The organism is Hoylesella enoeca JCM 12259, from assembly GCF_000613405.1.
Classification (GTDB): domain Bacteria; phylum Bacteroidota; class Bacteroidia; order Bacteroidales; family Bacteroidaceae; genus Prevotella; species Prevotella enoeca.
This window is the reverse complement of the sequence record NZ_BAIX01000012.1, coordinates 1-57,671: the sequence shown is the minus strand read 5'-3', so window position 1 is coordinate 57,671 and position 57,671 is coordinate 1. Positions and strand designations below refer to the sequence as shown.

33 protein-coding genes, 1 tRNA gene, 1 other RNA gene and 11 pseudogenes are annotated in these 57,671 nt (G+C 44.9%); 13 read left to right on the top strand and 33 right to left on the bottom strand.

Annotated features, from left to right (window positions below; translation table 11 throughout):
- Positions 1 to 91: 91 nt before the first annotated feature.
- The 11 genes and pseudogenes from JCM12259_RS05685 to dnaN all read right to left on the bottom strand — a co-directional run bounded on the left by JCM12259_RS05685 (position 92) and on the right by dnaN (position 10,711).
- Positions 92 to 559 (bottom strand): DUF1896 domain-containing protein, encoded by a 468-nt coding sequence (locus JCM12259_RS05685; RefSeq protein ID WP_025065723.1) that lies wholly within the window; start codon positions 557 to 559, stop codon positions 92 to 94.
- A gap of 5 nt (positions 560 to 564) precedes the next feature.
- Positions 565 to 1,850, bottom strand: a pseudogene (locus JCM12259_RS14055) (site-specific integrase).
- A gap of 343 nt (positions 1,851 to 2,193) precedes the next feature.
- Positions 2,194 to 2,594, bottom strand: a transfer-messenger RNA (tmRNA) gene (gene ssrA / locus JCM12259_RS16120).
- 104 nt (positions 2,595 to 2,698) lie between these two features.
- Positions 2,699 to 2,925, bottom strand: a pseudogene (locus tag JCM12259_RS17855) (IS30 family transposase); the annotation flags it as partial.
- Positions 2,926 to 3,099: 174 nt separating this feature from the next.
- Positions 3,100 to 3,174 (bottom strand) — tRNA-Arg (locus JCM12259_RS05670).
- Between the two features lie 59 nt (positions 3,175 to 3,233).
- Entirely contained in the window at positions 3,234 to 4,901 is a 1,668-nt protein-coding gene (locus JCM12259_RS05665) for a tetratricopeptide repeat-containing S1 family peptidase (RefSeq protein ID WP_025065721.1), read from the bottom strand.
- A 2-nt stretch (positions 4,902 to 4,903) separates the two neighbouring features.
- Complete coding sequence (gene recN / locus JCM12259_RS05660) at positions 4,904 to 6,562, bottom strand: DNA repair protein RecN (RefSeq protein WP_025065720.1); 1,659 nt, start codon at positions 6,560 to 6,562, stop codon at positions 4,904 to 4,906.
- 3 nt (positions 6,563 to 6,565) lie between these two features.
- Entirely contained in the window at positions 6,566 to 7,489 is a 924-nt protein-coding gene (gene porD / locus JCM12259_RS05655) for a type IX secretion system protein PorD (protein WP_081784161.1), read from the bottom strand.
- Positions 7,490 to 7,499: 10 nt separating this feature from the next.
- Positions 7,500 to 8,707: pseudogene (gene coaBC / locus JCM12259_RS14050) on the bottom strand (bifunctional phosphopantothenoylcysteine decarboxylase/phosphopantothenate--cysteine ligase CoaBC).
- A gap of 17 nt (positions 8,708 to 8,724) precedes the next feature.
- Positions 8,725 to 9,578: pseudogene (locus JCM12259_RS14045) on the bottom strand (exonuclease domain-containing protein).
- Positions 9,579 to 9,587: 9 nt separating this feature from the next.
- A pseudogene (gene dnaN, locus JCM12259_RS14040) lies at positions 9,588 to 10,711 on the bottom strand (DNA polymerase III subunit beta).
- Between the two features lie 174 nt (positions 10,712 to 10,885).
- Here dnaN and JCM12259_RS05635 point away from each other — a divergent pair.
- Positions 10,886 to 11,287, top strand: coding sequence for a DUF3127 domain-containing protein (locus JCM12259_RS05635; RefSeq protein ID WP_025065718.1), 402 nt, complete (start codon positions 10,886 to 10,888; stop codon positions 11,285 to 11,287).
- 268 nt (positions 11,288 to 11,555) lie between these two features.
- Here the strand turns inward: JCM12259_RS05635 and JCM12259_RS05630 are convergent, their stop codons facing one another.
- From JCM12259_RS05630 to JCM12259_RS05600, 8 genes and pseudogenes are all read right to left on the bottom strand, one after another.
- A complete protein-coding gene (locus JCM12259_RS05630; RefSeq protein WP_148299585.1) occupies positions 11,556 to 12,386 on the bottom strand; it encodes a hypothetical protein in 831 nt (276 codons plus the stop codon).
- 17 nt (positions 12,387 to 12,403) lie between these two features.
- Positions 12,404 to 12,697, bottom strand: coding sequence for a hypothetical protein (locus tag JCM12259_RS16500; RefSeq protein WP_148299584.1), 294 nt, complete (start codon positions 12,695 to 12,697; stop codon positions 12,404 to 12,406).
- Positions 12,698 to 12,718: 21 nt separating this feature from the next.
- Positions 12,719 to 13,879 (bottom strand): glycosyltransferase, encoded by a 1,161-nt coding sequence (locus JCM12259_RS05625; RefSeq protein ID WP_025065716.1) that lies wholly within the window; start codon positions 13,877 to 13,879, stop codon positions 12,719 to 12,721.
- Positions 13,880 to 13,894: 15 nt separating this feature from the next.
- Entirely contained in the window at positions 13,895 to 14,290 is a 396-nt protein-coding gene (locus JCM12259_RS05620) for a type III PLP-dependent enzyme domain-containing protein (protein ID WP_025065715.1), read from the bottom strand.
- A 16-nt stretch (positions 14,291 to 14,306) separates the two neighbouring features.
- Positions 14,307 to 15,622 (bottom strand): annotated as a pseudogene (locus JCM12259_RS14035) (aspartate kinase).
- A gap of 33 nt (positions 15,623 to 15,655) precedes the next feature.
- Positions 15,656 to 16,374 (bottom strand): annotated as a pseudogene (locus JCM12259_RS14030) (cell division ATP-binding protein FtsE).
- 235 nt (positions 16,375 to 16,609) lie between these two features.
- Complete coding sequence (locus tag JCM12259_RS05605) at positions 16,610 to 17,143, bottom strand: FHA domain-containing protein (protein WP_025065714.1); 534 nt, start codon at positions 17,141 to 17,143, stop codon at positions 16,610 to 16,612.
- A 23-nt stretch (positions 17,144 to 17,166) separates the two neighbouring features.
- On the bottom strand, positions 17,167 to 18,282 hold the full coding sequence (locus JCM12259_RS05600) for an HU domain-containing protein (protein ID WP_025065713.1): 1,116 nt from the start codon (positions 18,280 to 18,282) through the stop codon (positions 17,167 to 17,169).
- Positions 18,283 to 18,438: 156 nt separating this feature from the next.
- On the opposite strand from JCM12259_RS05600, the pseudogene rfbC reads away from it, so the two are divergent.
- The 3 genes and pseudogenes from rfbC to JCM12259_RS05585 all read left to right on the top strand — a co-directional run bounded on the left by rfbC (position 18,439) and on the right by JCM12259_RS05585 (position 21,125).
- Positions 18,439 to 18,986 (top strand): annotated as a pseudogene (gene rfbC, locus JCM12259_RS14025) (dTDP-4-dehydrorhamnose 3,5-epimerase).
- A pseudogene (locus JCM12259_RS14020) lies at positions 18,986 to 20,301 on the top strand (UDP-glucose dehydrogenase family protein). Before rfbC ends, JCM12259_RS14020 begins: the two co-directional pseudogenes overlap by 1 nt.
- A 20-nt stretch (positions 20,302 to 20,321) precedes the next feature.
- The gene (locus JCM12259_RS05585; RefSeq protein ID WP_036888607.1) at positions 20,322 to 21,125 is read left to right on the top strand and encodes a DUF4738 domain-containing protein; all 804 of its coding nucleotides are present in this window, start codon (positions 20,322 to 20,324) and stop codon (positions 21,123 to 21,125) included.
- 301 nt (positions 21,126 to 21,426) lie between these two features.
- Here the strand turns inward: JCM12259_RS05585 and JCM12259_RS05575 are convergent, their stop codons facing one another.
- The gene (locus JCM12259_RS05575) at positions 21,427 to 23,118 is read right to left on the bottom strand and encodes a putative transporter (RefSeq protein WP_025065710.1); all 1,692 of its coding nucleotides are present in this window, start codon (positions 23,116 to 23,118) and stop codon (positions 21,427 to 21,429) included.
- 164 nt (positions 23,119 to 23,282) lie between these two features.
- On the opposite strand from JCM12259_RS05575, the gene JCM12259_RS05570 reads away from it, so the two are divergent.
- From JCM12259_RS05570 to groL, 3 genes are all read left to right on the top strand, one after another.
- Positions 23,283 to 24,692, top strand: coding sequence for a threonine/serine exporter family protein (locus JCM12259_RS05570; protein ID WP_025065709.1), 1,410 nt, complete (start codon positions 23,283 to 23,285; stop codon positions 24,690 to 24,692).
- 126 nt (positions 24,693 to 24,818) lie between these two features.
- A complete protein-coding gene (locus JCM12259_RS05560; protein WP_025065708.1) occupies positions 24,819 to 25,091 on the top strand; it encodes a co-chaperone GroES in 273 nt (90 codons plus the stop codon).
- A 31-nt stretch (positions 25,092 to 25,122) separates the two neighbouring features.
- A complete protein-coding gene (gene groL / locus JCM12259_RS05555) occupies positions 25,123 to 26,751 on the top strand; it encodes a chaperonin GroEL (protein ID WP_025065707.1) in 1,629 nt (542 codons plus the stop codon).
- 337 nt (positions 26,752 to 27,088) lie between these two features.
- On the opposite strand, the gene JCM12259_RS14015 is transcribed toward groL, so the two are convergent.
- The 12 genes and pseudogenes from JCM12259_RS14015 to JCM12259_RS05495 all read right to left on the bottom strand — a co-directional run bounded on the left by JCM12259_RS14015 (position 27,089) and on the right by JCM12259_RS05495 (position 45,610).
- A complete protein-coding gene (locus JCM12259_RS14015) occupies positions 27,089 to 27,610 on the bottom strand; it encodes a 5-formyltetrahydrofolate cyclo-ligase (RefSeq protein WP_148299583.1) in 522 nt (173 codons plus the stop codon).
- Positions 27,611 to 29,334 (bottom strand): annotated as a pseudogene (locus JCM12259_RS14010) (S41 family peptidase).
- The gene (locus JCM12259_RS05540; RefSeq protein WP_025065706.1) at positions 29,331 to 29,765 is read right to left on the bottom strand and encodes a deoxycytidylate deaminase; all 435 of its coding nucleotides are present in this window, start codon (positions 29,763 to 29,765) and stop codon (positions 29,331 to 29,333) included. The pseudogene JCM12259_RS14010 and the gene JCM12259_RS05540 overlap by 4 nt, the downstream one beginning before the upstream one ends.
- Positions 29,766 to 29,787: 22 nt before the next feature.
- The gene (locus tag JCM12259_RS05535; RefSeq protein ID WP_025065705.1) at positions 29,788 to 31,884 is read right to left on the bottom strand and encodes a M3 family metallopeptidase; all 2,097 of its coding nucleotides are present in this window, start codon (positions 31,882 to 31,884) and stop codon (positions 29,788 to 29,790) included.
- A gap of 454 nt (positions 31,885 to 32,338) precedes the next feature.
- Positions 32,339 to 34,107, bottom strand: a pseudogene (abc-f, locus tag JCM12259_RS14005) (ribosomal protection-like ABC-F family protein).
- A complete protein-coding gene (gene yihA / locus JCM12259_RS05525; protein ID WP_025065704.1) occupies positions 34,104 to 34,718 on the bottom strand; it encodes a ribosome biogenesis GTP-binding protein YihA/YsxC in 615 nt (204 codons plus the stop codon). Before yihA ends, abc-f begins: the two are co-directional and overlap by 4 nt.
- Before the next feature lie 68 nt (positions 34,719 to 34,786).
- Positions 34,787 to 35,392 carry a hypothetical protein gene (locus JCM12259_RS05520; protein WP_025065703.1) on the bottom strand — a complete coding sequence of 202 codons (606 nt, stop codon included), beginning with the start codon at positions 35,390 to 35,392 and terminating at the stop codon, positions 34,787 to 34,789.
- A gap of 6 nt (positions 35,393 to 35,398) precedes the next feature.
- Positions 35,399 to 36,124, bottom strand: a complete 726-nt coding sequence (locus JCM12259_RS05515) for a DUF5932 domain-containing protein (protein WP_025065702.1) — start codon at positions 36,122 to 36,124, stop codon at positions 35,399 to 35,401.
- 3 nt (positions 36,125 to 36,127) lie between these two features.
- Entirely contained in the window at positions 36,128 to 39,718 is a 3,591-nt protein-coding gene (locus tag JCM12259_RS05510) for a sensor histidine kinase (protein WP_148299582.1), read from the bottom strand.
- A 184-nt stretch (positions 39,719 to 39,902) separates the two neighbouring features.
- Positions 39,903 to 41,129, bottom strand: coding sequence for a tetratricopeptide repeat protein (locus JCM12259_RS05505; protein WP_036888604.1), 1,227 nt, complete (start codon positions 41,127 to 41,129; stop codon positions 39,903 to 39,905).
- A gap of 20 nt (positions 41,130 to 41,149) precedes the next feature.
- On the bottom strand, positions 41,150 to 43,735 hold the full coding sequence (gene gyrA / locus JCM12259_RS05500) for a DNA gyrase subunit A (protein WP_025065699.1): 2,586 nt from the start codon (positions 43,733 to 43,735) through the stop codon (positions 41,150 to 41,152).
- A 441-nt stretch (positions 43,736 to 44,176) separates the two neighbouring features.
- Positions 44,177 to 45,610, bottom strand: coding sequence for a hypothetical protein (locus tag JCM12259_RS05495; protein ID WP_234396566.1), 1,434 nt, complete (start codon positions 45,608 to 45,610; stop codon positions 44,177 to 44,179).
- A gap of 546 nt (positions 45,611 to 46,156) precedes the next feature.
- On the opposite strand from JCM12259_RS05495, the gene JCM12259_RS05485 reads away from it, so the two are divergent.
- From JCM12259_RS05485 to JCM12259_RS05460, 6 genes are all read left to right on the top strand, one after another.
- Complete coding sequence (locus JCM12259_RS05485) at positions 46,157 to 49,207, top strand: SusC/RagA family TonB-linked outer membrane protein (protein WP_234396565.1); 3,051 nt, start codon at positions 46,157 to 46,159, stop codon at positions 49,205 to 49,207.
- A 22-nt stretch (positions 49,208 to 49,229) separates the two neighbouring features.
- Entirely contained in the window at positions 49,230 to 50,846 is a 1,617-nt protein-coding gene (locus JCM12259_RS05480; protein WP_025065696.1) for a RagB/SusD family nutrient uptake outer membrane protein, read from the top strand.
- 20 nt (positions 50,847 to 50,866) lie between these two features.
- A complete protein-coding gene (locus JCM12259_RS05475; protein ID WP_025065695.1) occupies positions 50,867 to 51,622 on the top strand; it encodes a DUF4843 domain-containing protein in 756 nt (251 codons plus the stop codon).
- A gap of 25 nt (positions 51,623 to 51,647) precedes the next feature.
- The gene (locus JCM12259_RS05470; RefSeq protein ID WP_025065694.1) at positions 51,648 to 53,324 is read left to right on the top strand and encodes a hypothetical protein; all 1,677 of its coding nucleotides are present in this window, start codon (positions 51,648 to 51,650) and stop codon (positions 53,322 to 53,324) included.
- A gap of 76 nt (positions 53,325 to 53,400) precedes the next feature.
- Positions 53,401 to 54,498, top strand: a complete 1,098-nt coding sequence (locus JCM12259_RS05465; protein ID WP_036888601.1) for a hypothetical protein — start codon at positions 53,401 to 53,403, stop codon at positions 54,496 to 54,498.
- 42 nt (positions 54,499 to 54,540) lie between these two features.
- Entirely contained in the window at positions 54,541 to 57,330 is a 2,790-nt protein-coding gene (locus JCM12259_RS05460; RefSeq protein WP_172793017.1) for a M16 family metallopeptidase, read from the top strand.
- 154 nt (positions 57,331 to 57,484) lie between these two features.
- Here the strand turns inward: JCM12259_RS05460 and JCM12259_RS16710 are convergent.
- Positions 57,485 to 57,671, bottom strand: a 187-nt coding sequence (locus JCM12259_RS16710; protein WP_036888599.1) for a hypothetical protein, incomplete at its 5' end; no start/stop codon positions are given.

The window sequence follows — 57,671 nt, the reverse complement described above, 5'->3', positions numbered from 1 at the left end:
CACAAAGACAAGTGTTTGCAAAACTCTTGACGTGTGGAGTGGAGCGTTTATCTTGGCTCTTGACACTACAAAAGCCCCCGATGGTGAAGTATCAAGTCATGTTCTCACCGCCTATCGTTGGCAGACCATTGACCTCGATGAGCAGCACGATGGTACCGGTCAGCTCGGTGTACAGTTTGTCGTATTCTGTACCTGCCGCAAAGTCGTCCGTGAGTTCGTACTTGGCAAATACCGCTTGAATTGCCTTGTTGTTCAGTAAAATTAGTGCTAACCTTTCGGGAAGCGGACTTGGCAGCTCCTTCTCAAACTCCTGCTCCAGCACGGAAACAAGGGTATCATACTTTGAGAAATGCAGGTTGTGGTACAGCACCTCGCTTGCCATCGTCTCTGCTTCGGGGTAGGAGAAACCTTGCGCCACGGCATCGCAGTAAGCCGTCAATGCCTCGTCTGCACGAGTGTTTACAAACGCATTGTCGTTCACTCTCTCAGGAAAATGTTCTCCGAGATACGCTTCCAACTTCAGACGGAAGTAGGAAAGTTCTTTCTTTGTTGTTGTCATAAGTCTTAATGGTTTGTTATTATAATAGGTGTATCAATCTTCTTAGTATAACGTCGCTTGGTAGCCTTTGCTGGTGGAGCACTTGCGAAGTCGAACTTATCCAATTTCTTGGATACAGCAAGCATATCGTTCTCTATCTTCTTGTTCGTTATGCGGGCATAAAGCTGAGTTGTAGTTATACTTGTATGTCCTAACATCTTGGATACAGACTCCACAGGAACTCCCTTTGTGAGCATCATCGTGGCAAAGGTATGTCGAGCCATGTGAAAGGTCAAGTTCTTGTTGATACCGCAAACATCGGCTATCTCTTTCAAATAAGAGTTCATACGCTGGTTGCTGAGAATGGGTATCAATCTACCATTTTTAGCTTTGCCCTCATACTTCTTGATAATAATCTTCGGAATGTCGAGCAAGAGGATATGGCTTAGTGTATCGGTTTTCTGACGTGCTGTTACAATCCACTGCTTGCCGTCCATCGTTATGATATTGTCGGGCGTAAGATTGGCTACATCAACGTAAGCCAGTCCTGTAAAGCAAGAGAACAAGAAGATGTCGCGAACATTTACCAATCGTTGCGTTGCAAATTCCTTGTGCATGATGGTGTCCACTTCTTCGTCTGTCAAAAAGCCACGATCAACTCTTTTGGTCTTGAAGTGGATATTGAGGAATGGGTCGTGATTAAACACTCCAGCCTTTCGACCAAATATGATAACCGTCTTAAAAGTCTTTAAGGTCTTGATGGCCGTGTTAAAGCATTGACCAACTACGGTTTTAAGATAGACGTCGAAATCGTGAATGACGATAGGGGTAAGCTCAATGATATTGAGGTCAGTGCGTGCATACTTTTCTTCAAGGAACTTGGCAAAGTGACGCTTGCAAATATCAAACTTGCGATAATTTGCTTTTGTAACTCCACAGCCAATCTGTGCATACATATCATTATTATACTTGGTAAACAATGAAAGAACGGTCTCCATATCCTCACGTTTACCAAGATATTCCGATTTGATGCGTTCAAGGCTGAGTTCTTCTGAGAACTCCAATCGTTGGAATATCATCTGAAGGTCTGTGCTGATGCTCGTCAGTTGTGCGTTGGTAGCCAAAGCCTCCTTGGTTCGTCCCCGTACTTTACCCAGTGTGCTATCCCACATTTCGGATCAACACTAACGCCTGTTGTGCCGAGTGCCATTCTTTCTCCATTAAGATGGATACGCATCATAACCGATGCTTTTCCTTCTTTGTTCAAATAATTGCTTCGCAGATAGAAGCTTGTTCTGAAAATACTCTTCATACTTACAAGTTTTTAGTGCAGAAGTAAATCGTGCTTTCGACCCGTTTAAGGGTGAGTTACGCGTTATTTTTACAGCTGCAAAGTTCGACATAATTCTTTGAATAACAATGAAGTATGCGGTATCTGTGTGTACTCTGTACGGTATCAGTGGCTACAATTTTACAAAGTCGATTTTTTCTGTAGCCATATTGTAGCCAGTTGGGAGTATTTTGAGCGTTTCGGCGGTATCTGTATGTACTCCCAAGCAGGGAAGTATATAAACGAATAATCGCCGCAACTCATTGAAGTTACGGCGATTTTCTGATTTAATCAATCCCTTGTAAACTCTTGTTCAGAGTACATCGAGTGGAGCTGGTGGGAGTCGAACCCTCGTCCAAACAGGGAAACCATACGCTTTCTACACGCTTATTCCGGACTTCGGTTTTCGTGTCGCGGCAAGACCCGGACCACCAACTGCAACCTTATCCTCTATTATTTCATACGACAAGCGAGGCTTTGCCGCACTATTTCCGATTTGCTTGCACCGCTTGATCAAAGAACTTCGGAACAACAGCCTTTGAGCGATGTCTCGTCCTGTCACCTGGTGACGGGATCAAGCCAGTAACCTACTGTGCTTCGGTTAGGCAGCGAGAGCGTAGTTATTTTCGCCAATTAAATTCTTGATAACTGAGATTATGGAGCCAGCCACCGATGCTCCGCGTGCTTACGTACCATTTCATCCCGCTGTCAAATCCAGTCAACCCCATGATTATTCGGTGCTGTCTGCCAGAGAGAAAGCATGCAAAAATATAACAAATCAATGAAATCGGCAAATAAATCGTGTCTTTTCTCTCATTAAGATGTTAATTAATGTATTTTCTGATGAGTTTGTTTGCGTTTTCGACAGCTTCTTTTTCTGCAACGAAGCGTATGATACCGTAATTCTGTCTTTCCCTTTCATGCTCAATCTCTTCGATATTTTAAGATGTGCTGCGAATTCACAGCTGTTGTCGGTGGTGATGGTCTTCAAGGATTCCCTGTATGGGAAGAGCAGCGTATTGCTGTCGGACGCTCCCGGAGGATGATGGCGCCCCCTGCCGCAGTGTTTTTCATGGAATTAAAGCTACGCCTAAACCAAAAACATTGCGTTTCTAAATGGAATCTTCATGTGAAAAAAGAGTTTGCTGGTTGACAAATATTGGCTGACAAATGGTTGTGTATAAACGAGAAAGAGGATATTGAAGACAATATCCTCTTTTGCTTGCTGTTGTGATTCCGTTGGGGTTCGAACCCAAGACCCACAGCTTAGAAGGCTGTTGCTCTAATCCAACTGAGCTACGGAACCATCCAAATATCGCGTGCAAAAATAGTGTTTTTTATCGTGATATGCAAATTTTTGTTTGCCTATTTGTATTTCTTGATGAGATCATCTGCGCGCGAATCTCCCAAGTCTTTGGCTTTTTGAAGCGCTTGCAGACCGGCAGTCTTATCTTTGTTTTGTACAAGTGCCACGCCGAGGAGAACGTAACCGTCGGCATAATCGGGGGCTAATTCAATGCAACGACGAGCACTTTGAATGGCCTCTTTCAGTTGGTTGACGCGCAAATGTAGTGAAGATTTCTCTGCCCAATATGTAGGCTCATCCGGAGTGAGCAAGATGGCGCGCGCGATATCATTCAATGCCTGTTGGAATTGACGTATTTTGATCTCGCATTGTTCCCTTGTGTAATAGAATTGGCTGCTAATCGGTCGCCCCAGCATCAGTGAATCGTATAGATTATAATCTGCAACAGCTTTACGATAGTCGCCTACCGACTCCCATTCTGCGCCTCGTGCCAGGACGTATGGCGCTGCAACACTATTCAATGGCTGCGGACATGCGACTACGGCACTGTCTAACAAAGCCATAATCTCGCTTTTCGGCGCTTTGAGATGACTCTTGCATTGGGCCGCTTCATAGTATAATTCACCATTGCGAAGAGGTGTTTTCGTTAGCGATAGGAACAGATCATAGGCTTTCTGATAGTCGCCTTTACCGTAAATGATCTGTGCTTGTTGATGTAAATACAGTGGTTGTGGATTGATTTCATAAGCTTTGCGAGCTTCGTCGAGCGCTTTGTCGAGATTCCAAGCAGTGAAAGGTTTGTCGTTTTTATACATTTCCTTTTGATAGATGACCTTGGCATAACTCGAATGAGCTTCATCTTTTTTGTCAACTTGCTTGATAGCTGTTTCCATTTCGGTTGCTGCAGCACTGAATTGATCGCTATTGACAAGGCTCAGTGCGCGTGCCGTGTAACCGTCTGATAGCTTCGGAAACTTGCGGATGAAAGCATCCACGTAACCCATTCGCTGCAAAGAGTCGCGTCGATCATTGGCAAGCATCAGCGTGAGCAGCGCATCTTCTTGCTTATCAGGCATCCCGGTACGGATTCCGCAACGGTTGAGCACGGGGTCATTGATAGACAATCCAGTCAACGTAAAGCTGTTGATAAATCGCGCATCGGTTGCACATACATCCGAATTGGCCGTGGAAAGTTGGAGCAAACCGATCACTTGCCCATTTTGGTTGACGTAAGGCGATCCGGTGGCGTTGTCTGGTGCCAGCGTGGAGAATATATAGTAGGTGTACGTTTGCATAAAGGTCTCTACGCTTTTGATGGTTGCCGACTGAATATCGGGGGCCTTCAACGAATAGCCGACAAGCCAAACCTTGCTCCCAGAGGCCGCAGGTGACGAAGCCAATGGCGCTCCGACCGTGGTGCCGTTGACGCGAAACTTACATACATCGTATAACTCATTGGCGCCGATTAACGCTTCAACATCGAGTTTGTTGCCCTTGGCATCGACGACAACGGCCCTTGCCGCACCCACGAAAGGTGTCCATGCACTGATGGCTGTGCCTTGGTTGTCCACGAAAACGCCTCTGCTCGAAGCAAGAATAGAACCGTCTTGCTTGAAAGTTGTCAGTGTGAAGACAGATTTGGCAGCGTTTTTCACAGTGCTGCTCTGTGCTTTTGCGCCTGCAACAATGATAAGCAGGCCAATCCATAAGGTAATTATCTTTTTCATATTCATATCTTTAATAAAGCCTTGGCATTGGTGATTGCAGCCTCGGTAATGTCGCTCCCGCTCAACATCTGCGCTATTTCGCGCACACGTTGATTATGGTCCAACTCTTGCATGCGACTGATCGTGCCCTTGGCAGTTTCTTCTTTCGATACTTTATAATGTGTAACGCCCTGCGCAGCGATTTGAGGCAGATGCGTAATACTGATCACTTGGCGATGTTGTCCGCCCATTTCGCACATCATCCGAGCCATTTGTTCGGCCACACGACCGCTTACTCCTGTGTCTATTTCATCGAAAATGATGGTCGGGAGTTTAACGGTGCCGCTGATCATAGCCTTCAATGAGAGCATCACGCGTGCTATTTCGCCGCCCGAAGCTACATCGCTCACAGGTTGCATCGGTGTGCTTCGGTTGGCACTGAACAAGAAAGCCACTTGATCTGCACCGTCTTCCGAAAGCGATTTTTCGGTCATTTGCACCTCAAAGCGCACGTTGGGAATACCCAGCGGCACCAATCTCACTTGCATTTCCTGTTCGATTTGTCGGGCCGCAGCAGTTCGTCGAATCGTCAGATCCTTTGCAATCTTTCTGCATCCGGCCTCATATTGAGCTACTTTTGCTTCTTGTTCTTTCAGATCTTCATCGCTATTGTCAATGCCACTGATTTGCTTTTGCAGTCGGTCGGCTATCTGAATGAGTTCCGAAACCGATTCAACATGGAATTTATGTTGCAACGAATAGAGCGTGTCCAATCGTTCGTCGACGGCCGCCAAGCGTTGAGGATCGAATTCGACGGTCTCTGATTGTCTGTCGATTTCGTGCGAAATGTCTTTCAATTCGATATAACAACTGTCCAAACGAGAAGCCAAATCTGCAACATCGGGATAAAGATGCTCGATGTTGTGCAGTTGATCGGCTGCCGTGTTAAGGCTTTCCACGACGCCAGTATCATCTCCCGTCAGTAAGTTTTGAGCAGAATAAAAGGCTCCTTTGATCTCTTCGGCATGATTCAAGAGCGTTGATTCCTGTTCAAGTGATTCCTGTTCATCAGTGTCTAACTGTGCTTCTGTCAGCTCTTTAAGCTGAAAACGAATAAAGTCTTCATTATCCCGACTCTCATCAACGGCTTTTCGCATTGCCATTAACCGTTTTTCGGCTTCCCGATAAGCGTTAAACGCCGTGCGATATGCCGTTAGTTGTGCATTGTCTTGTGCCAGCGTGTCGATCACCTTTAATTGAAAGTCTTCTTTATTGAGCATCAGGTTCTGGTGCTGACTATGTATATCAACCAGTTGTTCGCCTAGATCTTTCAGCGCAGAGAGCGTCACCGGTGTATCGTTGATGAACGAACGACTCTTGCCGTTGGCGTTGATTTCGCGTCTGAGAATGCAATCTTCGGGTTCGTAATCAATGTCGTTGTCGATGAAAAATTGCTTGCGATCATAGCCTGAGAGATCGAAATGTGCTTCGATCACGCATTTGTTTTGACCTAATTTGATAGCTTTGCTATCGGCACGATTGCCTAAAAGCAGGCCGATAGCACCAAGGATGATACTCTTTCCGGCACCTGTTTCGCCCGTAATAACCGAAAAACCGGGATGAAAAGCGATATCCAATTCATCGATCAGCGTAAAATTCCTGATGTATAATTGTTTCAGCATGTCTTAGTTTTTGATTTTTTCCCACGCGTCTTGTTGACTGGCATTGATGGAAAAGAGCAGATCATAGATGCGTTCTTTCTCTTTCGGCGTGCCTTTTCCGCTGTAAATCTGAGCCAACTCATCACGTTTGAAATCGGTCCAAACCTGTGGAAGTGCACTCAAAGGCTTGTCGTCGTGGCATTTCCGCAAGTTTTCTTCAAGTGCGGTGGATATATTGGTGCGCCCTCTTTCCGTATTGTTGACCATCTGGTCCAGACCTTTTCGATAGTAATCGTATTGTAATTGTCGGAACGGTTGCATCGCTCCATCCAAATAGTCATTGATGAAAGCAAAACGATTGCGACTATCTTCAAATGCTTTCCACCCCGAGAAGGGTAGTTGCTGGGCGTTGTTCACAAGATTCATACATCTTTGCAAGACGCTCTCTCCACCCATTGGGGCAAAGCTGTCGAGGTTGATCCCGATGATGAGATAGGCATAATAGGCCACCAAAGCTGTGAGTTGATTGTCTATTTGTTCATCGTTAAAGTTGAGTTGATCAAACTGTGCAAACGTGAAATCGAAGTGGTTATCGGTGTTATTATATAAAGTGGTGGTGTAAGCAGCATTGAAAACAGGTCGGTTAGCTTGTATCTGAGCCTTGCAAGTGAATGTGTTTGCCGTGGCATCATAGGCTGTCACGGTGATGTTTAGGTTGCAAATAATGCGTTCGTTGGGCTGGAATTGTAGATCGGTCCATTGTCGTTCGTTGATGAATTGCTCCAATGTGCGTTGTAAATTATCAAAAATGGCAGCGTCGGTACGCTCGATCTGACCGTGATTGACTGTTACCCGCATCCGTAATTCTTGTGTGTGGGCAGACAAAGTGATGCTTATGGCAAGCAAAATCGTTGCAAGTGATCTGTTGATGAATGATTGGCCACTCATCAATAGATCCCTAAAAGAATTTACATAATTCATCGATGATGTCGCGAGCAACCGCTGTTTTCGGTTTCTTTTCAAATGGTTTGATATCCGTTGGTGATATGATCGTAATCTGATTATCATCGCTTTGGAAAGTGGTTCCTGCATTTCGGGTGCTGTTGAGCACAATAAAATCAAGGTGTTTCGATATGAGTTTATGTCGCGCATGAGCTTCTTCATCATTCGTTTCAAGTGCAAAGCCCACCAACCGTTGGTTTTTCGTCTTTCGTTTGCCTAACTCTGCGGCGATATCGAGTGTCGGTTGCAAGCGGATTGACCATTCGTTTCCCTCCCGTTTGATCTTCGTCGCAGCTGTTTGAACTGGTTTGAAGTCGGCAACGGCGGCACATAAAATAGCGGCATCAGCCTTTTCGAAATGCGAAAGAGTTGCATCATACATCTCTTTGGTGCTTTCCACGTCAATGCGTTGAATTTTTTCGGAGCATGAAAGATGTACCGGACCGGCGATTAACACCACTTCTGCACCCCTCGTTGCACATTCTTCGGCTAATGCAAAGCCCATTTTCCCACTCGAATAGTTACCTATGAAGCGTACTGGATCAATCTTTTCGTAAGTTGGTCCGGCTGTGATTAATATGCGTTTTCCCGCTAATGAAGAGGATGTGGTAGCTTGCTGAGTTTTAGAAAAGAAGTCATTCAGACTCTCAACGATGGTTTCCGGCTCTGCATCCTGCCTTTTCCTTCGAGTCCACTGGCTAAAAAACCGTTTCCGGGAGCAATGATTCGGTTGCCCAAAGAGCGAAGTCGTTCAAGGTTTTGCTGTGTTACAGGATGTGCCAACATATCCAAATCCATCGCAGGAGCAATGAATACGGGGGCTTTCATCGATAAATAAGTGGTGATGAGCATGTTGTCTGCAATGCCGTTGGCCATCTTTCCCAATGTGCTTGCTGTGCAGGGAGCAATCAACATGGCATCAGCCCAAAGCCCAAGAGCTACATGCGAGTGCCACGTTCCGTCTCTTTGGGCAAAGAAGTCGCTGATAACAGGATGCTGACTCAGCGTTGCCAGGGTAACGGGCGTGATAAATTCTTTGCCGGAAGGCGTGATAACTACTTGCACTTCGGCGCCTTTCCGGACGAGCTCGCGTATGATCAAGCATGCTTTATACGCTGCAATCGACCCCGTTATGCCTAAAACGATTTTCTTTCCAGTCAACATATTATCGGCATTTCTGCTCATTTTGCATTGAATTCTCTTAATCGAATGCGAGTAAGAACTTGTTTGGTGTTATTCGTGAAGTCGCCGGCCAGCATCCAACTGTAATATCCCGGGTCTCTATGCAGCACGTCGCAACAGCCCATCCTTTGTATTTCCCGAAGTTGAAAACTTCTTGTTTGCGTATGTTTCCTGCTTGATCAAGCAATGGTTTACCGTCTTTATCGGTCAATTCTTTCCAAACGATACGCCCGGCAAAGTCTACATTGTCATTAATCTTTGAGAATTCGTCCAGAAAATCCATATTATTCGGCAATGCACGATCGGCTTCTTCAGCTTGACTTGGATCATATTTTGAGAGCTCTCCTTGTAAAACGCGATATGTTACTTCTGCATCTTGGTCGGCTCTATGTGCTTCAAAATCTTCTTCCATCTTTCTTCCACAATAGAATTTATAGGCAGCAGCAAGGTTGCGACGTTCCATTTTATGAAAGATTATCTGTGCATCAATAAGCCGGCAACGTGAGAAATCGAAATCAATACCTGCTCGCAAGAACTCTTCTGCAAGCATCGGAATGTCGAAATGATTTGAGTTGAAGCCAGCAAAATCGCATCCTTTAAACTTCTCTGACAGCGAAGCGGCCAGCGATTTGAATGTTGGTGCATCGGCAATGTCGGTATCCGTGATGCCCGTCAGCATAGAAACTTCTTTCGGAATAGTCTTTCCCGGATTCACAAAGATATTTTCACGCTCTTCTTTTCCATCCGGATACACCTTTATATAAGAGATTTGAATGATTCGATCATTCACAAGATCAAGCCCCGTCGTCTCCAAGTCGAAGACGATCAGGGGCTTTGTCAAATTCAGTTTCATATTTTATGGTTATTCGTTCAGCAACATCGGCATGATCAACATAAGCACGTCTTCGTTCTCTGGTTGCATTACCGGAATGATGATTCCGGCCCGACTGGGATCTGCCAACTTAACGATCACTTCGTCACTCTCTAAATTGCTCAGAATCTCCGACAGCGAACTACCCTTGAATCCGATGTTCATCGCCTGACCATTGTAGTCGCAAACGAGACTCTCTTTGGCACTGGTTGCAAAGTCGATATCTTCTGACGACAATTCAAGTTTACCCGATTCCAAATGGAAACGTATCAATTGACTACTCTCACTGGCGAATGGAAGTACACGGCGCAAGGCTCCGAGAAGAGCTTTGCGATCAATAGTGAGCTGATTGGGGTTATCCTGCGGGATGACTGAATTATAGTTGGGATAACGCCCTTCGATCAATCTGCATGAGAGAATACCGTCTGAGAAGCGAATCTCAGCATTGCGATTGTCGAACTTAATGACCACATCACCACTGTCTTTGCTTAATACATTCTTCAAAAGTGTAGCCGGTTTTTTCGGTAAAATGAATGAAGCGGGAATATCGCTCTTGATTGAAAAGTTCTTGTCTCGTACCAACTTGTGCCCGTCACTGGCAACAATGGCCAGACTCTCGGCGGTGAGATCGAAGTAGATTCCATTCATAACGGGGCGCAACTCATCCTGGGCCGTTGCGAAAAGCGTGCGGGTGATATTGTCGTTGAGAACCGACGAACTGATCGTAATAGCCGTCGCACCGTCCGGAATTGGCTGAACACGAGGATATTCGTCGGCATTTTGGGCTGTGAAATTATATCGGCCATTTTGATACATCACATTAATCGTCAGCGCATTGAGGTCGATCTCGAATGAAAGCGGTTGCTCCGGCAGTTCTTTCAATGCATCGAGGATGGTTTTACTGGGTACAGCGAAGTTCCATCGCCATCGCACTGGTCGAGTGTAAGCACGGATTGCATGACGTTTTCGCTATCCGAAGCCGTGATGTGCAACTGATTGTTGCTTACATTAAATAAAAAACTGTCGAGAATAGGCAATGAATTTTTGCTGTTTATCACCCTTGCTAGTGTCTGCAAACGGTTGCTTAGAGCCGTACTGGATAATGTAAATCTCATGAATACTTGTCTTTTAGTTATTACTCGCTATCAAATATGTAGGTACAAAAATACGAAAAAACAGTGTGTTAGACAAAAAAATGGAAGAAAAGTTTTTCAGTTAAGCGCTATTTTATTAATTTCGCGTTTCAAAGAAAGGCTTAAAAGGCCATAAACACATAAATAAATAAGAAGATGGAATTACAAGGAAAGGTAATCGCAGCATTGCCGGAAAGAAGTGGAGTGTCGGCTCGTGGAGAGTGGAAAGCGCAAGACTTTGTCATCGAAACGCATGAGTCTTATCCGCATAAGATGGTGTTCACCGTGTTCGGTGTAGATCGTTTGGCACGGTTCAACATTCAGATCGGACAGGAAGTGATGGTTTCTTTCGATATAGATGCACGTGAATACAACGGCAGATGGTTTAACAGCATCCGCGCTTTTGATGTTCGGATGGTCGATCCGGCCTCTGTTGGGATGCAGGTTTCACCTCAGGCACCTATGCAATCGGATCAGCCGGCAGCCTCACAAGTAGCTCCGCAGGCTCCGTTCCCACCTCAAATGCCCGAGAATAGTGCTGATGATCTGCCTTTTTAAGCAGCTTTTAGAAACTTATTTTTTGTTTGCTCTCTCATCGAGAGCGTTGAAATCCCATTTGGTTTGTATGTAACTTAAAAATCAATTACATATAGATTATATTTCGTTTAACCGTTAATTGCACTGCGATTGACGGTTAATTGTATGGCGAAAAACGGTTGTTTGTAAAGTGATTGATGATTACTTGGAAACGGAATGAATGAAAGGGTGAAAAGGAAAAGAATCATTTCATCTTTTTATTCGTTTCATGTTCCGTGTTTGAAAGCTTTTATTTTAATTTCGTGATTGCCTTTCTCAATCGATCGGTTGCCTTGTCATCAGTAGCTTCCAAGGGCATAAAACCTTCAGTCAGACCGAGAATATCTTTCATAACAAACAGTAACCGCGAGGCAAACTTCTGCATTCTGAGATGGCGGAGCATTCTTGTCAGATTTTCTTCATCGTAATTCTCAAAACGGATCAGCTCGAATAGATCGATGAGATGCAGCATCGAGACGCTGCGATGATCGATTTCATATTTGAGATTGAGTATCATCGTGCAGATCATCCGCTCGATTTCGCCGTCTTCTTCGGTGAAATCATCGAAGCGATTGCGGGTAAGCAAGCTGCCGGTGAGCACATTCTTACTGTCCAAATGCCCCTCGGGAATAGATAAACTTGTGGGAAATCGATCGATATTTGCAAGAGAAATATTGGGAGCTGCGTATTGAAGTCGGGCAAGACCAAGCCTAATCCTGTCGAGTATTCCTTCATCGTTGGCATAGATAAAGACGCGTCGCCAATCCTCGTTGGATAGTTTCGACAGACAGTCCGACGCCTCTCTGCGCAGTTGATTGTTTCTTGCGGCCATTTCATCGACTCCGATTTGCAACAAAAAACAGATCGCATCCTCGGTCTGTTCGCCGATCATAGCATAGCAATTAGAATCGAGCACTTTCTGATAGAGCATCAACATTTGTTGTGCCATGCTCTCTTCCGAAAGCTCATTGGTGAGAAGCGGATTCCTGATGACTTGTGTTTTATTATTCCACCCCAGGTGTCTGAATGTCTCTTTTTCCATCGGATTACAGAGATGGACAGCTGAGACATGTTCTACCATAGTGCGTTGATAAATAGCTATTTGTGCTGATTTAGTTCGTTGTTTACTACGAATGATCCACGGTTGGAGATCTCCCATCGGAGAGAAAATAGTTGGGATGTCTTGATGTTTGGCCTTGGCAGCCAGTCGAGCTGATGTATATACCATGCACCTATGATGTGAATCAGATCGTAATCCACGATAGATCTCGGCAGTTTGACCGTCACTTTCACGTCCGCCATGGGTTGCAGACAGCGGCTGAGAATAGAAACAAACTCGTGATGGAGCTTCATTCGATCTGTTGTCCGAGGTATATAAATCAGAATTTTCATAGCTTCGCGGGGTAGGGGAGCTTAGAGTTTGTGACTGGTGAAATCGTTTTTATCGGCTGATAAATAGCGAAGTCGGTTGGTAGCACTATGCCAAATCAGGCTCAGTTCATAAGGAATGATTTTCCAAAAACCGATATTCTCATTGAATTGTGTCGTTACCTGATGAGCAAATATGGTGCGAGTGACCAGTGTAATGAGTAAAGCCGCACCTGCGGAAGCATTGATCACCCAATCATCATCGATAATTCCATAGGTGAAAGCGACACAAATAGCTACATAATTGCCATACATCAGCCACATATCTATGTTGTAAAGTGCACGATGAAGCCTACTTCGTTTTAGAAATTTGCGTGTTTCCAAATAGAAAAGATGGTCGTTGCGCCACGTTTTAAGAGATGGCGACTCCTCGCGCAACCATGCTTCTTCGGCCGTTTCGACGCCAGTTGTACCCCTTTGAGCATATTTGTTGACCAAGAAATCATATTCTCCGCGAATCAAATGCAGGTTTCCGCTATAACCGTTAGCCGCCATAAAATCACTCTTTCGAAACGAAACGCAATGTCCGCAACTGCGATATGTTGTGCCTTTGATAGCTTCTCGTGCAGTGTAACAGAATGTTCGAAGTCGTTCGAACTTGTAATAATCGGGCGTTTCATCATCAAATCCCGTGTAACCGATCACCAGATGCTTATCGTTTTGGAAGTTGTGAGCCAACGTTTCCAACCATTTCTCAGATGTGGGAACACAAAATGCCTCCATCAATACGATCCATTCGTGTTTCGCAGCTTTAACTCCAAGTGTCACTGCGAGCTTCTTTCGACTCATATATCGCGATGAATCGGGAATGAAAGTGGTATAGAGGTGCTTGTTATCTGCATATCTTTTGAGAACGTCTTCGGTCTCGTTATCGCCTTTTTCCATAACAACAATCACCTGAAAATCAGTTGGATAATCTTGATTAATGATCGATGAGAGATTGCGAACAAGTTCCTGAGCGTTGTCATGGGTAGTGATGACAATGCTGACAGGTGGCAATGACTCATTTGTTGTATCGTTCTCGTTCTCCGGTTTACTTCTTCTTACGATGCGCTTCCATCTGAAAAACGGATTGAAAAACGGTGTAACGAACGCTAAAAGAATAATGGATATGCTGATAATAAGTGTTGTGGGCTGGATGATCATGAGTTTAATTCTTCCTTAATATAACCTTTCGGTGGCCGATTTATCGATAATTGCCAATTCGGGAATACCCTCCACCTTGAAGTAAAGGATGTTTTCGTCAAGTGCCAAATGGATTTCCCAATCACTTTTATCCACTTCTGCGAAGACGATTCGATCCTGTTGGAAACCCGATTCGATGACTTTCTCTTTCTCGTCACCACTAATAGTATTGGCACCTAAGCCTGCTTCGCAAATGATTTGCCATATTTCCGGATTGGCATTTGTCTTGACTGCGTAGTATGCCACATAATTGTTGTGTTGTGCCACTTTATCATTGATCGTGTGTAATGTGGCCCGAAGCAAGTCGGTGTCATAATAATAAAAAGGTGTTTGTAGGGTTTTCAACTTACTAATAGGGAACATTTGTGTCATTGTTTACATCTGCTCCTTATTTAAATAATACCCGACTAAGACACTGCAAAGCCTGTTTCTTATCTGATTCTTTAACGAGGAATGAGATATTATAATTACTTCCACCATACGAAATCATTCGCACAGGGATATCTTTCATCGCTTCCAATGCTCGCGTTTCAAATCCTTTGTTACTCCAATGCAAATCTCCGACAACGCAAATGATGCACATCCCGCTGTCAACAGTCACTGTTCCATACTTCTTTAACTCATCTACAATCTCGGCTAACCGTGAATTGTTGTCTATACTCATTGAAACAGCAACTTCACTGGTGGCTATCATGTCGATGGGAGTTTGATAACTCTCGAAGATTTCAAATACTTTGCGAAGAAATCCGGCCGCAAGCAGCATGTGACTCGACCTGATTTGAATGGCGGTTATATTGTCTTTGGCTGCCACGGCTTTAAATTTGCCGTGCGAAAGATGATTATCAACCAGCGTACCTTCTGCATCCGGATCCATCGTATTCTTTAAACGGACAGGTATTCCGGCGTATTTGGCAGGCTGAACACACGTCGGATGCAGAATCTTTGCACCGAAATAAGCTAGCTCTGCGGCCTCTTCAAAGTTCAATTGATGCACAGCCTCAGTGTGATCGACGATTCGCGGATCATTATTGTGCATCCCATCGATGTCCGTCCAGATCTGAATCTCTTCGACATTCAGGGCTACTCCCACCAGAGAAGCTGTATAATCGGAACCTCCGCGAAGCAAATTATCTACTTCGCCATACGCATTCCGACAGATAAAACCTTGTGTGAGATAAATCTGATACCCCTTATTCTCTGTCATCAAAGTCGTGAGATGCTGTCTGATATATGCCGGATCGGGTTCCGAATTTTTATCTGTTCGCATGAAGTCGAGCGCATTCAACAGAATTGCTCGTGTGCCTTGCTCGTGCAAGTAATTGACAACCATATTCGTGCTGATGATCTCTCCCTGCGCAACCATCTGTTTCTCTTCAAACGAAGTGAACAAATCCTTGGTAAAAGAGCGCAGATATTCGAATTCATTTCGTATAAATTCGCTCGTTTTCTCCTTGTATTCATTCGTGGAATAAAGCTCTTCGATGTGTTGGATATATTTTTTTTCCAATGCGTTGATCACCTCATTAGCTCCTTCCGGATTCCTTTTATAAAGATAATCAGCGGCTTCTATCAACGCATTTGTTGTACCCGACATGGCCGAAAGAACAACAAATGCAGCTCGCCGGGTGCTGTGATCAGAGCGGCTACATGCTTCATACGATCTGCCGAACCGACAGACGTGCCGCCGAATTTCATTACTTTCATACGCATTTAACTAAAAATCCCTTGTAAAAATGCTTAATTCTCTTCGCTGTCTTCCGTCAAATCCAGTTTGCTGTATGCTTCTGTGATTTCTTCGAGTGTGTCGTCTTTACATTGATAGACGATACCTGGGAATCGGTCGAGCAATTGAATGTTATGCGTTGTCATGATAACGGCCGTACCCGACTGCGTGATTTGTTTGAGCAAAGACACTATATGAGCAGCCGTTTCGGTGTCTAAGTTACCTGTTGGTTCGTCGGCAATGATGATTTTAGGCCTATTCAGAATCGCTCTTGCAATGGCGATGCGTTGCTGTTCACCGCCCGACAACTCATGCGGCATCTTGTTTCGCTTGTCTTTCATCCCCACACTGTCGAGTACTTCATCGATACGCTCGTCGATTTCAGTCTTATTTTTCCACCCCGTTGCTTTCAAAACGAAATGCAGATTCTTGTAGATATTGATGTCGCGAAGCAATTGGAAATCCTGAAAGATGATTCCCATCTCTTTACGCAGAGCCGGAATCTCTTTTCGTTTCAATGTTTTTAGATCGCGTCCGAGCACTTCTGCCTTCTCGGCTTCATCCGATTCGATGTCGAGTTCGCAATAGAGCGTTTTGAGCAGCGATGTTTTTCCCGATCCCACTTTGCCGATGATGTAGATAAATTCGCCTTCATCGGCTTTGAAATTCGCCTCTTTCAAGACGAGCGCATCAGCTTGGTATATATATTTACTTTTCGGTAATCTATAAGCATTCCGATTCTTATTTAGATGATGATATGATATTTTTCCCGTGCTATTTTGTGGCAAAGTTACGAATTTTCTGTTGAATAATGTGTGTTCGTTCTTATATTTTGATCGGGAGAATCAAATAAACGGGCATGATGAAAAGATGCTTTTCGGCCCCTCATTAACGGCTTTTCAGACGGTAAATAAGTATAAATGGGAAAACGAAAAACGGTGTTTGAGAAACTGTGGAGAAACAGTTGGTTATTCGTCCGGATGTCCGGCAGCCCGCAAGACAATGCTGGTGGCACCGATGGTAAAGAGCGTTCCGTCTTCGATCACGCGTCGTTCGCGGTCGCCGAGGATGTCGTTGCCCACGAAAGTACCCGTATAGCTCGGTCCGTCGCGCAGTATATATTGCAGTGCGCCATGCTTATCGCGACTCACATGGATGAAACAATGCGTCATGTCTATGCTGGGATCGCGTGTTTCGATGGGGCAGTTGATGCCGCTGTTTTTCATGTATCGACCGATGACATTATCACCCATGCGAAGTGGAATGACCTGTTTGTAATGGAACACATTCTCGATCACCACGATAGAACCGCATCCTTGTTCGTTTGCTTGTTCGTCGGTCACTTCGTCTTTCTGCGTGTTGCGAAGTTTGGAAACACCGATTCGGATGCCAAATTCCTTACCGCATGCAGGGCATTGGAATACCAATGATTGGCCGGACGCATATTGTGTTTCATCAAATGTGATGTAATTGTCGCACTTGGGACAGCGTACTCGTTTCATAATCAAGAATTAGTGAGGGGGCGTTATTTAATCAACATCACCCATGCTTCGGCAAATTCGCTGTGCCGACGTAGGCTTCTCAAAGATGTATAAGCCTCGTTTTGGGTTTTGAATCGACCGAAAATGACTTTTGCTCCTTTCTTTCTGCGCAGCACAGAGGCCTCTTCGTAACCATTGCGATGGAGCTGATCGACATAGGCTTGGGCATTTTTGAGGGTGACACGACTGGCCAAAACGATACTGAAATAAGGCTTCCCGAAAAGCGTGTCTATCGGTTCGGCTGTGGGTTTGGTCGTTTCTTTTGCAGTCGGCTCTGCCTGGGAAGTTTGCGTTTGAGGCTTGATCAATTGTGTAGGAACCTGTCCGGTGGTAATGTCTTTGGGCATCACGCGATAGAGCAAACTTGTGTCGAGTTTGCCGCTTTGCGTTGTATGCGGATCATTGATGCTCAAACGAGTAGGGAAAAGTAGGAAAGCGAGAACGACGCAAGCCGCAATGGCGAAGTCGCGCAACACGCTTACACGAATGCTCACGGTCTTTTCCGGCGAACTTGTCAATATGGCTGCAGCAGCGTCTGACGGCTCTTCTGTTTCGGTAGGATCAACAGTCGGTTTCTCAGATACCGTTAATGAGCTTGCAACTAACGTGCTTTCAGGCTCTGGTTTATCGTTAGTTGCCTCGTCGGAAACGGTCTTTTGCAAAGCGGTTGACGATGATGTCGCGATTCGAAGGAATTCAAACGAACTGAGACCGTATAGTTTCGGCGTCAAGATACCGGCTTCACTGGGGGCGAACTCATAGTGTCCTTCATCGTTAACACGGATTGTTCCGATGTAATTCAACTCATAACTGCCTTCCTCTTCGAGTCTTTGTCTGAGTTCGCGCACATCGTCGTCGATGCGCCGAAGCGCTTCGGGGTAACTGATGTCATAGGCTTCCACATAGGAAAGAGCCAACAGCGAGTCGTTCATTGTGAGTTGAGGATTGAATCCGAGTGTGCGTAACGGAGGAAGAAAAAGCTGTTCTGCCTCGTCATATCGTGCTTCGACATGATGTGCGGTGAAGCCTCCGAAGCCCGGAATGATCACGCAATCATTGTTCAAAAGCAGTATTTCGATATGTCTTTCTAATTCAATCACGGTTGCAAAATTACGTCTTTTCGCTGAAATCGACAAACGATTAAGTATAAAAAACACTTTTGAGGATGGGCAAGTTAATTCTCCATGCAATATGATCGGTTGTCAGATTTATTGTTTACCTTTGTTGCCGATTTTACAAGACACGTTATTATCTTTATGGAATATATCAAGACAGCAATCGAAGGAGTGTATATCCTTGAACCGAAAGTGTTTAACGATGCCCGCGGATACTTCTTCGAGCTTGGAAGAAAGCCGAATTTGAAGCGCAAGTCGGACCTGTCGACTTTGTTCAGGACAATGAATCGAAGTCGAGTTACGGCGTTCTGCGCGGTCTTCATTATCAAAAAGGTGCGTACTCTCAGGCCAAACTCGTGCGAGTTATCAAAGGACGGGTCTTGGATGTGGCCGTAGATCTGCGCAAAAGTTCACCGACTTTCGGACAATATGTGATGGTCGAACTGAGCGATGAGAACAAACGGCAGTTTTTCATACCGCGGGGCTTCGCCCATGGGTTTCTTGTTTTGAGCGACGAAGCCGTCTTTACATATAAGGTGGACAATGTTTATGCCCCGCAGGCCGAGGCAAGTATCCGCTGGAATGATGAAGAAATCAGCATCGACTGGCCTATCGACACGAAAGATGTGGTGATGAGCGAGAAAGATTCCAAGGCCAAATCGCTGCGCGAAGCAGAAATTTTCGAGTAATGAATATAGCCATTGTCGGTACTGGATATGTAGGACTTGTGTCGGGAGCATGCTTTGCCGACACGGGTGCTGTGGTCACTTGCGTGGACGTCGATGTGCAGAAAATTGAGCGATTGAAGCGGGGTGATATCCCCATTTATGAACCGGGATTGGATGAACTTGTGTTGAAAAATATTCGGGCGGGTAGACTTCGGTTTACCACTTCATTGGCCGAGGTGTTGAACGAACAGCAGATCGTGTTTTCAGCAGTGGGTACGCCGCCCGACGAAGATGGTAGTGCAGATTTGAGTTACGTGTTGCAAGTGGCCCGGACAATAGGGGAGAATCTCCGTAAATATATTGTCGTGGTCACAAAAAGCACTGTCCCCGTGGGCACAGCACGTCGAGTTCGGGAAACAATTCAGACCGAACTCGATCGCCGCGGCATTGAAACAGATTTCGATGTGGCCAGCAATCCGGAGTTTTTAAAGGAAGGCAACGCATCAAAGACTTCATGAGTCCCGACAGAGTGGTTGTGGGCGTGGAGAGCGAAAAGGCCAAAGCATTGCTCACCCGTCTCTACAAACCGTTTCTTCTCAACAATTTCCGCGTGATCTTTATGGATATTCCCAGCGCCGAAATGACCAAATATGCCGCTAATTCGATGTTGGCCACGCGAATCTCGTTTATGAACGACATGGCCAACCTCTGTGAGTTGGTGGGCGCTGACGTGAATATGGTGCGAGCAGGAATCGGTAGTGACACGCGCATCGGCCGTAAATTCCTGTATGCCGGATGTGGTTATGGAGGCAGTTGTTTTCCCAAAGATGTGAGGGCACTCATCAAGACAGCTGACGATGCAGGCTATTCGATGGAGGTGTTGAAAGCTGTCGAGCGGGTCAATCAACAGCAGAAAGGCATTCTTTTCGATAAATTGCAAACCACATTCAAGGACGAATCGCTGAGAGGGAAAACCATTGCACTATGGGGATTGTCGTTTAAACCCGAAACCGATGATATGCGGGAGTCGACCGCTTTGGTCATGATCGGCAAGTTGCTCAAGGCCGGTTGCCGTGTGAATGTCTATGATCCTGTGGCGATGGACGAATGCCGGCGTCGCGTGGGCGATGCTGTGGCATACGGACGAGATATGTATGATGTGGTCCTTGATGCTGATGCACTGCTTCTGATCACCGAATGGAAAGAGTTTCGGTTGCCCAATTGGGAGGTCATTGCTAAGGCTATGCGTCGCCGACTGATTATCGATGGGCGAAATATTTTTGATGCTGCCGAACTCAAAGAAGCCGGATTTGAATATCATTGCATCGGGTGTTGACTAGTATTATAAAAGGAGTGATGAAGCCAAATCGTTATATTGTCGTCGCATGGATTGGTTTGATGGCGTTGGGGGCGTGCCGAAACCGCAATGCACAGTCGATCTCTGTCTCTTCGGAAGACCTTAAAGCGAAGCAGATGTTGCAAGGAGTTTGGGTGAATGAAGACGAAGAAGACGTGGCCTTTCGTGCCAAAGGCGATTCCATTTTCTATCCCGACACGACGAGTCAGCCCGTCTCTTTCCAGGTGTTCAACGACACGCTGGTGCTCCACGGAGCCAATGACGTGAAATATTTGATCGTCAAGCTCAGTAAGCATCTGTTCATATTCAAGAATCAAAACGGTGAACTTGTTCGGCTGACACTCAGCACCGATAAAGTCGACCTCATGGCTTTTGACACGCGTCGTCCGCAGGCTCTGAATCAAAACCAACTGATCAAGCGCGACACGATTGTCACGTTCGACGGTGGAAAATATCACAGCTATGTGCAAGTCAATCCCACCACATTTAAGGTGATCAGAACTTCGTATAATGACGAGGGCGTAGAGGTGGACAACGTTTATTATGATAATATCATTCACATCAGCGTATTCAAAGGCGCACAGAAACTTTTCTCGCGTGATTTCCGCAAGACAGATTTCCGAGACAAGGTTCCAGCCGATTTCTTAAGCCAGAGTATTCTGAGCGATATGCTGTTGACACGCATCGATGCAGCCGGTCTCCATTATTACACACACATTTGTATGCCCGACAGCCCGAGCAGTTATATCGTAGAGGTCGTCATCTCTTATGACGGAGCAATGACGATGCGATTTGTTGAGTAAAAGCTTCAGTTTCTCTTAAAATCATTGTAGAAAAAGGCTAGCAACTCGTTGGTTTAATAAAAAACAGCTGCAGAAATTAACCGGTAGCCGGCAAGCTTAATTTCATCAATTGACGAAATTAACCGGTAGATGGAAGACTTAATAAAAGAGTTGGAAAAATGGTCCTGCTTGCATGTGGACTTCATTTCCCACTGGGAAATAGCAATTGCAATGACGTGATGATTCATATTAATGTGGTAAAGTAAAGGAGCTAAGCGAAAAGGCTTAGCTCCTTGAATGATTTTTAAGTTTTCTCCTGAATCTATCCGCAACAGAAGAGTACAATCAGTTGGGCTGTGAAAATTCGGAGAAACATACTGAGTGGGTAGACCGTGGAATAGCCGATGGCTGGTGCTTCTTTGGAACAAATCTGGTTGGCATAAGCCAATGCGGGAGGATCTGTGCATGTTCCAGCCAGCATTCCCATGATGGTGAAATAATTGAACTTGTACTTCAACCGGGCAATTGTGCCGATGATCAGAATCGGAATGATCGTGATCAGCACGCCGGTGTAAACGTATTTCAATCCGTCGCCTTCGATGACGGTCTGCCAGAAGTTGGCTCCGGCCTTAATTCCGACACTTGCCAGGAAGAGCACAAGGCCGATTTCGCGTAGCATCATGTTGGCAGAAGTGGTGGTATAGGTGACGAGTTTCATCCTGTAACCGAATCGGCCGATAAGAATGGCGATGATCAGCGGTCCGCCAGCAATACCGAGTTTGAGTGGTGCAGGCATTCCGGGGATGGCAACGGGAATACTTCCGAAGAGTATTCCGATGATGATTCCGATGAAGATGGTGGCAATATTGGGTGTGTCAAGACGCTTGACGGAGTTACCCATCATATCGGCTACACGATTAACATTATCTTCCGGACCGACCACCATGACGCGGTCGCCCACGTTGAAATGGTGTTCACGACTGGCAAAAAGATCGATTCCTTGTCGGGTGATGCGTGTGATATTGACGCCGTAAACGCTATTGAAGTGGATTTTACCCAGTGTTTTTCCATTCATCGATGGTTTGGTCACAACGATTCTGCGCGAAACCAGTGGCTGTGTTTTGTCTTCTGCAGTCCATTCAGCATCAATTATTGGACCGATAAAAGCTTGAATGGCCTCGGCATCGGCTGTGGCGCACACGATTAACACTTCGTCGCCCAGTTCGAGTACGGTGTTTTGTATGGGGATCGAAACTTCGCCGTTGTGCAAGAGTCGTGTACAGACAAAGTCGCGGTTGAGAAATTCAGAGATTTGCCCCAATGTTCGCCCTGCCATGTAAGCATTGCTCACTTTGAGGTGCATGATGTGCGGCTTGGCATGTGGATTGTCAGACTCTTGTACATCGAGTTCCTTTTCTTCATCACTGAGGTTTACGCGGCAGATGTATCGCACGGCGATGGTGGCGCCGATGATGCCCAACACTCCCAAAGGGTATGCACAGGCGTAACCCGAAGCGATTTCCGGCACGGAACCTTGGGCAAAGACACTGGTCAATGCTTCTTTGGCTGCACCGAGTCCGGGCGTGTTAGTCACGGCACCATAAAGTGTGCCGACCATCATCGGAAGATTGTTTTTATCGCCCGTGTCGAAGAAGAGATAGTAGCATCCAAACATTACGCCAATGTTGAGCACGATGAGTGCCGTGGAAAGGAGATTGAGTGTGATTCCTCCTTTGCGGAAACTCTCAAAGAAACCAGGACCGACTTGGAGTCCGATGCAGAATACGAAGAGGATGAGTCCGAAGTCTTGGATGAATGTCAGGATGTTGACAGGGGCTGTGAACCCTACATGTCCTGCTACGATTCCTGCAAAAAGGACAAATGTCACACCGAGCGAGATTCCTCCAACTTTGATTTTCCCGAGATAGACGCCACACGCGATGACGATGGCGTAGAGCAGCGCGATGTGCGCCACAGAGTCTGTTGTTGTAAAGAGGTTAATTAACCATTCCATAATAGTAGTGTTATTCGGCTGCAAAAGTACGGATTTATTTGCATATATTAGAAAATGTGTTCGGAAAATTAGTCAAATATCTGTGGCTTGGCCTGCTTCCTTCAAGTTTTTGTACTAACTTTGCATCCAAAATCGGTATTTTATAGAAGTTTTGACAGGATAAAATGGAGAAAAACAAACATTATTCCGAATGTCTTTTGCGCCGAAAGCTTGATTTGCTTTTACGCACGGGGAAAATTTTAGTGGAGAGTTCGGCCGACACGAGTCGGATTATGCGAAATATGAAACGCACGGCCATGTATCTCGGTTTGCCCGAAGACGATCTGCATATACATATCACTTATAACATGCTGATGGTGAATCTGAGCGATGAAGAGCATTCTTTCTCTAAATTCCAGCGTTGTGATAAGCATGGCATCAACATGGAGGCGATCTCTGCTGTCAGTCGATTGTCTTGGCGGGCGATCAGCAAAGACTATTCGCTCGAACAATATGAGACGGCTTTGGAGGAGATCAGTTCGCGCAAACGCAATTATACGCCATGGATGGTTGCTGTTGGAGCGGGATTCGCTTGTGGAGGCTTCTGCATCCAATTCGGTTGCGACTGGCCGGCATTCTTTTATGCATCTCTTGCTGCGATCCTTGGATTCAGACTTCGTAGTGTGCTTAATGAAATCGGTTCCAACGGTTATGCCAATATCGCCTTTGCTGCATTCTTTTCGACATTATTGGCGTTTTTGACTGCTTTTATCTCTATGCCAGTCGTGGAATCACTGTTACCTGCTTGGCTAATACCTTTCACTCATTCTGCCACACCATGGCATCCGTTAATGGCCTGTGCGCTGTTTATCGTTCCGGGTGTACCGCTGATCAATTTTGTTAGTGATATGTTGGACAACAACATTGAAGTGGGAATCGTGCGAGCGGTGAATACGCTGTTGATGGTTGCGGCCATGGCATTTGGTATCGCACTTGCTATTAAGATCTGCGGAATCGATAATTTCGTGAAAGATTTGCCGATGACGCCCCATCATTCTTATATAGAATATGCCATTGCAGCAGCAATTTCGGCCATGGGATTTTCGATGATCTTCAATCTTCCGAAACGTTTGCTGTGGGTAGTTGCTATCGGCGGTATTATTGCGGTGTGCTCTCGGAATTTCGTTAACTTAGGTCCCAGCAACCATAATGTCGGTCTTGATTGGGGCCCTGTGATTGGCTCGCTCATTGGATCATCGCTTATCAGTATTATTACGATTAAGTTAGTGCATGTGTTCCACACACCGCATCATTGTATTTCGATTCCGAGTGTTATCCCGATGGTGCCGGGCGTGTTGATGTATCGTGCTCTTTTTGCGATCATTGAAATGCATGGTGTGGTGGGAGAAGTTACCATAGCCACGCACAATGCTATCCGAGCGTCGTTATTGATCTTGTGTATTGCCGTTGGTGTGGCTATTCCTAATATATTCGCTCGTCGCTGGATTGCTCCTGAGCGTAGACGCAAATTAGAGCGGCTGATAGCCGAACGTAAAAGATGTGGCAATTTTGTAGATCTTCATTGCATAGAATGAAATTGACATATCTGGCAGCGGTGTTGTGCCAGATTTGTCACTTGTCTGCCTTTGGCACGAATTTCGCTTTGCGTGGGGTGACTCGTAAAGAGATCAATTTATAAAACATTTAATATAGTTTGAATTATGAACATTAAACCATTAGCAGACAGAGTGCTTGTACAACCTGCTGCTGCGGAAGAAAAAGTAGGTGGAATCATTATTCCCGACACCGCAAAAGAGAAACCGTTGCATGGTAAAATCATCGCCGTAGGTAACGGAACAAAAGATGAGGAAATGGTATTGAAAGCCGGCGACGACGTACTTTACGGGAAATACGCTGGTACGGAGCTTGAGTTTGAGGGCGAGAAATATCTGATTATGCGCCAAAGCGATGTGCTCGCTGTTTTAAATAAATAATTGTTTAAACCCAATCACACAATAAATTATTATGGCAAAAGAAATTAAATTCAACATAGAAGCTCGCGACCTGATGAAACAGGGCGTGGATCAGTTGGCTAATGCAGTCAAAGTTACCTTAGGTCCCAAAGGTCGTAACGTTGTTATCGAAAAGAAATTCGGTGCTCCGCAGATCACCAAAGACGGGGTGACTGTTGCTAAGGAGATAGAGTTAGAGGATCGTTTCGAGAATACCGGTGCACAACTCGTCAAGAGTGTTGCCAGCAAAACCGGTGACGACGCTGGCGACGGAACCACAACGGCTACGATTTTGGCACAGGCCATCGTTACGGAAGGTTTGAAGAATGTGACCGCCGGTGCTAATCCGATGGATTTGAAGCGCGGTATCGACAAGGCTGTCAATGCTGTTGTAGAGTTTATCAAGAGCAAAGCCGAGAAAGTTGATGACAATTACGAGAAGATCGAACAAGTTGCTACGGTGAGTGCAAATAACGATCCTGAGATCGGAAAACTGTTGGCCGACGCTCTGCGCAAGGTTTCTAAGGATGGCGTTATCACCATTGAGGAGAGCAAGAGTCGCGAAACCAATATCGGCGTTGTAGAAGGAATGCAGTTTGATCGCGGTTATCTGTCCGGTTATTTCGTTACGGATGCCGACAAGATGGAATGCGTGATGGAGAATCCTTACATCTTGCTTTATGACAAGAAGATCAGCAATCTGAAAGATTTCTTACCCATTCTTCAGCCGGCAGCAGAGAGTGGACGCCCGTTGCTTGTTATTGCCGAAGATGTAGATTCCGAAGCATTGACCACATTGGTTGTGAATCGTCTGCGTGGCGGTTTGAAGATTTGTGCTGTTAAGGCTCCGGGCTTTGGCGATCGTCGCAAGGCTATGCTCGAAGACATTGCCGTTCTGACAGGTGGTGTTGTTATCAGCGAGGAGAAAGGATTGAAACTCGAACAAGCTACTCTTGAAATGATGGGTTCGGCTGACAAAGTTACGGTGTCCAAAGACAATACGACGATTGTCAATGGAGCCGGCGACAAAAAAGGTATTGCAGACCGCGTGGCTCAGATCAAGAATGAGATTGCCAACACAACCAGCTCTTATGACAAGGAGAAATTGCAGGAGCGTCTCGCTAAATTGGCTGGTGGTGTAGCCGTTCTCTATGTCGGTGCAAACAGCGAGGTAGAGATGAAAGAAAAGAAAGACCGCGTTGATGATGCGCTTTGTGCTACGCGTGCAGCCATTGAAGAAGGTGTTGTTGCCGGAGGCGGTACGACCTATATCCGTGCACTGGACGCTTTGAAAGGTTTGAAAGGCGATAATGCCGATGAACAGACCGGTATCAATATCGTGGAGCGTGCCATCGAAGAACCGCTTCGCCAGATTGTTGTCAATGCCGGGGGCGAAGGTGCCGTCGTTGTTCAGAAAGTCCGCGAAGGCAAAGGCGATTATGGTTATAACGCTCGCACAGATCAGTATGAGGATATGCACAAGGCCGGTGTTATCGATCCGGCTAAGGTGGCACGTGTGGCTCTCGAAAACGCAGCTTCCATTGCAGGAATGTTCCTTACCACAGAGAGTGTCATTGTTGACAAACCCGAAGACAAGCCAGCTATGCCAATGGCTCAACCGGGTATGGGCGGCATGATGTAATCTGTTCCCAATAATCGATTAAAGAGGAGAATCCGAACCAGATTCTCCTCTTTTTCTATTCGTGAGGATTCCATGCGCAAAAATGAGCCGTCCAAGCCCTTGGATAGATCAAAAATTGGGAAAATGGGCTGGACGAAGTATTGCGGGTATTCGAAGCGGGAGCATACTTGTCGATGACAAGTCCTATACTCGTGGGGCACAGGTCCTATACTTGTCGAATAGTCCGCAGAAGCGGCGTCTCGACACAAAACAAATTTTATCGTGAATACGTTGACAGGGATTTAAGCGACGTCTGCTTAAATCCCTGTTTGTTGATGGTTGACGAGGTGCTCAATTCTTAAAGCACTTCGTGCATCTGAATATCATATTGATCTGTGGGGATCGTTTCGACTTTCTGAAAGTCGAAACACACGCCGAGTTTATACGTATCGGGCATTTGTCGCAGCAAACGGTCGTAATAGCCCTTGCCGCGGCCCAAACGGTTGCCGGCGGCATCGAAGCCGACACCTGGAACGACGACCAAATCGATCTGATCATAGGCCGTAAAGGGTTCGCCGACCGGTTCCAAGATATGAAAGCTACCTTCGCACAGGTCCTGCAAACCGCGATAATGCCGCACTTCCAGGTTTTCGCCGTCGATCACCACGGGCAGCAATATCTGCTTGCCCATCGTTACAAGCCGGTTGACCAGCTCGTGGGTGTCGACCTCATCGGGTAGCGAATAATAGAGGAGTATGGTTTTGGCTGCCTTTAAACGCGGATGATGCAACAGTCTGTCGGTGATGGCCTGCGAGAAGTCGGCTAATTGCGCGCGACTGAATTGGGCTTTGCGGGCTTGATTTGCTTCCTGATTTCTGATTTAAACATGGGCGATGAGTTGAGAATGGCGGTGCAGCGTGCCGTAATCATAGGGTAGGGCGACATAGGCCGTCTTCCCGTTGCGCGCCTTATTCGATTTCGGTTCGGGTCGCTTCGGGAAGGCTTCCTTGCGCTGGAACACGTTCAAGGCTGCTTGATAGCTGGGTCGTCTTGGTTGATATACTGGTGCCAGGCACTCTCGTCAAGCATGTTATAGATGATTCGGCTGTCGAGATAGCGTTTGAGCAGTTTGTGAGACTTCTGTATCAACAGGTTGCGACGCTGCAATCCGTGCCTGTCGGCGTATGTCGCAAATTTGTCGACGATATTCTGTCGGTCGAGGTAATCAGACAGGGCCGTCATCGTCTTGAAGTTGTTCAGTTTGGGCCGATTGTCATCTGTATATGAGAAAGCGAATTGCAGGATGAGTCCGCTCATGCTGGCCTGCTTGAAATAAGAAGTCATTCCGAGTGTGTCTTCGGGTATGAAGATGTCGGGGGTGATGCCGCCGCCGCCGTAAACCACACGTCCAATGCCGGTGTGATAAGCCGGACCGGTGTGCTTGATACTGTCTTGGTTGAAAAATTCGCCATGCTGATAACGCGTGATGAGATCTTGTTCGTAATCTCTATTGTCGCCGAAGGTGTAAGGTTTCTGTATGCATCGACCCGAGGGCGTGTAATACCGCGCGATGGTGAGGCGGATCATGCTGCCGTCTGAGAAAGCGATCTGCTGTTGGACAAGCCCTTTGCCGAAGGAGCGTCGACCGATGATCGTTGCCCGATCGTTATCCTGCATGGCTCCGGCAAAGATCTCCGATGCAGAAGCCGACCCCTCGTTGATGAGTACCACGAGTGGAATCTTCTGGTAGCTGCCATGGCCGTCGCTTCTGTATTCCTGTCTCTGCGATTTCCGCCCTTGGGTGTAAACGATGAGTTTGTTTTTTGGCAAAAACTCGTTGGCCATCTGAACGGCCGACTGTAAATAACCGCCCGTGTTGTCGCGCAGATCGATGACGAGATTGCTGAATCCTTGTTGTGAAAGTGTTGCCAGAGCGATAAGCAGTTCTGTGTAAGTGGTCTCGCCGAAACTCTTGATGCGGATATATCCCGTATTGGCATCCAGCATATAGACGGCCGAGATGCTCTTCTGCGGGATTTCGCCCCGGGTTACGGTGAAGTTGAGTATTTTTGAATGCCCATAACGGATCACTCCGATTTTAACCTTGGTGTCCTTGGGGCCTTTCAGGCGGTGCATCGCTTCTTCGTTGGTCACGGTCTTACCGACAAAAGGCTTGCCGTCTATGGCCACGATCTTATCGCCTGCGAGAATGCCGGCTCTTTCGGCGGGACCGTTTTTGATGACATTCTGGACGTGAATGGTGTCTTGACGAATGTTGAACTCGATTCCCACGCCCGAGAACGATCCGCGCAAATCGTCGTTTGCAGCCTGCACATCATTGGCGCTGATGTAAACAGAGTGCGGATCAAGCTCGGCCAGGATTTGTGGAATGGCTTTGTCTACAAGGGAGTCGATGTTGACATTATCCACATATTGGTCGTCGATGATGTGGAGAAGATTATTGAGCCGATTGCTTCCGGTGCTGATAATATTGAGTCGATTGCCGGAGAAGTGATTGGCATAGAAGGTGCCGATAACGATTCCGATGACAACGCAGAGCGCCATCAGCAACGGCATATAACGATTTGATTTATTCTGATTCATTCTTCATCAGGGTTTAAATATATAACTTCGACGCCCGCCCGCCTCAACAGGTCAGGACCGTCTTCGAGTCTGTATTTCTCTGCATAGACCACACGCTTGATCCCTGCTTGAATGATCAGTTTGGAGCATTCGATGCAAGGGGCTGCCGTAACGTAAAGCGTGCTTCCATCACTATTGTTTGAACTGCGGGCGAGTTTGGTAATGGCATTTGCTTCGGCATGGAGGACATAAGGTTTGGTCATGTTTGTGTCGTCCTCGCATTCGTTTTCGAAGCCGCTCGGCGTACCGTTGAATCCGTCGCTGATGATCATTTTATCCTTAACGACCAATGCTCCCACCTGACGGCGTTTGCAATAGCTGTTTTCTGCCCAGATTCTTGCCATCCGAAGATAACGTAGGTCTAAATTTCGCTGTTTGTTGTTTGTGTCCATCCGATATATCCTCTGTTGACTTTCATTCGTTAGACGTGTGGTGTGACTTGATTCCGTTACGTTCGAGCAGTGCGTCGATGGTGGGTTCTCCGCCGCGGAATCGTTTATAGAGTGTCATGGGATGCTCTGTGCCGCCTCGTGAAAGAATGTTGTCGCGGAATCTTTGAGCTGTTGTCCTGTCGAAGATTCCATGTTGCTTGAATACACTGAAAGCATCGGCATCCAAGACTTCTGCCCATTTATAGCTGTAATATCCCGCAGCATAACCGCCCGACATGATGTGAGAGAATTGCGTCGTCATGCAGGTGTCTGATCGCTGCGGACTGATCATGGCCTTTGCCCAAGCCTTTTTCTCAAAGGGGATGATGTCTTCCGTAAAAGGAGTGCGCTGGGTGTAATAAGCCATATCGAGCAAGCCGAAGCTCACTTGGCGCAGGCATCCTGTGGCAGTCATGAAATTGCGACTCTGCACGATGCGATCGATCAAATCGTTGGGGATCGGTTCTCCCGTCTGATAGTGAAAGGCAAACGTGCGCAGGAAATCTTTCTCCACCGCGAAGTTTTCCATAAACTGCGAGGGCAACTCCACGAAATCCCACCACACGTTGGTGCCGCTGAGGCTCTCGAAACGGGTGTTGGCAAACATGCCGTGCAGCGAATGACCAAACTCATGGAGGAAGGTCTCCACCTCGCCGAGTGTCAGCAAGGCCGGCTTATCTGCGGTTGGCTTGGTAAGATTCATCACAACGCTGACGTGCGGACGCACATTGACACCTTTATGATCGATCCACTGTCCTTGAAATTCGGTCATCCAAGCACCGCCTTGCTTACCTTTTCGCGGATGAAAGTCGGCATAAAACACAGCGAGATACCTGCCGTCGGAATCGAATACTTCATAGGCTTTCACATCGGGATGGTAAACGGGAATGTCTTGATTCTCTCGAAACGTGATGCCGTAAAGTTTATTCGCCAAACCGAATATCCCTTTGATCACGTTGGACAGTTCGAAGTAAGGGCGCAACATCTCTGCATCGAGATTATATTTACGCAATTTCAGCTTGTGACTGTAATAGGCTGTGTCCCACTCTTGCAGTTCGAAGTCGTCGCCTTCGAGTTCGCGAGCTAACTGCATGAGTTCTTCGCGCTCCTTGATAGCCGTAGGTTTATAAGCCGTGATGAGATCGTCGAGCAGTCGATAAACATTCTTCACGTTGCTCGCCATCCGATGTTTGAGCACATAGTCGGCATAGGTTTCATAACCGAGGAGTTGCGCCAACTCGCGGCGAAGATTGATCAGACGTTTACAAATCTCCAAATTGTTCTCGCTGTTGTTGTGAATGCACTCGGTGTTGCGGGCCATATAGAGACGCTCACGCAAGTCGCGGCGCGTGGAGTAAGTCATAAACGGCAAGTAACTGGGATAATCCAATGTGATGATCCACCCCGCCTTGCCTTGTTCCTGAGCCGCCAAGGCTGCTGCTGCGCGTGCCGTCTCAGGTAGTCCGTCTAAGTCTTGCTCCTCGGTCAGATGCAAAGTGAAAGCCTTGTTTTCTTTCAGCAAATTTTGAGAAAACTGCAAAGAGAGGACACCGGCTTCTTCTGTGAGTTGTCGCAAACGTTCTTTGCCCGCATTATCCAGCAAAGCACCGCTACGCACAAAACCGTCATAACTCGTTTCCAGTAACATCTGCTCTTCGGGATTGAGCGCACGATGATGCTCATAAACGTATTTGATGCGCTCGAAAAGTCGCTTGTTCAGCCGCACGTCGTTGGCATGCTTGGTGAGAATCGGACTCATCTTCTGCGCCAAAGCATCGAGTTCGTCGTTGGTCTCGGCGCTGAGCATGCAGGAGAACACGTTGGATACGCGGTCCAGCAGGTCATAATAATGTTCGCCCTTGTCTGTATCCACGCGCGCAATCGTGTTTTCAAATGTCGGCTCAGTGGGATCATTGACGATCTTGTCTGTGGCTTCGTCATCGCGCCGGATGCCTTCCATGAAAGCCTCTTCATAGTCGCCGATTTGGATTCGGCCGAAAGGCACCGTGTTGTGCGGTGTGGCGTAGGGTTCAAAAAATGGGTTTATGCGTTGACTTTTCTCTGCTTTTATTTCATCCATACTGATCGCTCATGATTTAAATGATGTGCAAAGTTACGTAAAATATTATGCCTTGTTTTGTACTTCCTTGATATTTAACGAATATTTTTACGTTAGTGTGGTACGATCAATGGAAAACTGCGAAAACGGGTCTTTGTAGGCCTACGAAGATCGAAATGCGAGGAAAACGGCTCGTCGTAGGGGTACGATTGCTGAAAAGCAGCGAAAAGTGGTCTTCGTACCCCTACGATGATCAAAAAACGAGAGAAACGGCTCTTCGTAGGGGTACAATCAATGGAAAACTGCGAAAACGAGTCTTCGTAGGCCTACGAAGATCGAAATGCGAGGAAAACGGCTCGTCGTAGGCCTACGACGAATAAATAACGACAAAAGCAACTCGTCGTACCCCTGTTATTTGCAATTTATTAAGAATTAAACCCAAAAGATGGCTTCCATAAGTAAGTGCAAAGTGAAGCTATTCTTTTTCGGAAAGTTCCAGCCAGCGTATCGATTTCTCGTCCAATTCGGCTTTGAGTTCGGGCAGTCGTTTGCTTTTCTCTGTGAGATCGTCTATCGATAGCTTGCCGCTGCAAAGGTCGGCTTCGATCGAACGCTGCTCCGCTTCGAGCACAGCAATCGCCTGCTCTAATTGTTCAAACTCGCGCTTCTCCTTATAGGTCATCCGCACACGCGTGTCGTTGTGATAATCTTTCTTTTTGTTTTGGGGAGTGACAGATTGGGAGGCCTGAACTTCGGGTTGCAGACTGCTCCATGCACGAAACTGTGTGTAATTGCCGGGGAAATCCTGTACGACTCCGTCGCCTTTGAAAACGAGTAGATGGTCGACGATCTTGTCCATGAAATAGCGGTCGTGGCTCACCACGATGACGCATCCGGGGAAGTCGGCCAAATATTCTTCGAGCACTTGAAGCGTCTGAATGTCAAGATCATTTGTTGGCTCGTCGAGCACAAGGAAGTTAGGGCTTTTCATCAGCACGGTGCAGAGATAAAGTTTGCGCCGTTCGCCTCCGCTCAGTTTATAGACATAATTGTGCTGCTCATCGGGTGAGAACATGAAATATTGAAGGAATTGCGAGGCTGTCATCCGCCGTCCGCCGCCAAGGTCGATATAGTCGCAATGTCGGTGATGATGTCTATGACCTTTTTCTCGGTATCGAAAGCCAGCCCCTCTTGCGAGAAATAGCCGAAACGCACAGTTTCGCCGATGTCGAATCTCCCGCTGTCGGGCTGTTCGAGGCCGAGTAGGAGTTTGATAAACGTAGATTTTCCCGTGCCGTTATTACCGACAATGCCCATTTTTTCGAATCGGGCGAAGTTGTAATAAAAGTCTTTGAGGATTATTTTGCGATTGTCGAAAGTCTTCGATACATATTGGCACTCAAAAATTTTAGATCCGATATAGACCTTGCTCGATTTCAATCGCAATTGCCGTTCTTCAATGCGCTGTTTGGCTTTTCGCTCCAAATCATAGAACGCCTCTTCACGATAACGGGCTTTGTGACCACGTGCTTGCGGCATTCGGCGCATCCATTCCAATTCCCGTCGATAGAGATTGTTGGCGTGTTGGATTTCGGCGCGTGCTGCATCTATTCTACTTTGGCGCTTTTCGAGATAATAGCTGTAATTCCCGTTATAGGTGTAGATGGTGCGGTTATCCAACTCGATGATACTGTTGCACACACGATCGAGAAAGAATCTGTCGTGTGTGACCATCAGAATCGTTTTATTGCCGCGCGAGAGAAAGCTTTCCAGCCATTCGATCATTTCCAAATCGAGATGGTTGGTTGGCTCATCGAGAATCAAGAAGTCGGGTTCGGTGATAAGCACATTGGCTAAGGCCACGCGCTTCTGCTGTCCGCCGCTGAGTTGCCCCATCGACTGCGAGAGGTCTCGAATTTTGAGTTGGGTGAGAATTTGTTTGGCCTTTAAAATCTTTTCTTCGTTTCCTTGATGATTGAAGCAGGCATCGAGCACAGATTCCTGTGGATCGAATCGGGGTGATTGAACGAGAAAGCCCGTTCGCAGATCTCGTTTATAAATGATTTCGCCACTGTCTTTACTTTCGTGTCCTGTGAGCATTGCGAGCAATGTGGATTTCCCTGTGCCGTTTTTTGCGATGAGTCCTACGCGTTGTCCTTCGGCGATCGAGAATGAGATAAGCTCGAAAAGAATATCTGCTCCGAAACACTTTGTCAAATTCTGTACATCAACGTAAGGTGTCATCGTTGTGCTTTTGCGGTTAAGGTTTGATTGATTTGGTCGATATAGTCAAGCAGTTCTTCGCGTCCGGTTTTCTTTTCTGCACTTGTAATGAAGTAGGGTGGTAATACCTCCCATCTATCTTCTAATTCGCGCATCCAATTCTCGGCACTCAGTTTCACTTTGGCGGCACTAAGTTTGTCGGCTTTGGTGAAAACGATGGCAAACGGAATACTGCTTTCACCCAGCCAATCGATAAACTCGCGATCGATTTGTTGAGGTTCGTGCCGAATGTCAACCAGCACGAAAACGTTGACCAGCTGCTCGCGTTGGAGGATATAGCTTGAAATCATCTGCGTCAGTTGTTTTTGTACGGATTTGGATCGCTTGGCAAATCCATATCCCGGCAGATCAACAAGATACCACTCTTTATTGATTATAAAATGATTGATGAGCAACGTTTTTCCCGGTGTCGCTGAGGTTTTGGCTAATCCTTTATGCTTGCAAAGCATATTGATCAGGCTCGACTTGCCCACATTCGATCGCCCGATAAAAGCATATTCAGCCTTGTTATCATTCGGACATCGCCCCACGGTGGGTGCACTGACAACAAATTCTGAGTTTTTGATTTCCATATTCAATTGTGATTCGGGTGTAAAGTTTATGATATTTAATCTGTAAAGAAACTTTCAGGTGGAGAGTTTTAAAATCTGAAAACAAAAGTCATTGAGCAGTATAACTGAACAAATAAGATGTAGAGCAGCCATAGCGGTTTGGTATAGGTAATGCCAATAGTGAGACAATAAAACACAGCCTGTAATGAACGAAGACTGCCACTCATCATTCCATAACTGGCAGAACAGACACACGACATAAAACAGGTGATGGGAATGATGCTGACAGAGAAACTACTCGGAAAGAGATCTCCCGTAATACTTAGCAATACAGCGTGTGGCGCAATTGTCAACGACAAAATAATCCCGATGAATAGAAATAATTCCAGAGCCACTAATCGCAGGGCAAAGCGTTTGGGATAATCGAGTGTATGGATCGTGCGGATAGCTTTCAATAATCCGCTATGTCGCAAAGAACCATAAGCGAGACTCAACAACAGCAACCAAACCAACCAAGGTGAAGCTAAGTTTTCCGTGAAATGTGCGAAGAACCATCGTACTCCTTCACTACTTAACAAAGAACGTATGGTGAGTTCGGGTATGGCAGCTGTAATAAGCCATGACAACAAAACCAATGTTATCTCTGCAATGCCGAGGATAAGGGCCAGTATCGGAAATATTTTGTTATTATTCATCTGTGATTAATCATCGTCAGGATGCAAGTCGTCTATGTCGAGGATACGCAGTTCCAATGCGCGCACAACCAATCGAGTGGCATTGATACCAATACCGCCATTACCATTAGGAAAGAGTTTCTGCACGAGCTCGTTCTGCCGTTTTTCAAGACTTTTCACGCCGAAAGGCATTCCCCGTAGATTGGTAATTTGTTCCTTGGTATAGCCTAAGGCTAAATGACGAAGGAATCGTTCGTCGTATTCATCGATTTCATAATTGATAAGTGCTTCTTGGCGCATCAGTTGATTGTTGACACTGTATTTGAAGCGCTCCACAATCTTTTTGAGAATCGGCTCATTGAATACCATTCGCTTACCATTCATCACACTGGCCACATCGCCACGTGTGAGAAGTTCGCCGCTTTTGAGAATAATACCGTCGCATCCCGCATCTAAAACGTCTACCCACAGCTTTTCATTAAGAATTTCACCAGTGAAGATCAACACCTTAACATGAGGATAACTCTCTTTGGTTTGGCGACAGATCTCTACGCCGACAGTGGTAGATCCTCCTAATCCCAGGTCTAACAACACAAGATCGGGTAGTTGTTGTTTGATTTGTTTCCAATAAGCTGTCTCTGTCTCTGCCGTCCCGATGATAGTTGCTTCGGGTATTTCATTACGGAAAATTCCTTCTGTCCCTTTTAATTCCAAAGGAACGTCTTCTACGATAATTACTTTGAAGTTATCCATATTTTATTGCTTTGATGTTTTTTTCAAATCTATTTCGTTTGCATATATCTGTTGTCGGGCACGCGCCAAGGTGATGAAAATGATCGTACTTCCATCTTCTGCCTGTATGGCTGTCATTCCACAACCGCGTGCATTGGATTGTTCACCGATATCACGCACAATTTGTCGGCAGAGCAAAAACTGTATATTGACCGTCGATGGCGTGAACAGCAAGCGACATTGTGTATCGGTGAGTTTCAATTTATTCATCTTTACGGTGAGACGCACATAGGCATCGCCTTTCTCTCTGCTGTTGATCGAGGGAGTTTGACCCTTATTCTGTTTTTTCAAAATCTCGAAAAGATATTGGATCATATCCAAATCACCAAGCAAAGGATTGGCATATACAGAAGGCATTTTCACAATCTGGCAATGCAAGTTGACCGAAGAGAGTTGTCGCAATGCTTGTGCACTCAAAACGGAATATAAATCTTTATAGTATTCCACCATCTCGCGAATAATTCGGATATCCTGTCCTTGACTATCCACCAACTGACGGATACGCGAGGGATAATACATGGTCTCATGCTTTAATGTGCTTAGACAATTGTCCAATACGTTGTTGCAAATATACAGATTGTCGTTTTCTAATTCTGTGCGATGCAATTCATCTTCGGCCAACTCGATATTCCGGTCTTGCATCTTCTGTGTCTGTATTTCCTGTCTCAAAGCTTCTTCTATCTCTTTGACAATGGAAACCAAGGCAGATTGTTTGATCGCAGCCGATAATTTCTTATTATTCCATGTCTTGTCTATTTTCAACAGTTTGTCTTGCGGCGTATCTTCGTTGAGCAATATTTCATTGATCTTGTGGATTCTGTCGACACAGAAGCGGTAATAAAGTTGATGTCTGTAATAGAGGAAGTAATAAGCAGGAAAGATGATGCATAAAAGCAATACGAGAATTGTAATGGCTACGGCTTTGCTATTCTCTGACCGCTGCATGACCCGCACATAGTTAGCGAGATTGTTATCTGCCGAAGTCTCACGGAATAACTGTGTATATACCTTATTATTATATCTATACACATCCCATCTGTGTAAAGCCAAAGCGGCCACAGCACACTCATTGCGGATGTCGAGTATTACGTCATAGCGTGTATGCAGACTGTCGCGAAACCATTTGAGTTCTGCCGGCAGCGTAGATTTAGAACAAAACGGAACCATCAGACTTTTACCTTTTGGATCTCGTTTCATGTAATGCTTGTTCAGATAGTACAGACAACTATCTGCAAAAACGAAAGTACGGGCATAAGTACCGTTGATATTGCAGAAATAAGCACTGTCGGCATAGCGTGCTGCTTGTTTTAGCTCATAGGATTTGGCTATTGACCGAAGTTCATTTACGGTGGCATTGGCTTTCTTTTTCCCAAATCGAGCATACGAATGAATGGGGATTGAACATAGAATGGTCGTCAGGATCAATATCATTCTGATAATTCCTTTCGGCAGACGGAAATAGAATCGGCTTCCATTTCCAAGTTTGCTGTCAACGGCAATTTTGCAAACAGAGAATATACTGCTGATTTTATGATACTTGTCGATGATTCCTTTGCAGTTTACCAATCCGAAACCATGGGAAGGTTGACCGTCTGTTCCTTTCGCTGTGATGTTGTCGATCGATTCTTTTTCATCCATGAAGCCTTTGTGATTGAAGATATTGGCCTGCTGTTTGTCGCTCATTCCCCGACCATTATCTTTGATACTGATCTCCACATAGTCTTCTTTTTCTTCAGCAGAGATACTGACAATGCCTCCCTCCGGTGTAAATTTGCGTGCATTATCGGCAATGGTATTGATCATAAACAGGGTCAGCACTTTGTCGGCTTTTATCACGGCCGATGTCGGATTGACAACAAGTTCCACACCTTTTAGTTGGAATCCCATTCTCCCTTTCTTCACGATATCAAACAGAGATTGCAGTGCGAAGCTCTCGATATGCAGGTTGAGTTCTCCCTGCCGCATCTGAATCCATTGTGTCAACACATTATTATAATCGTTGATCTTATCTGTTAGTTCTGCGATATACTCATAGCGTTCTGCTTGTCTATCTGCAGATTCTTTTTTCACAGAGAGCTGATGCACCTCGTTGATCATCCGGTCGATAAATGGCGTGATGCTTGTCACGAGCGAAACTTTTGCTCGTTGTTCCAAATTACGTTTCTTATTGTTTTGTATGTGTATTCTCCCTATCCGAATCTCGTCATTGATTGCCTCGCACTGCTCTTCGTTCAACTTTGCAGCTTGTTCATTTTGGTGTTTCCATTCACGCAGCGGTTCGAGCAGAGAATTGATTGGATTCTTTTGTGCATTGCGCTGACGCATTCCGTCGAAGACCACCAACAGAACAAAAACGACAATAATCGTTACGATCACGGCCACAATCATCAGATTGAGTTGGTCGGCAGAACGAGTCAATTGATCTGCACGCGCCTCCAACTGACGATCTTGGCGGGTCTGTTCCTGCAAATCCAAATATAGATTTCGGTTATAATCGCTGTTGGGTTTTTGATTGATGGCCGAATACACCAGGCAAAGTTGTTCACGAAGAGAGGCCACCAAATCGGGAGCTCGATAAATTTTCGGATTTTTGGTTAATGCATCTTTCAGGCAGATCAAGGCCGAATGGTAATCCTTGATGCCCCAATAGCATTCGGCCAATGTGCGATATGCACCCGCTGTTTGATAAACATCGCCGAATTTCGAGAAGATATTGACTGCCCGCTGGGCTAAATTTCCGGCCAGTAGATCATCTGGCATTCGGTTGACATTCAGATAATTGATGCTGAGTTGGTTATCAAGAATCAACCGTTGTCGCGTCTTCGGCGATTGCAGATGCTCGCTGATCGCCTGTAAAGCTTGGGCTTTCCAAAAGGGATAATCGCTTTGATCAGCCACCTGATAACACTTGAACAGATATTCATATTCTACTTGGTCAAGCTGTTCTTGCGTTTTTGCAGGCGACATTCCGCCCGTTCCCATATTATACCAGTAGTTCAACAGTTGTGCCGTATCTCTTTCTATCTCTCCATTCGGATTGATAGCCTTCATTGCTTTGATAGAAAGATCTTTCAGACCGACGTAATAGAAATATGTGGAAACCACAATATGATATTCACTGCGAGCGTAAATCAGTCGGGCTCGCTGATGATCGTTCAATGTGTTTTCCTCCTCTTTGATTCGGCGCATGCGGCGCAGAGCACTTTCACGATAATCATAGAAATCTTTGTTTTTAGATTGTCGCTGGCACAATCGCATGTATTGTATGTCAGCAATAAAGAGTTCCACCTGGTTATCAGTGATGGGTGCGATTTGCTCTAATTGCCGATATGCTTTCGGAAAGTCCATTCGGGCGATGCTAACGAACGCTAAGTTGTTGTACGATTCAGCCTTTCCCGCACCGTAATTAACGGCTAATGACAGCGCCGAAAGCGCTTTCTTCTCCGTCGCTTGTAAACTACGGTAGTGACAGGCGTATGCTTCCTCGTTCAACTTGTCTACTTTTTCCTTGTTGGAAGGAGTGCAAGCCGATAGTGCGACAAGCCATATCGTCATCGTGAAGAATGCTTTCGCAAAAGGTTGAAGGCTGTTCCGAATGGTTATCATGTGCTGCACCAAATAGCTGATATGTTTGCTAATGTAGCTATTATTGCATAAGACATAAACGAGTGAACGAGTATAGGCTCGTCCACTCGTCTACTTATCTATTCGTTTTCTTGTCTATTTCTTATTGTTTGATTCATCTGATCAATTTCTCGATATCCTTGGTGCGAGTATCGTTAGCACCGTAAAGCACATAATAGCATTGATAGAGCGGATAACTCCAATTAGCTTTTTCGCGATTGGGATCGAGTTGTTTAGCTTTCTCCAAATAGGGGAGGCTCTGCTGATACAATGCTTTCTGCGCATTGATATCATTGTTGATGCCACCTGCTTTAGAGTTGATGCAATAGCCTAAGTAAGTGTAGAGAATCGGTTCATCATCTTTAATCTCGATCGCTTTTTTGTAAGATTCAATGGCATTATCCCATTTAGAGGCATTCATTTCATTCTGTCCCTTCAAAGCCCAAGCTGTGTAATTTTTAGGATCTACGGCCAATTTATCGGTGATCAGTGCATTGGCAGCATCAATCATCTTCAAAGAAGCATATAAACCGGCCAATTGACCGAACACTTGATCGTTACTCTTATCCTTGGTGTAAATGTCTTTGAGTTTATCCGCATATTTTACGGAGTCTTCCTTAGTCTTGAGCTGCTGCTGAGCAATGTAAAGTTTCAGATTGAGTGCATCCTTATAGACTGCAGTATCTTGCAAAGCGACGTCTACGTATTGGTCGGCCAGATCCAATTTGTTGTTTTGGAAAGCGAAAACCGAAGCTACACGCGCCACCTCACCGAGGTATTGGTCGGGATTCTTAGCCTTATCAAGATCTTTCATCAGCGACGAATTAGCGCTTTCTACATACATTCCATAGTTACGCAATGCACCGACTTTGTCCTCTTTTTGAGCTGCAGCTTGACCGGCATTGATCAGATGAACGCGGATTCCATTCAAACGTGCCTGATTGGATGCATGGTATTTGGGCTTGACAGCTCCTTTCTCATTCGGCATCTGATCGTATTTGTCACATTCGATACCTGCTTGAAGTGCGTCATAAACAGCATTATACATGCCCAATGTGTCGTAAGGCTCTGTCTTACCTTGATTGAATTGGGCTGCCATTTGATTGGCATTAAGCACGGCTTGTTCCTTACTTACCTTACTCATAGCCAAATCCACGAGCTTGTTATAGGCCTTGGCTTTCTCGGCAGCAGTAGTAAGTTGGGCGAGATTAGATTTCAACAGACTCTCAGCTTCGGCATAAGTCTTAGCTTTGAGAATGGCTTTCAGGGCGTCGCTATCGCCGGCAAACACCACAGATGATGATGTTAAGATCATCAATGCGGCAATCATTAATTTTTTCATAAGCGTATTGTTTTTAAAAGTTATTGATTGTTTTCTTCTTCGTTGAGAGTCTCTTCGGTTTGGGCTGTATTGTCTTTACGTATCGTTTCAGACTTTTGTGCCCATTGTGCACGGCTCTCTTCCTCTACCGTTGCTTCAAGTTCCGAACTCATAACCTTGCAAACACTGGCAATGACATCATTCTTTTTAGATAGATTGATGAGACGAACGCCTTGTGTGGCACGGCCCATTACACGCACATTAGCCACAGACAGACGAATAACGATGCCACTCTTGTTAATGATCATCAGATCATTGTTGTCGGTTACGTTCTTGATCGAAACGAGTCTACCCGTCTTTTCGGTGATACTCAGCGTTTTGACGCCTTTTCCGCCACGGTTAGTCTTGCGGTAATCCTCCACCGATGAGCGTTTGCCATAGCCTTCTTCGCTGACTACCATCACTGTCTCGTTTTCGGCATCATTGACGACAATCATGCCAACAACGGCATCGTCGCCTTCATCTAAGCGCATTCCACGTACACCTGTAGCCGTTCTACCCATCGTCCGAATCGTATGCTCATCGAAACGAACAGCTCGTCCGTTGCGGTTAGCCATAATGATCTCGTTCTGTCCATTGGTTAGACGCACGTCGATCACTTCATCGCCCTCCATAATATTAATGGCAATCACACCATTGGTGCGTGGACGAGAATAGGCTTCGAGGCAAGTTTTCTTGACAATACCGTTCTTAGTGGCGAAGACCACATAGTGACTATTGACGAACTCTTGGTCACTGAGTCCCTGTCCTCTTAATCGCAGGAATGCGTTTACTGTGTCGTCAGGATCTATGTTGAGCAAATTCTGAATGGCACGTCCTTTTGAAGTCTTGTCGCCTTCGGGTATTTCGTAACATTTCAACCAATAACACCGTCCTTTCTTTGTGAAGAATAACATGGTTTGGTGCATCGTTGCAGGATAAATATATTCCGTAAAGTCTTTCTCACGGGTATTAGCCCCCTTACTTCCTACTCCTCCGCGAGCTTGTTCACGGAATTCACTCAGCGGTGTTCGCTTAATATATCCCAAATGACTGACGGTGATCACCACTGGGTCATTGGGATAGAAATCCTCGGCATTGAACTCGTGCTCATCGGGAATGATCTCTGTGCGACGTGCGTCTCCATATTTATCTTTCACTTCGTTGAGCTCGTCCTTCATCACCTTCTTGCAAAGTTCAGGATCATCGAGAATCGATTGCAAATAAGCAATCTGCTTCTCCAACTCCTCGTATTCCGCATGCAACTGATCCATTCGCAGACCAGTGAGTTGTGACAGACGCATATCCACGATGGCTTTCGACTGTAATTCGTCTAACTCGAACCGCTGTTCCAAATTGCGTTGTGCGTCGGCTGGTGTCTTACTTGCCCGAATGATGTGCACCACTTCGTCTATATTGTCACATGCTATGATTAGTCCTTCGAGGATATGCGCACGTTCTTGCGCTTTCTTCAATTCATATTTCGTGCGTCGGATAGTCACATCATGGCGATGTTCTACAAAATATTTCACACACTCTTTCAGTGAAAGAATGCGCGGACGACCTTTTACCAGTGCGATGTTGTTGACAGAGAACGAGCTTTGCAAAGCCGTCATCTTAAACAATTTGTTCAGAATGACATTGGCGTTGGCATCGCGCTTTACATCGATCACAATCCGCATGCCCTGTCGTCCAGATTCGTCGTTGGCATTGGAAATACCTTCCAATTTTCCTTCTTTTACCAAATCGGCAATATATTCGATCAGTTGCGCCTTGTTGACACCGTAAGGGATTTCGGTAATAACGATTTTATCATGGCTTTCATCACTTTCGATCTCGGCTTTAGCACGAATAATGATACGACCACGACCGGTTTCGTAGGCATCTTTTACACCCTGCAAACCGTATATATAGGCACCTGTCGGAAAGTCGGGAGCCTTGATATATTGCATTAGTCCATCGGTATCGATGTCTGGATTATCGATATACGCACAACAACCGTCGATTACTTCGCTCAAATTGTGCGTCGGCATGTTGGTTGCCATACCCACAGCAATTCCGTTTCCGCCATTGACGAGCAGATTCGGAATCTTGGTTGGCATTACGGTTGGCTCCTGCAAAGAATCGTCAAAATTGTTAGTCATGTCGACGGTGTCTTTTTCCAAGTCGTCCATGATGTGTTCGCCCATCTTTGACAAACGGCACTCCGTGTAACGCATGGCAGCAGCAGAGTCGCCGTCTACGCTTCCGAAGTTTCCTTGACCGTCCACCAATGTATAGCGCATGTTCCAATCCTGTGCCAAGCGCACCAGTGCTCCATAAACTGAAGAGTCGCCATGCGGGTGATATTTACCCAACACTTCGCCCACCACGCGGGCACATTTCTTATATGGTTTGTCACTGGTGTTACCGATACCGAGCATTCCGTAGAGAATGCGGCGATGCACCGGCTTGAACCCATCACGCACATCAGGAAGCGCACGAGCAACGATGACCGACATCGAATAGTCGATGTAAGAAGATTTCATCTCCTCTTCGATATTGATCTTCATGATCCGGTCCTGATCAATTGTCTGATTTTCGTCCATTGATTGTCTTATAGTTTTTGAATGAATATTCGCGAGAAAGCCGTTTATTTGCGTTCTAAGCGTTTCGGGCTATTCTTAACGCGGGGCTAAATTACAAAAAATATATGACACGACGAAACTTTTAGAGCGAAAATCGAACGATCGCTCCTTCCTCTTCATAACTGTTTTGGGAAGATTTTCTCATGTGTGTTTGCGTCGGTTTATCAGTGAATCGATTTTCAAGACGATATCTGATGTAAATCTACAAACGTTTTTCACGATTTCAAGTAACGGTTAAATAGAATGCATTTAATATTCAATTGCAGTGCAACTTACCGTTAATTGTATAATGATTAACGGTAAATTGTAATCGGGTTAAAATGTAAATATTTCAACAGAAGAATGGATACCGGTTATCGCAGCGGATAAAAGCGATTGGGACAAACAATTTGATCAACTTGATCAAGCGTCTTTGGGAGCTTTATTTTGGGGTAGAAGTTCCTTTCTTGTTCGTTTATTCTTGATACGACTCTTGATGGAACGCACGCTGCTCGGACTTATCGCAAGAATGGAACCAATCTCGGTTTCGTTTTTGTTCATACGTTTGGTAGCAATCAGAAAGAGATATTGGCGTGGGGAAAGATGGCAGTATATCTCATCGAGTTGGGTGATGAAAGCTGCGTCTATGAACTTGCAATATTCCAAAAAGTCAAGAAAGTCTTGGCTACTCCAATGCACTGTGTTTCGGTTTTGCATGATGCTCTCATAGAGTTGCTTACCGTTGCTGAGCGTTCGAACTTCTTTGTCTTTGAGATTGTTCACTTTTTGTCGCAAAGCCGTCAGTTCTTTATGTGTTATGGATTGTGATTGCTTCATCTCATCAAGTTTGCCGCTGTATTCGTTCAAGAGCAGATGCTTCTGCAAAAGATTACGTCTGGCTTTCGTAACTTTGTATTTGTGATAGAGCAAAAACGTAATGATAATGAGGATAAAAAGGCCAATGAGACTACCGGTGTAGAACTTATAGGAGCGGATTCGCCTCTCGCTTTCCTCCTTGTCATATCGATTTTGAATCTCATAAATATTATTTTGCTGCCATTCTTTCTGCTGTTTCTCTTTGAAAACTAGTAAAGAATCGGCAAAGCGTGCAGCTTCTTGATAATCGCCCATCTTTCTTTTTAGGCGGAACAGATTATAGAGCGCTTTCTCTTGGGTGTATACATCTGGACTCTCAAGCGCTTTGAGCAGAAGTTTATAGGCTTTGTCGTTTTCTCCCCGTTGGATATAGAGATCGGTCAGAATGGCATAGGTATAATTGTCCGGCCGCTCTTTCAATGCTTTGAGAATATAAGTGATGGCTTTCACCGAATCTTTCTTTTGATTGTAAGCATCACCTATATTGGCCAGTAATACCGACTGGTTTTCTCGACTCAAATATTGGTAATACGCTAAGCTCTTTAAGAGATACTTCAAATTGCTATCCGGTTCTTCCAAACCGCTATAAGCATTCGCCGTATAGGTGAGACTGTAAGCAATCCACATCTTATTTTGTGTCTGATAACCTATATTTCGTGCCAGTCGAGCATACACGAGTGCGGTGGCATAGTTCTTATTAATAAGGTTTACGTAACAGATGGTGGAATAAATTTTGTGCAAAAGCGTCGGATCACTTTGTCCTCGAGCGATATTCTCTGCCTTTTTCAATAGTGTGATGGCGTTTAACGTGTTGTTTCGATAAAAGAATTGTATTACACCTTTATAATAATAAGCCCTCGCCAGCTTGTCTTTCAATCCTTTTTGCTCATAATAAAACATTGGGTAATCGATGGAATCGTTAGCTATCGGAAGTTGTTTTCGATAGAGGATTTCCGTTTTCAACAGTGTGTAATAGGCCATATCCTGCTTGTTTTCCGGCTGTATGGGCGGCAAAGTGCGTAAATACATGTGAGCAGCATCTACATTATCGTGCGTCAATAACGAATCGATTTTCTCTAATTTACTTTGTACACGATCCTGACAACCACATAATAGGGTTGCAATTCCTAACAGTAGTAATGGTAATATTCTTTTTCTGAGAGCCATTTTAAATAGTTTTGTTAATAAGCGTTGCTATCTTGTATTTGAGGAACTATATCTTCATGTTCGATGACAAAGGTACGAAAAAATATGAGTTAAAATGGAAATCGATCAAAAAAGATGTTGCAAATCAATATTAGAAATGATTTTATGGATACCTGATAATTGTTTTGTAAATCAGTTTGTTGCACTGCAACAAACGGGATAAGCGCCGGATTTGAGATTTGGAAGTAAATCTTTAAAAATATATATTTGCAAACACTAAATTCAAACTCACTTCCTTATGCGTTGTGAACTTTAAAAACTTAAACTTTTGTAATACCTATGCGAAAAAACTTATCAAAGCTTTTGAATGTGATTATAGGAGTGATCGCATTATTCACATTCAGTGATCGGGCTTGTGCACAGGCTACCGATACTTCGGGTAAGGTGACGATCGATGGAATTGTTATTGATAATTCCACGAATGAACCGATTGTGGGAGCAACCGTGCGAGCGAAAAATGGGGTCAAAGGAACTGTAACCAATAGTAGTGGTCGCTTCACTATTAACGGATGTTCTCCTACGGATGTTTTCCAAGTTACGTACATCGGTTTTAAACAGCGTCAGTTTACTGTTGGAAAAAAACGTCACTTCACGATCTATTTGGAAGAGAATGCTGCACAAATAGATCAAGTTGTGGTAACGGGTTTTCAAAAACTGAAAAAGAACAGTTTTACAGGTACAGCGACTGTTGTAACGGCCGATGAGCTGAAAAAGGTGAATGTTAAGGATGCAGTGAAAGCCTTGCAGGTGTTCGATCCTTCGTTCCGTATTCTCGACAATGCTGGGTTTGGTTCTGATCCTAACCATATCAATGAGATTAATATCCGTGGCGCATCAAATATAACACGTCAAGAGTTTGATGCTAATGGACAAGCGCTTACCCGTCGTACGAACTTACGCGATAATCCTAATATGCCTATCTTTATGCTTGACGGATTTGAAGTGAGTGTGCAAAAAATCTATGATATGGATATTAACCGTATCCAGAGTATCACTATCCTCAAAGATGCTGCAGCAACAGCTCTTTACGGTTCACGTGCTGCAAACGGAGTCGTTGTTGTTACGAGTGTTCCGCCGAAAGTAGGAGAGATACGCATTGACTATAATTCAACTGCCGAGCTTACTTTCCCAGATCTTTCAGATTACAATCTAACCAGTGCCGCCGAAAAGTTGCAGGTAGAGAAAGATGCCGGTCTCTACGAAGGTTATGATATATCGTCTACCATTGACAAAGAAATTGAATTCAATAACAAGTTGAATGAAGTACGCCGTGGTGTTAATACCGATTGGCTTTCACGTCCATTGCGCAATGCATATAACTGGCGTAATGATGTTTCGCTCTCTGGAGGTGTGAACTCTATGCGCTATATGCTCAATGTGAATTATGATAAGAATGCAGGTGTGATGAAAGGTTCTTACCGTGATCGTTATGGAGCAGGAATGATGATAGACTATCGTCTGAAAGAATGGTTGCAGATACAGAATCAAGTAACATTGAACCATTCTACTTATGAGAATTCTCCCTTTGGTAATTTCGGCAGTTATGCCAAGCTAGAACCCTATGATGCTATCTATGGTGAAGACGGTAAATATCTGAGCACATTGCCAATGTCAAAGATAACAAACCCACTGTGGCAGGAGCAGTATCTGCATAGCTACTCAGGGCGAGGTAATACGACTGATATAACCAATAATTTGGGCGTGAACATTTACTTTGCTCAGAATTTCTATGTACGGGGTACATTCAGTGTGAGCCAAATAAAAGAAGAGACAAGGAATTTTAAAGATCCGAAAGACCCTGTGTTTAGGTCGCTTAGTAATAATAAGAAAGGAACACTTGACACCAGTAACAATACGTCGTTGCAGTGGAAAACCAATGTTATGCTCTATTATAACAAGCGATTTGCCAATCACTTTGTTAATCTGTCGGGTGGTCTTGATGTACAGGAACAGATCGGCAAATCAACATCTTACCAATTGGAAGGTTTCAATATCGGTAGTCTTAACAAACCTATTTACGCAGCACAGCAGCCTCAGAAGACAAGAGAAACAGAATCTACCACACGTACATTCGGCTGGTTAGCAGCACTCAACTATACTTTTAATGAGATATATCTGCTGGATGCATCGTTCCGCCTTGATGGTTCGTCAAATTTCTCACCGGATAAACGCTTTGCTCCTTTCGCTTCTATCGGTTTAGGTCTGAATGCGCACAATTATAAGTTCATCAAATCCATTCCCTGGATCAATTCTCTGCGATTGAGAGGAACTTATGGAACCACTGGTAAGGTTAGTTTCTCACGCTTTGATGTCGTCACCAGCTATGAGGTAGATACTTCGTCGTGGTATTATACTGGTCCTGCTGTTAATCTTTCTTCAATAGGTAACCCGAATTTGTCGTGGGAGCTAACGAAGACATTGGATTTCGGTCTTACTGCTGAACTTTTTAAAGGGCGATTCTACATAGAGGCGACGTATTATAGAAAGATGACAGACCGTATGATCGACCAGATACGCATTCGTCCATCATCGGGTTTTACATCTTACCAAGGTAATGTCGGTGCGGTGGTTAATAAAGGTTTTGAACTTAAAACGAATATTACACTTTTCCGTAATCGCGACTGGTCAGCGGTGTTAAATGCTACAATGGGAGCCAACACAAACAAAATAACTAAATTAAATGAGTCGATAGAAGAATATAATAAGAAAATACGCGACAATTACAGTTCGGAACATTCGGGAGGCGGTGGCTCTGTTCCTCCTATTCTTTACTATGTCGGTGCTTCTACCTCTGCCATTTATGCCGTTCGTTCATTGGGTATAGATCCGGCAACCGGAAAAGAATTATTCTTGAAAAAAGATGGAACAATAACCAAAGAATGGAATTCGGCTGATATGGTGGTTTGCGGTGATACAAGACCGGATGCTCAAGGCTCATTCGGTTTCAATGTTGCTTATAAAGGCTTTTTTGTTAACGCCTCATTCCTTTATGCTTTTGGTGGTCAGTACTATAATCATACATTAGTTTCGAAGGTGGAAAATGCCGATATAAAGAACTCGAATGTAGACCGTCGTATCATTACGGAGCGATGGCGTAAGGTGGGCGATGTGTCTCCTTATTATGGGTTGCGTGAAAATGGTTACACCAATGCCACATCTCGCTTTGTACAGAATGATAACTATATTCATTTCAATAGTTTGGCCATAGGCTATGATTTTGGTAAGAAATTTGCATCGAAACTCAAACTCAGTGCGCTGTCCGTAGCGTTTAATGCCTCTGATTTAGCCAAGTGGAGTACGGTTAAGGTTGAGCGTGGCCTCTCTTATCCTTATGCACATACTTACAGTATAAGTCTGCGTGCAAGTTACTAATACTTTATTAATGCTCAAGAATATGAAACAGATAAAATATTCAATATTAATGGCAGGTTTGTTGTCGATAATGTTCGTCAGCTGTAGTGACTGGTTGGATGTTCCGGTGGAAGGACGTTCTACATCCGAGGAACTATTTGAAACAGGCGACGGTTATCGCTCGGCTCTGCATGGACTATACAAGAATATGGTCACCGATGATCTTTATGGAGCAAATCTACAATTCGGACTTGTCGATTTCTTCTCTAATCAGTACAGTCTGAATGTTCCCACTGCGGATTTGAATAGTACGGTCTTGATTGCTGCTGGCAAGCGCGAGTATAGTAATAAAGACTTGCGCCCGCAGCTCGATCAACTCTGGCTGAAAGCATTCAATATTATTGCTTCTGCTAACAACCTCATTCAGAATATTGAGGGAGAGGGCAACGATAAGTTCAGTCAAGGAGAAATAGAGAAGAATACTATTCTCGGTGAGGCCAAGGCTGTAAGAGCTTTCCTGCATTTCGATATGTTACGTCTTTTTGCTCCTGCTCCTGTTAATGATGATGGCAGAGTGTATATTCCGTATATAACTGACTTTCCAAATACACAGGCACAGCATATTACGGTTAAGGAAACACTGGATAAGATTATTGCCGACTTAGAAGAAGCACGGGCTTTGGTAAAGACCTTTGATGAAACACCATTAGGACTGAGCGCAAGTGTATCGGGAAATGCTCGATTCTATAATGAATTGAGTTATGGAATGGAAGGGGCAGCCGATAAAAGTAAGGTTGACGAGTTTTTCCTTGGCCGAGGCTATCGCTTCTCTTATTGGGCTGTTACTGCATTGCTTGCAAGAGTTTATCAATATAATGGCACTTACGACCCAACCTCTTTGGACAAGGCTAAGGCTTATGCCGAAGAGATACTTAATGCAACCTTTTCAGGAGCACAGTCTACTACATACAGCCCATTTAAAGATGAGAACTTCGCTTTTTCTTGGGATGAGCAGCCAGAGCAAATGCGTGATATAAGAATGGTTGGTAATTTAATAATGGGTTTATATCGAGACAATGAGATGGAGAATAAACTGTCTACCTTGGAAGCCCAGTTCCCACGTGTGAAGCAGAGTCCGGCACAGTATAATCTGTGTGTCATCAATAAAAATGGACAGGATATTTTCAAGACGACCGGTGGAGTAGACGAGTCTGGAACGGATATTCGAGCTAAGCGCCTCATCTACGAACCGTCAGGTTCTTATGGAAATCCTCTTTCTACCAAGTGGTATATTAAAGAAAAAGACACAAAAGAACGTGATCGTACCATTAATATCTTTCCTCTGCTACGTACTTCGGAGATGAGATATATTATTGCCGAATGCGAGGCGCGAAAGAACAACTTTGCCGGTGCATACGAAATTTTGAATACGATGCGTGAGAAAAGAGGATTGCGCGAGTATAATTTGCCGGTGCAAAACTCATTTGACGACTTTGTAAAAGACTTGGTACGTGAAGGACAGCGCGAATGGATTAGCGAAGGACAGCTATTTTATCTTTATAAGCGATTAAATGCAGGCGTTAAACGGGATAATGGAAATGTTGTTCCCTTTACCAACGCCGAAAGTGTACTTCCGATACCTATTGACGAAACAAGATAATCTTAAAACAGTATTCGATTATGAAACAGTATTTGTATTTTCTATCGTTGACAGCACTATTACTATTTTCCTCCTGCCAGGAAGAAAGTCTGACTACTTTTGGAGACGAACATTATATCTACTTTGAGAAATTCTATAAAGACGCGGCGTCACCGGGAAAAGAAAAGGCAGATTCTACACTTGCATCTTTCTTTTTCTATGCCGACGATGTGAATGAGTTAGAGGCTCAGGTTGTTGTCAATATGGCAGGAAGAGATTTGACAAAGGATGAAATGTTCCAATTAAAGGTTGTGCCTGAGATGACGACAGCGACCTCTGATGAATATAAGTTGGCAGATCATTATACTTTTAGAGCGCGTCCTGCTGCTGAGGGTGCAACTAATAGAAGCGATACCATCGCTATCAAGATGTATAGATCGGCACGACTTAAAGATATGCCGCATGGAGTAAGACTTACTGTAGAACTTGTGCCTATGGGTGATCTACGATTGGGACAGACAGAGCGTATACGAGCTATCGTGACTCTCATACGTGATGCCGTGAAACCAGAATGGTGGGATACGGAGGTAACCAATAATTTGTTTGGCACATATTCAAGTCGTAAATATAAGTTATTCCTACTATATATCGATCCGGGAGCAACACTGAATGAGGAGATGCTGAAAACAGCTCCTTATAAAGCAATACAGCTTGTAATGAAATTCAAGAAGTGGCTAACAGATCATCCCGATCAAGCAAAGGAAGAGGATGGAAGTATTATGACGGTAAATGTATAACCTATATCTATTAATATCAAGCATTATGAGAAAGATAAAATATGCCATTGTATGGATGCTTATGCCGATATTGCTGGGTTCGTGTTTCAGTGATGATGGCAATTATAAATATGAATCGTTGAAACCGCCTACGTGGTTGATTGATGTATCTTCTAAGCCAATCCAAATTGTTGGACGTGGTGGATCTAATACAAAAATAGACGCTTCGAAAGTGTTCAATTGGGGTAATTTGGATTCGTTACAACGCAGCCAGGAAGTACGCTACGAATGGCGGTATAATGGAAAAGTTTTTTCTGATAAGTTGACAGAGATTATTCCGACCGAAGAGTTCATGAAACGGCTTGGATTAGAAGATTATCCTACGGAAACTTACTTGAACGGAGATTTTGCAATCATTGAAAAATCTACCGGTGTCTCGTTTAAAGCAAAGACGACAATCTTTCTTTATCCACCAATTGCAGATGGAGATTTTATTGTCTATTCTGTAAAATCGCCAGAAACACCTAATATTGGTACTCTGTCTGTAATGAGTTTACGATATACACGAGATGCGAGTGGGAAGTTTACGGTTCAAGACTTCAAACTTAAACCAAACATGGCAGGAGACATCCCAGGAACACCGAAGCAATTGGATGTTGCTTTTGCAAAAAATGTAAGTAAAACGGGTTCAATTACGGTTACCACACAAGAAGGAGATGCGTCGGTATTTGATGCTTCTACCCTGAAAAAGGTATGGGATTTAAGTTCAAGATTTGCTGATGGAACACCTACTAATTTTAAGGTCAGTGCACGGCGAGACCAGGAAGTCGGTGGATCTGAATCACCGGCATTTACCTGGGTAGCAACACAAGATGGAAGAGTGTTTACCCGCCAGATGTCAAAGAATTATTTGGGTGGTAAATTCCTTACCGAACCTTACTATCTTGATGAGAAAGGCTATAAGATCACTTCATTTGGACATACTTGCTGGGGAATTACCAATATTCCTTGCTATGATGAGAAAAACCGAAGAGTGGTTATTGCCACCTCCTTAGAAGGAACTTACGGTAGCTATCGTAGCTGGATGACCACATTGAGTTATCCTAATTGGCAAGGTGCTCCAATTATGGAGATGCCGGAAGATGCGGAAGTATTGTTCTTAACTAATATCAATGGAGGTCAGTATTATGATTACAACAACAGCTGGTTCCAGATTTATTATAACACAGGAGGTAAATCGATGGTAGGAACATTTACGATAGACAATCGTGGACGACGTTTGAATATTCCGATGGCGTACACTTACTATTTTCCTTATGAAGTTGAGGGACATCATCTTAACAAGGATACGAAATTTCTTGTGGCCGCAGGAGAACGTATCACGAATAGATTAAAAGCCTATTATGATTTATTCTCTGAGGGTAAAGAGGTTTATGCAATTGTCCGAGGTTCTACTTGGGCGTCTTCAACTGTGCGGATAGAAAAATTGCCACTTGAAGGTATTACTTCTAAGATTACTTTTATAACTTATGATAGGGAGACTGCTTATGTGGATATAATGGATTATCCTCATCTGATTGTTGGATGTGAGAACGGTGATATTTTGATTTACAACGTAATGGATTTACCTGCACCTCGTTTTCTCAAGAAATATAATGTTGGTGGAAAAGTTGTTTCCATTAAGCAGCTGGGAGTTATAAGTGCATACTATGATATGTATTAACTAACAATGGGTTGCAAGGGGCAGCACATTGTGTGCCCCTTGCCATCTTTGATTATTCACAGATAAATATAAAAATATGATTTCAAGAAAATGCATCAGCAGCATTATGCTGTTGTTTATGTCCGTATTTGCTCTTAATGCGGCAGAAAAGAACGAAAAAGTGACAGTGAAACTTACCGTCAATGCAGCTAAATCAGCTGCACCGACATTTTCACTTAAAAAGTCTCCTGAGTGTCAAGCTTATTGTCTCGCCCTCTTTACTTCGGACATTGCTTCGATGATTGGAGATGATAATATTGCAGACTATTTTAGTAATCAGAAAAAGCAGAAATATACAGACGATATCAAGGATAAAAAACTTGTGGATTTCGGACTTGTTGTTGTGCCCGAAAAAGAATATACTTTGATCAGTTTAGGTTATGATAAAGATGGGAAAGTCGGGAAAGTTGAGCGTGTCTCTTTCATTGCTCCAAGGCGGCAAGGTTTTGTTTCTCCTGAGGTTGTGGGGCAAGTCATTGCGCTTGGTCCGGACAGTGTAACCATCAAGTTTACCCCTAATGCAGAAGTGGCAGGATTTGCTATTTGTGAATTTGAAGCTGGAACAATTGAAAAGACTCTCGAACAGCATGGTCATATGATGGGCTTCTCGAATGCGTATGATATGATCAAGCAGTTCAGCGGAAAAGATTATACGACAGAAAAGGTTTACACATGGCGCGGAATGATTCCTAATACAGCCTATGAACTATGCGTATTGCCATGGGACAAGAATGGTATCTTCCAAGAGATAACCAAAATACCTGTGACGACTAAGAAACTCGGTGGTAAAGGCGAGGCTTCCGTTTCCATTAAAATCGGCGAATTCGGTGGCAGTGAGTCTACCGGTTATTTCCAAATGGTAGTTTACACGCCTAATGATCAGGCTTCGCTTCACCGTGATCTCATCATTACCGAGGAGGCGTTTAACAAGCCGGACATGGGAGAAGAAGGTGTAATCAAAATGTTACAGAAAGAAGTTCCAAATGATCCTTATTGGAACCAATATCGTGTTGATAAAGCGCAATGGAATGCAATGCCGAATACAACCTACATTGCCTGTTCAATAGCGAAGAATATAGATGGCCAATGGGGGCGTTTACAGACAGTGAAGTTTACCACACCTGCTAAAAAATAAGATTGACAGATGATGAAAAGTCTAAGAAAAACTCTATTGGGAATGTTTGTGCTGACCTCTTTTCAAGTGGTCGCACAAACACAGATTCCCCCGATACCGGTCGACACAGCTGTGCGCATCGGTACATTGCCTAATGGATTGAAGTATTATATTCGTTATAATAACTGGCCCGAACATCGTGCCGACTTCTATATTGCTCAAAAAGTGGGATCCATTCAAGAGGAAGAAAGTCAACGTGGATTGGCACACTTTCTCGAGCACATGTGTTTCAATGGTACTGATCACTTTAAGGGAAATGAGCTGATTCGTTATTGTGAGACGCTTGGTGTAAAGTTCGGAGGCGACCTGAATGCTTACACATCCATCGATCAGACCGTTTATAATATCTCCAATGTACCTACCACTCGTCAAAGTGCGTTGGACTCTTGTCTATTGATCTTGCATGATTGGGCCAGTGCACTCACACTCGACCCTGTTGAGATCGATAAAGAGCGCGGTGTCATTCACGAAGAATGGCGCGAACGAACCAGTGCGAATTCACGTATGTTGGAACGCAATCTCCCGACATTGTATTCTGGTTCCAAGTATGGTGTGCGCTTCCCGATCGGATTGATGAGCGTGGTGGATAACTTCAAGCCCAAAGAACTGCGCGACTATTATGAGAAGTGGTACCATCCGTCCAATCAGGGTATCATTGTCGTAGGCGACATAGATGTCAATCACACGGAGGCGATGATCAAGAAACTCTTCGGGTCTATCAAGAATCCCGATAAGATGGCACCCATACAGGACGAACCGGTACCAGACAACGAACAGCCCATCATTGTCATCGATAAAGACAAGGAGCAGTCTAACAGTGTCGTAGAGGTGATGTTCAAACATGAAGCGTGGCCCGACTCTCTTAAAGGCAAGATGGATTACATCGTTGCCAATTATGTCAAAAACTTAGCACTCGGGATGCTCAATGATCGATACGCCGAAGTGGCACAAAAGCCCGAATGTCCTTTTATCGGTGCCAGTGCCGGAGACGGATCTTTTATCTTTGCCAAAACCAAGAATGCGTTCACGATCAGTGCCGCACCGAAAGATATTGAAAAGACCGCCATTGCCATTCAAGCTGCATTGGTCGAAGCCTATCGTGCCTCAGAATTCGGGTTTACACAAGCCGAATACGATCGTGCCAAGGCTAATATTCTTAGCGGACTTGATAAGGCATACAACAGTCGTGACAAGCGAAGCAGTGCTTCATTTGCCGACGACTACAAAGGCAACTTCCTATCCAATGAGCCAATTCCTGCTTTCGAGGACTATTATCAGATCATGAAAGAACTAGTCCCGATGATACCACTGAGTGATATCAATGCAATCCTCCCGCAACTGTTGCCGAAAACGGATCGTAATATGGTCATTGTCAACTTCAATAACGAGAAAGAAGGCAATGTCTACCCCACTCGTGAAGCATTGCTCGAAGCTGTACATTCTGCCCGAAGCGCCAAGCTCACTCCTTATGTGGACACTGTCAAGAGTCAACCGTTGATGACCAAGTTACCCAAACCTGGCCGAATCGTCAAAGAAAAGAAGAATGATAAGTTCGATTATACCGAACTAACCCTGTCTAATGGTGTAACGGTGGTATTAAAGAAGACCGACTTCAAGAAAGATCAAGTCTATCTCTCTGCCGCAGGTTATGGCGGAAAGTCGCTTTACGGTCCCAAAGATTATGTCAACCTCGCTGTGTTTGATGATATTATCGGCATCAGCGGCTTGGGCGGATTCCCCAGTATGGAACTCCCCAAAATTCTGGCCGGAAAGATAGCCAATGCTCATCTCTCCATCGGAGATCTCTATACCGGTGTCGGTGGTTCTTCATCCAAACGCGATGTCGAAACGATGCTCCAATTGGTACACCTCTATTTCACCGATATTACGCGTGACGATAAAGCCTTCAACAAGTTGATAGACTCGTGGAAAATCGTTCTTAAAAATCGCAATCTCTCCCACGATGTCATTTTTGGAGACTCGCTGGCTGCCACGATTTATGGCCATAATCCACGACTCGAACCCGTTTTGATGGATGATCTGCCCAAGATCGATTATGCTCGTATCTTGCAGATAGCCCGTGAACGCACCGCCAATGCACGAGCATGGACATTCAGTTTTATCGGTGATTTTGACGAACCGCAACTTCGCAAGCTCATCTGTCGCTATATTGCTTCGCTTCCGGCCAAAGGAAAGATTGAGAAAGGACATCTCATCAAGTCGTTCCAAAAGGGAGTCATTGACAACACATTCTATCGCAAGATGGAGACGCCAAAAGCAATAGCCTATATCCTATGGCACAACACCGATCTGCCTTATACGATCGAAAATGCGGTGCGGGCAAATATGATCGGTCAGATACTCAGCATGGTTTACCTCAAAACGATCCGCGAAGATGCCGGAGCTGCCTATTCGTGCGGTGCAGAGGGTAATGCGACCATCGAAGACGGTTATCATGACTATACCATTCTTGTGACCTGTCCGATGAAGCCTGAGAAAAAGGACACAGCCCTGCAAATCATTCAGCGTGAAGCCGAGGAAATGACGCGCACTTGCGATGCATCGATGTTGGCCAAGGTCAAAGAATATATGCTTAAAAATGTGGACAATGCCGTCAAGACCAACGCTTACTGGAGCGGAGTCATCAGTATGTATCGCAAATATGGCATTGATCTGCATGCCCGCTACAAGGATATCATCAAATCGCAAACACCACAAGACCTCTGCAATTTGATGAAGCAAATTCTGCAAAGCGGCAATCGTATATCAGTCGTTATGCTACCACAGAACTGATCTGTGTAAAACATCCCCACACAAAAGGGTGAAAAGAAGTTCCAACCTCTTTTCACCCTTTTCCATTTAATTCGCGCCGCCCACCTACTGTACCTACCAAACCAATCCTCATCCTTTCATCCTTTCACCCTTAATTCACCCTTTCACCTTTAATTCACCTTTTCACTTCTTGTAGTCCGCCGTCTTTGTCCTTCCTGACCCACAACTTCTTCTGCGAGTTGGTGGTGTAAACCAATTCATAAGTCTTGTCTTTGCCCGAACCTTGCGTCTTGCCGGTGAACTGTAAGACCAAGGGGGCGATGCCGTTGGCTTCCTCAAACTTGCGGATCAGCGGCTCGAGT

Excerpts from the sequence above, each read along its gene's own strand:
- JCM12259_RS05505 (WP_036888604.1), bottom strand. The coding sequence starts at position 41,129 with ATGAAAAAATTAATGATTGCCGCATTGATGATCTTAACATCATCATCT.
- porD (WP_081784161.1), bottom strand. The coding sequence starts at position 7,489 with ATGAGTGGCCAATCATTCATCAACAGATCACTTGCAACGATTTTGCTT.
- JCM12259_RS05620 (WP_025065715.1), bottom strand. The coding sequence starts at position 14,290 with ATGACACAAATGTTCCCTATTAGTAAGTTGAAAACCCTACAAACACCT.
- JCM12259_RS05630 (WP_148299585.1), bottom strand. The coding sequence starts at position 12,386 with ATGGTAGAACATGTCTCAGCTGTCCATCTCTGTAATCCGATGGAAAAA.
- JCM12259_RS05515 (WP_025065702.1), bottom strand. The coding sequence starts at position 36,124 with ATGGATAACTTCAAAGTAATTATCGTAGAAGACGTTCCTTTGGAATTA.
- JCM12259_RS05520 (WP_025065703.1), bottom strand. The coding sequence starts at position 35,392 with ATGAATAATAACAAAATATTTCCGATACTGGCCCTTATCCTCGGCATT.
- JCM12259_RS05570 (WP_025065709.1), top strand. The coding sequence starts at position 23,283 with ATGGAGAAAAACAAACATTATTCCGAATGTCTTTTGCGCCGAAAGCTT.
- JCM12259_RS05480 (WP_025065696.1), top strand. The coding sequence starts at position 49,230 with ATGAAACAGATAAAATATTCAATATTAATGGCAGGTTTGTTGTCGATA.
- JCM12259_RS05540 (WP_025065706.1), bottom strand. The coding sequence starts at position 29,765 with ATGGACACAAACAACAAACAGCGAAATTTAGACCTACGTTATCTTCGG.
- JCM12259_RS05510 (WP_148299582.1), bottom strand. The coding sequence starts at position 39,718 with ATGACGATATGGCTTGTCGCACTATCGGCTTGCACTCCTTCCAACAAG.
- JCM12259_RS05475 (WP_025065695.1), top strand. The coding sequence starts at position 50,867 with ATGAAACAGTATTTGTATTTTCTATCGTTGACAGCACTATTACTATTT.
- recN (WP_025065720.1), bottom strand. The coding sequence starts at position 6,562 with ATGCTGAAACAATTATACATCAGGAATTTTACGCTGATCGATGAATTG.
- JCM12259_RS05625 (WP_025065716.1), bottom strand. The coding sequence starts at position 13,879 with ATGATCATCCAGCCCACAACACTTATTATCAGCATATCCATTATTCTT.
- gyrA (WP_025065699.1), bottom strand. The coding sequence starts at position 43,735 with ATGGACGAAAATCAGACAATTGATCAGGACCGGATCATGAAGATCAAT.
- JCM12259_RS05635 (WP_025065718.1), top strand. The coding sequence starts at position 10,886 with ATGGAATTACAAGGAAAGGTAATCGCAGCATTGCCGGAAAGAAGTGGA.
- JCM12259_RS05585 (WP_036888607.1), top strand. The coding sequence starts at position 20,322 with ATGAAGCCAAATCGTTATATTGTCGTCGCATGGATTGGTTTGATGGCG.
- JCM12259_RS05575 (WP_025065710.1), bottom strand. The coding sequence starts at position 23,118 with ATGGAATGGTTAATTAACCTCTTTACAACAACAGACTCTGTGGCGCAC.
- JCM12259_RS05665 (WP_025065721.1), bottom strand. The coding sequence starts at position 4,901 with ATGAAAAAGATAATTACCTTATGGATTGGCCTGCTTATCATTGTTGCA.
- JCM12259_RS05470 (WP_025065694.1), top strand. The coding sequence starts at position 51,648 with ATGAGAAAGATAAAATATGCCATTGTATGGATGCTTATGCCGATATTG.
- yihA (WP_025065704.1), bottom strand. The coding sequence starts at position 34,718 with ATGGAAATCAAAAACTCAGAATTTGTTGTCAGTGCACCCACCGTGGGG.
- JCM12259_RS05535 (WP_025065705.1), bottom strand. The coding sequence starts at position 31,884 with ATGGATGAAATAAAAGCAGAGAAAAGTCAACGCATAAACCCATTTTTT.
- JCM12259_RS05685 (WP_025065723.1), bottom strand. The coding sequence starts at position 559 with ATGACAACAACAAAGAAAGAACTTTCCTACTTCCGTCTGAAGTTGGAA.
- groL (WP_025065707.1), top strand. The coding sequence starts at position 25,123 with ATGGCAAAAGAAATTAAATTCAACATAGAAGCTCGCGACCTGATGAAA.
- JCM12259_RS05605 (WP_025065714.1), bottom strand. The coding sequence starts at position 17,143 with ATGAAACGAGTACGCTGTCCCAAGTGCGACAATTACATCACATTTGAT.
- JCM12259_RS16500 (WP_148299584.1), bottom strand. The coding sequence starts at position 12,697 with ATGAAAATTCTGATTTATATACCTCGGACAACAGATCGAATGAAGCTC.
- JCM12259_RS05560 (WP_025065708.1), top strand. The coding sequence starts at position 24,819 with ATGAACATTAAACCATTAGCAGACAGAGTGCTTGTACAACCTGCTGCT.
- JCM12259_RS05460 (WP_172793017.1), top strand. The coding sequence starts at position 54,541 with ATGTTTGTGCTGACCTCTTTTCAAGTGGTCGCACAAACACAGATTCCC.
- JCM12259_RS05465 (WP_036888601.1), top strand. The coding sequence starts at position 53,401 with ATGATTTCAAGAAAATGCATCAGCAGCATTATGCTGTTGTTTATGTCC.
- JCM12259_RS05495 (WP_234396566.1), bottom strand. The coding sequence starts at position 45,610 with ATGGCCTATTACACACTGTTGAAAACGGAAATCCTCTATCGAAAACAA.